Annotated in this window: 41 protein-coding genes, 3 rRNA genes and 2 pseudogenes (1 of these 46 cut by a window edge); 33 read left to right on the forward strand and 13 right to left on the reverse strand. The window is 64.4% G+C overall.

All coding sequences use genetic code 11. The features are described 5' to 3' along the window. Positions 1-20 precede the first annotated feature (20 nt). From tyrS to recN, 12 genes are all read left to right on the forward strand, one after another. Positions 21-1334: a tyrosine--tRNA ligase gene (gene tyrS, locus JOE69_RS15490; RefSeq protein WP_309800195.1), complete on the forward strand. Its 1314-nt coding sequence runs from the start codon at positions 21-23 to the stop codon at positions 1332-1334. Between the two features lie 615 nt (positions 1335-1949). Continuing rightward, positions 1950-3486, forward strand: a 16S ribosomal RNA gene (locus tag JOE69_RS15495). Between the two features lie 568 nt (positions 3487-4054). Further along, positions 4055-7175, forward strand: a 23S ribosomal RNA gene (locus tag JOE69_RS15500). 225 nt (positions 7176-7400) lie between these two features. Next, positions 7401-7517, forward strand: a 5S ribosomal RNA gene (gene rrf / locus JOE69_RS15505). Together the 16S, 23S and 5S rRNA genes form the textbook arrangement of a ribosomal RNA operon. A gap of 212 nt (positions 7518-7729) precedes the next feature. Continuing rightward, positions 7730-8689, forward strand: coding sequence for a serine hydrolase domain-containing protein (locus tag JOE69_RS15510; protein ID WP_309800198.1), 960 nt, complete (start codon positions 7730-7732; stop codon positions 8687-8689). A gap of 14 nt (positions 8690-8703) precedes the next feature. Continuing rightward, on the forward strand, positions 8704-9186 hold the full coding sequence (locus JOE69_RS15515) for an SRPBCC domain-containing protein (protein ID WP_309800200.1): 483 nt from the start codon (positions 8704-8706) through the stop codon (positions 9184-9186). A gap of 59 nt (positions 9187-9245) precedes the next feature. Next, the gene (locus tag JOE69_RS15520; protein ID WP_309800201.1) at positions 9246-10868 is read left to right on the forward strand and encodes a hypothetical protein; all 1623 of its coding nucleotides are present in this window, start codon (positions 9246-9248) and stop codon (positions 10866-10868) included. Positions 10869-10886: 18 nt separating this feature from the next. Beyond that, on the forward strand, positions 10887-11867 hold the full coding sequence (locus JOE69_RS15525) for an HAD-IIA family hydrolase (protein ID WP_309800203.1): 981 nt from the start codon (positions 10887-10889) through the stop codon (positions 11865-11867). A 116-nt stretch (positions 11868-11983) separates the two neighbouring features. Next, complete coding sequence (locus tag JOE69_RS15530; protein WP_309800206.1) at positions 11984-12226, forward strand: hypothetical protein; 243 nt, start codon at positions 11984-11986, stop codon at positions 12224-12226. 1 nt (position 12227) lies between these two features. Beyond that, on the forward strand, positions 12228-13061 hold the full coding sequence (locus JOE69_RS15535) for a TlyA family RNA methyltransferase (RefSeq protein ID WP_309800208.1): 834 nt from the start codon (positions 12228-12230) through the stop codon (positions 13059-13061). Positions 13062-13063: 2 nt separating this feature from the next. Then, positions 13064-14077, forward strand: coding sequence for an NAD kinase (locus JOE69_RS15540; RefSeq protein ID WP_309801340.1), 1014 nt, complete (start codon positions 13064-13066; stop codon positions 14075-14077). Positions 14078-14084: 7 nt separating this feature from the next. Beyond that, positions 14085-15797 carry a DNA repair protein RecN gene (gene recN / locus JOE69_RS15545; protein WP_309800212.1) on the forward strand — a complete coding sequence of 571 codons (1713 nt, stop codon included), beginning with the start codon at positions 14085-14087 and terminating at the stop codon, positions 15795-15797. A 55-nt stretch (positions 15798-15852) separates the two neighbouring features. On the opposite strand, the gene JOE69_RS15550 is transcribed toward recN, so the two are convergent. Then, positions 15853-16428 carry a lytic polysaccharide monooxygenase gene (locus JOE69_RS15550; protein WP_309801342.1) on the reverse strand — a complete coding sequence of 192 codons (576 nt, stop codon included), beginning with the start codon at positions 16426-16428 and terminating at the stop codon, positions 15853-15855. A gap of 260 nt (positions 16429-16688) precedes the next feature. On the opposite strand from JOE69_RS15550, the gene pyrG reads away from it, so the two are divergent. From pyrG to JOE69_RS15605, 11 genes and pseudogenes are all read left to right on the forward strand, one after another. Beyond that, positions 16689-18410 carry a CTP synthase gene (pyrG, locus tag JOE69_RS15555; RefSeq protein ID WP_296361173.1) on the forward strand — a complete coding sequence of 574 codons (1722 nt, stop codon included), beginning with the start codon at positions 16689-16691 and terminating at the stop codon, positions 18408-18410. A 1-nt stretch (position 18411) separates the two neighbouring features. Further along, on the forward strand, positions 18412-19131 hold the full coding sequence (locus tag JOE69_RS15560; RefSeq protein ID WP_309800214.1) for an NUDIX domain-containing protein: 720 nt from the start codon (positions 18412-18414) through the stop codon (positions 19129-19131). Continuing rightward, positions 19128-20099, forward strand: a complete 972-nt coding sequence (gene xerD / locus JOE69_RS15565; RefSeq protein ID WP_309800216.1) for a site-specific tyrosine recombinase XerD — start codon at positions 19128-19130, stop codon at positions 20097-20099. The genes JOE69_RS15560 and xerD overlap by 4 nt, the downstream gene beginning before the upstream one ends. Before the next feature lie 530 nt (positions 20100-20629). After that, positions 20630-21679, forward strand: coding sequence for a matrixin family metalloprotease (locus JOE69_RS15570; RefSeq protein WP_309800218.1), 1050 nt, complete (start codon positions 20630-20632; stop codon positions 21677-21679). Positions 21680-21945: 266 nt separating this feature from the next. Further along, positions 21946-22158 (forward strand): annotated as a pseudogene (locus JOE69_RS15575) (RNA polymerase sigma factor); the annotation flags it as partial. 15 nt (positions 22159-22173) lie between these two features. Then, positions 22174-22284: pseudogene (locus JOE69_RS15580) on the forward strand (site-specific tyrosine recombinase XerD); the annotation flags it as partial. A gap of 138 nt (positions 22285-22422) precedes the next feature. After that, positions 22423-22650: an RNA polymerase sigma factor gene (locus tag JOE69_RS15585; RefSeq protein ID WP_309800220.1), complete on the forward strand. Its 228-nt coding sequence runs from the start codon at positions 22423-22425 to the stop codon at positions 22648-22650. Between the two features lie 24 nt (positions 22651-22674). Then, a complete protein-coding gene (locus JOE69_RS15590; RefSeq protein WP_309800221.1) occupies positions 22675-22926 on the forward strand; it encodes an RNA polymerase sigma factor in 252 nt (83 codons plus the stop codon). Between the two features lie 31 nt (positions 22927-22957). Further along, positions 22958-23206, forward strand: a complete 249-nt coding sequence (locus tag JOE69_RS15595) for a hypothetical protein (RefSeq protein ID WP_309800223.1) — start codon at positions 22958-22960, stop codon at positions 23204-23206. A 94-nt stretch (positions 23207-23300) separates the two neighbouring features. Then, positions 23301-23648, forward strand: a complete 348-nt coding sequence (locus tag JOE69_RS15600; RefSeq protein WP_309800225.1) for a hypothetical protein — start codon at positions 23301-23303, stop codon at positions 23646-23648. Between the two features lie 89 nt (positions 23649-23737). Then, on the forward strand, positions 23738-24229 hold the full coding sequence (locus JOE69_RS15605) for an 8-oxo-dGTP diphosphatase (protein WP_309800227.1): 492 nt from the start codon (positions 23738-23740) through the stop codon (positions 24227-24229). On the opposite strand, the gene JOE69_RS15610 is transcribed toward JOE69_RS15605, so the two are convergent. From JOE69_RS15610 to JOE69_RS15635, 6 genes are all read right to left on the reverse strand, one after another. Then, complete coding sequence (locus JOE69_RS15610; RefSeq protein ID WP_309800229.1) at positions 24207-25238, reverse strand: zinc-binding dehydrogenase; 1032 nt, start codon at positions 25236-25238, stop codon at positions 24207-24209. The two genes, JOE69_RS15605 and JOE69_RS15610, sit on opposite strands and share 23 nt — an antisense overlap. A 178-nt stretch (positions 25239-25416) precedes the next feature. Beyond that, a complete protein-coding gene (locus tag JOE69_RS15615; RefSeq protein WP_309800232.1) occupies positions 25417-26535 on the reverse strand; it encodes a bifunctional 2-methylcitrate synthase/citrate synthase in 1119 nt (372 codons plus the stop codon). Further along, on the reverse strand, positions 26528-27454 hold the full coding sequence (prpB, locus tag JOE69_RS15620; RefSeq protein WP_309800234.1) for a methylisocitrate lyase: 927 nt from the start codon (positions 27452-27454) through the stop codon (positions 26528-26530). Before prpB ends, JOE69_RS15615 begins: the two co-directional genes overlap by 8 nt. A gap of 19 nt (positions 27455-27473) precedes the next feature. Continuing rightward, entirely contained in the window at positions 27474-28988 is a 1515-nt protein-coding gene (locus JOE69_RS15625) for an MmgE/PrpD family protein (protein WP_309800249.1), read from the reverse strand. Beyond that, entirely contained in the window at positions 28985-29641 is a 657-nt protein-coding gene (locus JOE69_RS15630; RefSeq protein WP_309800251.1) for a GntR family transcriptional regulator, read from the reverse strand. The genes JOE69_RS15625 and JOE69_RS15630 overlap by 4 nt, the downstream gene beginning before the upstream one ends. A 284-nt stretch (positions 29642-29925) precedes the next feature. After that, positions 29926-30756 carry an SDR family NAD(P)-dependent oxidoreductase gene (locus JOE69_RS15635; protein ID WP_309800253.1) on the reverse strand — a complete coding sequence of 277 codons (831 nt, stop codon included), beginning with the start codon at positions 30754-30756 and terminating at the stop codon, positions 29926-29928. A 55-nt stretch (positions 30757-30811) separates the two neighbouring features. On the opposite strand from JOE69_RS15635, the gene JOE69_RS15640 reads away from it, so the two are divergent. Then, complete coding sequence (locus tag JOE69_RS15640; protein WP_309800256.1) at positions 30812-31435, forward strand: TetR/AcrR family transcriptional regulator; 624 nt, start codon at positions 30812-30814, stop codon at positions 31433-31435. A 124-nt stretch (positions 31436-31559) separates the two neighbouring features. Here JOE69_RS15640 and ddaH read toward each other — a convergent pair whose 3' ends face one another. Beyond that, positions 31560-32432, reverse strand: a complete 873-nt coding sequence (gene ddaH / locus JOE69_RS15645; protein ID WP_309800258.1) for a dimethylargininase — start codon at positions 32430-32432, stop codon at positions 31560-31562. A gap of 170 nt (positions 32433-32602) precedes the next feature. On the opposite strand from ddaH, the gene JOE69_RS15650 reads away from it, so the two are divergent. The 5 genes from JOE69_RS15650 to JOE69_RS15670 all read left to right on the forward strand — a co-directional run bounded on the left by JOE69_RS15650 (position 32603) and on the right by JOE69_RS15670 (position 48609). Then, entirely contained in the window at positions 32603-33430 is an 828-nt protein-coding gene (locus tag JOE69_RS15650; RefSeq protein WP_296361193.1) for an ABC transporter ATP-binding protein, read from the forward strand. 77 nt (positions 33431-33507) lie between these two features. After that, positions 33508-34476 carry an ABC transporter substrate-binding protein gene (locus JOE69_RS15655; protein WP_309800261.1) on the forward strand — a complete coding sequence of 323 codons (969 nt, stop codon included), beginning with the start codon at positions 33508-33510 and terminating at the stop codon, positions 34474-34476. 20 nt (positions 34477-34496) lie between these two features. Beyond that, positions 34497-36575 (forward strand): iron ABC transporter permease, encoded by a 2079-nt coding sequence (locus tag JOE69_RS15660; protein ID WP_309800264.1) that lies wholly within the window; start codon positions 34497-34499, stop codon positions 36573-36575. A gap of 67 nt (positions 36576-36642) precedes the next feature. Further along, complete coding sequence (locus JOE69_RS15665; protein WP_296361198.1) at positions 36643-36843, forward strand: MbtH family protein; 201 nt, start codon at positions 36643-36645, stop codon at positions 36841-36843. A 102-nt stretch (positions 36844-36945) separates the two neighbouring features. Beyond that, a complete protein-coding gene (locus JOE69_RS15670) occupies positions 36946-48609 on the forward strand; it encodes a non-ribosomal peptide synthetase (protein ID WP_309800266.1) in 11664 nt (3887 codons plus the stop codon). A 77-nt stretch (positions 48610-48686) separates the two neighbouring features. On the opposite strand, the gene JOE69_RS15675 is transcribed toward JOE69_RS15670, so the two are convergent. Further along, the gene (locus tag JOE69_RS15675) at positions 48687-49835 is read right to left on the reverse strand and encodes an alpha/beta hydrolase-fold protein (RefSeq protein WP_309800268.1); all 1149 of its coding nucleotides are present in this window, start codon (positions 49833-49835) and stop codon (positions 48687-48689) included. Between the two features lie 168 nt (positions 49836-50003). On the opposite strand from JOE69_RS15675, the gene JOE69_RS15680 reads away from it, so the two are divergent. Both JOE69_RS15680 and JOE69_RS15685 read left to right on the forward strand, forming a co-directional pair. Continuing rightward, positions 50004-51302 carry a lysine N(6)-hydroxylase/L-ornithine N(5)-oxygenase family protein gene (locus tag JOE69_RS15680; protein ID WP_309800270.1) on the forward strand — a complete coding sequence of 433 codons (1299 nt, stop codon included), beginning with the start codon at positions 50004-50006 and terminating at the stop codon, positions 51300-51302. Beyond that, complete coding sequence (locus tag JOE69_RS15685) at positions 51302-52237, forward strand: methionyl-tRNA formyltransferase (protein WP_309800273.1); 936 nt, start codon at positions 51302-51304, stop codon at positions 52235-52237. The genes JOE69_RS15680 and JOE69_RS15685 overlap by 1 nt, the downstream gene beginning before the upstream one ends. Before the next feature lie 82 nt (positions 52238-52319). Here the strand turns inward: JOE69_RS15685 and JOE69_RS15690 are convergent, their stop codons facing one another. From JOE69_RS15690 to JOE69_RS15705, 4 genes are all read right to left on the reverse strand, one after another. Further along, positions 52320-52658 carry a YnfA family protein gene (locus tag JOE69_RS15690; RefSeq protein WP_309800275.1) on the reverse strand — a complete coding sequence of 113 codons (339 nt, stop codon included), beginning with the start codon at positions 52656-52658 and terminating at the stop codon, positions 52320-52322. 61 nt (positions 52659-52719) lie between these two features. Beyond that, on the reverse strand, positions 52720-53124 hold the full coding sequence (locus tag JOE69_RS15695) for a RidA family protein (protein ID WP_309800277.1): 405 nt from the start codon (positions 53122-53124) through the stop codon (positions 52720-52722). Next, entirely contained in the window at positions 53121-53879 is a 759-nt protein-coding gene (locus tag JOE69_RS15700; RefSeq protein WP_309800280.1) for an IclR family transcriptional regulator, read from the reverse strand. Before JOE69_RS15700 ends, JOE69_RS15695 begins: the two co-directional genes overlap by 4 nt. Continuing rightward, positions 53876-54940 carry a sugar kinase gene (locus JOE69_RS15705; RefSeq protein ID WP_309800282.1) on the reverse strand — a complete coding sequence of 355 codons (1065 nt, stop codon included), beginning with the start codon at positions 54938-54940 and terminating at the stop codon, positions 53876-53878. The genes JOE69_RS15700 and JOE69_RS15705 overlap by 4 nt, the downstream gene beginning before the upstream one ends. A gap of 156 nt (positions 54941-55096) precedes the next feature. Here JOE69_RS15705 and JOE69_RS15710 point away from each other — a divergent pair, with 156 nt between their 5' ends. Beyond that, positions 55097-56383: a type III PLP-dependent enzyme domain-containing protein gene (locus JOE69_RS15710; protein WP_309800284.1), complete on the forward strand. Its 1287-nt coding sequence runs from the start codon at positions 55097-55099 to the stop codon at positions 56381-56383. A 7-nt stretch (positions 56384-56390) separates the two neighbouring features. Then, positions 56391-57671: the 5' portion of an N-acyl-D-amino-acid deacylase family protein gene (locus JOE69_RS15715; RefSeq protein ID WP_309800286.1), read on the forward strand. 405 nt of this gene lie beyond the right edge of the window; the window shows 1281 of its 1686 coding nt (coding positions 1-1281); it begins with the start codon at positions 56391-56393; the stop codon falls past the right edge of the window.

Raw genomic sequence — 57671 nt, forward strand, 5'->3', positions numbered from 1 at the left:
AGCGCTGCTACGGTTGTCTTGTGTCACAAGCAACCGAATTCACTGCACAGCAGAACGATGCCAGTTTCGACAATATCTGGCAGGAACTCCTCTGGCGTGGCCTGATCCAGGTCTCCACCGATCAGGCCGAGCTGGAAAAGACTTTGAGCACCGAATCGGTGACCTACTATTGCGGTTTCGATCCGACTGCGGCGAGCCTGCACCTGGGGCATCTCGTCCAGTTGCTGCTGATGCGCCGGCTGCAGTTGGCCGGACACAAGCCGTTGGCCCTGGTCGGCGGCTCCACCGGGATGATCGGCGACCCCCGGCCCACTACGGAACGTTCCATGCAGACCAAGGAACAAGTCGCGGAATGGGTAGCCGACATCCAGGCCCAAGTGCAGCCTTTCCTCTCCTTCGAAGGGGACAACGCCGCCCGGATGGTCAACAACCTGGATTGGACCGCTCCGATGAGCGCGATCGACTTCCTGCGGGAAGTCGGCAAGCACTACCGGGTGGGCACCATGATCAAAAAAGACATCGTGGCCTCCCGGCTGAACTCGGACGAAGGCATTTCCTACGCCGAATTCAGCTACCAGATCCTGCAAGGCCTGGATTTCCTGGAACTGTTCCGGCAGTACGGATGCACCCTGCAGACCGGGGGATCGGACCAGTGGGGGAACCTGACCTCCGGAACCGAGCTGATCCGCAAGGCAGCGGGCGGATCCGTGCATGCCATCGGGACGCCGCTGATCACGAATTCCGACGGCACCAAATTCGGCAAGAGCGAAGGCAACGCGATCTGGCTCAATCCGAAAATGACCAGCCCGTACGAGTTCTACCAATTCTGGCTCAACACCGCCGACGCCGACGTCGCCGAGCGGCTGCGGATCTTCACCTTCCGTTCCCGGCAGGAGATCGAGGAGCTGGCCCGGGCCACCGAGGAGCGGCCGCATGAGCGCGCCGCGCAGAAAGCGTTGGCCTGGGATGTGAACAGCTTGGTGCACGGGGTCGAGGCGACGGAGAAGGTCATCGCTGCCTCGGCTGCGATCTTCGGCAACGGCGAGTTGTCCGACTTGGACGAGAGCACGCTCCGGGCCGCGACGGCGGAATTGCCGCACACCGAGGTAGCACAGTCCGGTTTGGGCATCGTGGAGCTATTGGTGGCTTCCGCTTTGGTGGACAGCAACTCGGCGGCCCGCCGGACGATTGCCGAGGGCGGAGCGTACGTGAACAACCGAAAAGTCACCGACGCCGACGCCGTGATCGACCCGACGGCCTTGCTGCACGGACGCTACCTGTTGGTGCGGCGCGGCAAGCGCACCATGGCGATCGTCGAAGTGCTTGGCGGCTGAACATCCGCACTCGAGAGCAGCAGCGTTTCAGATAGTGTCCCGCTCTTGCGATAGCGCGCTGGCTGACAGGCGGCTATCGCAAGAGCGAAACACTATCCAAAAGCCCGAGATTCCGCGGATTTTCGACGTGGCCGGAGCTCGATTTGCACGAGCGTCGGAGAGTGTGTAAAGTTTTCTGAGTCGCCCGCTGAGGGGCACGGATACGACGGTCTGGAACATGACCGGGTAACCTGCCGTAGCGGAGGCCAAACCCCTTCCAAATCTAGTTGCGATTCTGTGTGCGCCATTGCGGCCAAGAGCAGATGAGCTTCAATTTTTGGTGGGTTCATTTATGAATTTCTGGTAAATTCCGATGAAAATCGCGGATTTGACAAGAAAGAAATGAATGAAATAAGCTAGTAACAACGCAGCAAGGAAAACTGAAGAAAAGAAAGTTTAAATAACTTTCGAATTATTCAGAGAATTACTTGGATGTGCCTGTTGTTTGAGAACTCAATAGTGTGTTTTGTTTTTTGTTGATACCAATTGTTTTGTTTTTTGGTATTTGCTCATGGTTGTCACACCCCGTGTGGCAAGTTGTGGGTTGATGCTGGGAAAGAGTTTTTTGTAATGAATTTTACGGAGAGTTTGATTCTGGCTCAGGATGAACGCTGGCGGCGTGCTTAACACATGCAAGTCGAACGATGAACCTGTGCTTGCACGGGGGATTAGTGGCGAACGGGTGAGTAACACGTGAGTAACCTGCCCTTGACTTCGGGATAAGCCTGGGAAACTGGGTCTAATACTGGATACGACCTCTCATCGCATGGTGTGGGGGTGGAAAGTTTTTGCGGTTTTGGATGGACTCGCGGCCTATCAGCTTGTTGGTGAGGTAATGGCTCACCAAGGCGACGACGGGTAGCCGGCCTGAGAGGGTGACCGGCCACACTGGGACTGAGACACGGCCCAGACTCCTACGGGAGGCAGCAGTGGGGAATATTGCACAATGGGCGAAAGCCTGATGCAGCGACGCCGCGTGAGGGACGACGGCCTTCGGGTTGTAAACCTCTTTCAGTAGGGAACAAGGCATCATTTTTGTGGTGTTGAGGGTACTTGCAGAAGAAGCACCGGCTAACTACGTGCCAGCAGCCGCGGTAATACGTAGGGTGCAAGCGTTATCCGGAATTATTGGGCGTAAAGAGCTCGTAGGCGGTTTGTCGCGTCTGTCGTGAAAGTCCGGGGCTCAACTCCGGATCTGCGGTGGGTACGGGCAGACTAGAGTGATGTAGGGGAGACTGGAATTCCTGGTGTAGCGGTGGAATGCGCAGATATCAGGAGGAACACCGATGGCGAAGGCAGGTCTCTGGGCATTAACTGACGCTGAGGAGCGAAAGCATGGGGAGCGAACAGGATTAGATACCCTGGTAGTCCATGCCGTAAACGTTGGGCACTAGGTGTGGGGGACATTCCACGTTTTCCGCGCCGTAGCTAACGCATTAAGTGCCCCGCCTGGGGAGTACGGCCGCAAGGCTAAAACTCAAAGAAATTGACGGGGGCCCGCACAAGCGGCGGAGCATGCGGATTAATTCGATGCAACGCGAAGAACCTTACCAAGGCTTGACATGAACCGGAAAGGCGTAGAAATACGTCCCCCACTTGTGGTCGGTTTACAGGTGGTGCATGGTTGTCGTCAGCTCGTGTCGTGAGATGTTGGGTTAAGTCCCGCAACGAGCGCAACCCTCGTTCTATGTTGCCAGCACGTGATGGTGGGGACTCATAGGAGACTGCCGGGGTCAACTCGGAGGAAGGTGGGGATGACGTCAAATCATCATGCCCCTTATGTCTTGGGCTTCACGCATGCTACAATGGCCGGTACAAAGGGTTGCGATACTGTGAGGTGGAGCTAATCCCAAAAAGCCGGTCTCAGTTCGGATTGGGGTCTGCAACTCGACCCCATGAAGTCGGAGTCGCTAGTAATCGCAGATCAGCAACGCTGCGGTGAATACGTTCCCGGGCCTTGTACACACCGCCCGTCAAGTCACGAAAGTTGGTAACACCCGAAGCCGGTGGCCTAACCCCTTGTGGGAGGGAGCCGTCGAAGGTGGGACTGGCGATTGGGACTAAGTCGTAACAAGGTAGCCGTACCGGAAGGTGCGGCTGGATCACCTCCTTTCTAAGGAGCACCAAACATCTGGCTGGTTTCCGCATGGATTCTGGTGTGGGTGTGAGGAGTTAAAGCCCATTGCGAGGACGTATGTTTCTCGGTGGGTGCTCAAGGGTGGAATATCAACAAAATTTTACTGAAGCGCTGGTTTTGCTGGTGTGGAGGTTTTGCTTCTGGGATTGTTCTCGGGTTGGTCGCTTAGTACGCTTTTTCCTTCGGGGAGGGGTTGGAACGGTGGTTGGTTTGGGAGGTTCTAGGGGTTACAGAACACACTGTTGGGTCCTGAGGCAACAGGCGCCCTGCTGGTCTTTGCTGGTGTCGCCCTTTTTTGGGGTGGTGTTGGTGGGGGTTGTGCGGGGTTTGTTGTTTCGTTTTCCCTCTCTGCTGATCAATCTGTTGAAGCCTGTTTATTCGGGTGGGTTGTGTGTGGGGGTGGGGTTGTTGTTTGAGAACTGTATAGTGGACGCGAGCATCTTAAAGACAAAGCAATTTGTCATTTAGAGCAATTTTTGCATCATGGTCTGGCATCTTTCGGGGTGTCCGGGGTGTGGTGCGAGTTTTAGCTCTGGTTTTTGTGGTTCAAGTTTTTAAGAGCACACGGTGGATGCCTTGGCATTAGGAGCCGAAGAAGGACGTAGGAATCTGCGATAATCCTCGGGGAGTTGATAACCGAACTTTGATCCGAGGGTGTCCGAATGGGGAAACCCCGCTGCCTGTTATGGGTAGTGACCCACATCTGAACACATAGGGTGTGTGGAGGGAACGTGGGGAAGTGAAACATCTCAGTACCCACAGGAAGAGAAAACAATAGTGATTCCGTCAGTAGTGGCGAGCGAACGCGGATCAGGCTAAACCGTTCATGTGTGATACCCGGTAGGGGTTGCATGGTCGGGGTTGTGGGACATACCGTTCCAGTTCTACCGGACTGGTGAGGTGAGAGTGTAGGCATAGGTGAACGGTCTTGAAAGGCCGGCCAGAGAGGGTGTAAGCCCCGTAACCGAAATGTTTGTACACCGCCTGGAATGTATCCCAAGTAGCACGGGGCCCGAGAAATCCCGTGCGAATCTGTCAGGACCACCTGATAAGCCTAAATACTCCCTAATGACCGATAGCGGACAAGTACCGTGAGGGAAAGGTGAAAAGTACCCCGGGAGGGGAGTGAAATAGTACCTGAAACCGTGTGCTTACAATCCGTCGGAGCAACCTTGTAGTTGTGACGGCGTGCCTTTTGAAGAATGAGCCTGCGAGTTAGTGCTCAGTGGCGAGGTTAACCCGTGAGGGGCAGCCGTAGCGAAAGCGAGTCTGAATAGGGCGAATGAGTCGCTGGGTCTAGACCCGAAGCGGAGTGATCTACCCATGGCCAGGTTGAAGCGACGGTAAGACGTCGTGGAGGACCGAACCCACTTCAGTTGAAAATGGAGGGGATGAGCTGTGGGTAGGGGTGAAAGGCCAATCAAACTCCGTGATAGCTGGTTCTCCCCGAAATGCATTTAGGTGCAGCGTTGCGTGTTTCTTACTGGAGGTAGAGCTACTGGATGGCCGATGGGCCCTACAAGGTTACTGACGTCAGCCAAACTCCGAATGCCGGTAAGTGAGAGCGCAGCAGTGAGACTGTGGGGGATAAGCTTCATAGTCGAGAGGGAAACAGCCCAGACCACCAACTAAGGCCCCTAAGCGTGTGCTAAGTGGGAAAGGATGTGGGATTGCTCAGACAACCAGGAGGTTGGCTTAGAAGCAGCCACCCTTGAAAGAGTGCGTAATAGCTCACTGGTCAAGTGATTCCGCGCCGACAATGTAGCGGGGCTCAAGTACACCGCCGAAGTTGTGGATTTCATATATTGGTAAGCCTTCGTGGTTCAGCCGTATGGAGTGGTAGGGGAGCGTCGTGTGGGCAGTGAAGTCGCGGTGTAAACCAGCGGTGGAGCCTACACGAGTGAGAATGCAGGCATGAGTAGCGAAAGACGGGTGAGAAACCCGTCCGCCGAATGATCAAGGGTTCCAGGGTCAAGCTAATCTGCCCTGGGTAAGTCGGGACCTAAGGCGAGGCCGACAGGCGTAGTCGATGGACAACGGGTTGATATTCCCGTACCGGCGAAGAACCGCCCATACTGAGCAGGTGATACTAACCGCCAGAAGCATGACCGATCACCCTTGTGGTGTGAGGTTTTTTGTGGATCGCGGGACCTGAGCCTGGGAGGTAAGCGTATTAACAGGTGTGACGCAGGAAGGTAGCCGAGCCGGGCGATGGTTGTCCCGGTCTAAGCAGGTAGGCCGTTTCCTAGGCAAATCCGGGAAACATTAAGGCTGAGACGTGATGGGACCCCCTTACGGGGGAATTCGGTGATCCTATGCTGCCAAGAAAAGCATCGACGTGAGGTTCCAGCCGCCCGTACCCCAAACCGACACAGGTGATCAGGTAGAGAATACTAAGGCGATCGAGAGAATTATGGTTAAGGAACTCGGCAAAATGCCCCCGTAACTTCGGGAGAAGGGGGGCCCGGACCGTGACACACACTTGCTGTGTAGAGCGGGCAAGGGCCGCAGAGACCAGGGGGAAGCGACTGTTTACTAAAAACACAGGTCCGTGCGAAGTCGCAAGACGATGTATACGGACTGACTCCTGCCCGGTGCTGGAAGGTTAAGAGGACCGGTTAGCTCTTCGGAGCGAAGCTGAGAATTTAAGCCCCAGTAAACGGCGGTGGTAACTATAACCATCCTAAGGTAGCGAAATTCCTTGTCGGGTAAGTTCCGACCTGCACGAATGGAGTAACGACTTCCCCGCTGTCTCAACCATAAACTCGGCGAAATTGCACTACGAGTAAAGATGCTCGTTACGCGCAGCAGGACGGAAAGACCCCGAGACCTTTACTATAGTTTGGTATTGGTGTTCTAAGTGGTTTGTGTAGGATAGGTGGGAGACTTTGAAGCCGACACGCCAGTGTTGGTGGAGTCATCGTTGAAATACCACTCTGGCCACTTGGGACTCCTAACTTCGGCCCGTAATCCGGGTCAGGGACAGTGCCTGATGGGTAGTTTAACTGGGGCGGTTGCCTCCTAAAAAGTAACGGAGGCGCCCAAAGGTTCCCTCAGCCTGGTTGGCAATCAGGTGACGAGTGTAAGTGCACAAGGGAGCTTGACTGTGAGAGCGACAGCTCGAGCAGGGACGAAAGTCGGGACTAGTGATCCGGCGGCACATTGTGGAATGGCCGTCGCTCAACGGATAAAAGGTACCTCGGGGATAACAGGCTGATCTTGCCCAAGAGTCCATATCGACGGCATGGTTTGGCACCTCGATGTCGGCTCGTCGCATCCTGGGGCTGGAGTAGGTCCCAAGGGTTGGGCTGTTCGCCCATTAAAGCGGTACGCGAGCTGGGTTTAGAACGTCGTGAGACAGTTCGGTCCCTATCCGCTGCGCGCGCAGGAAATTTGAGAAGAGCTGTCCTTAGTACGAGAGGACCGGGACGGACGAACCTCTGGTGTGTCAGTTGTACTGCCAAGTGCATCGCTGATTAGCTACGTTCGGAAGGGATAACCGCTGAAAGCATCTAAGCGGGAAGCCCACTTCAAGATGAGATTTCCATACACTTTATGTGTGAGAGGCCCCCAGCCAGACCACTGGGTTGATAGGCCGGACGTGGAAGCAAGGACTAACGACTTGTGAAGCTGACCGGTACTAATAGGCCAACAACTTACAACCACACCTCACTGGTAAACCCATCCTTCAAAAGGGGTTCACCATCAACGGTGGGTAAAAAACCTGCATGCACGCGTCCACTCTACGGTTCCCAACCAACAAACCCACCACAAGGGTTTCAACCACCCAAGGGAAACACAAAAAAGCACGATACAATTACATACACGCAACACCAAAACACTTCACACCACCCACCCCACACACGGGAACCGGGCCGGTGAAAAAGAGTTACGGCGGCCATAGCGTGGGGGAAACGCCCGGACCCATCCCGAACCCGGAAGCTAAGACCCACAGCGCCCATGGTACTGCACTCGCGAGGGTGTGGGAGAGTAGGACACCGCCGGACAACACCACACGCGAAGACCTTCCAGCAAAGACGCCGGAAGGTCTTCGCCATTTAAACAACACCACCCACCACCCACCACCCACCACCCACCACCCACCACCCACCACCCACCACCCACCACCCACCACCCACCACCCACCACCCACCACCCACCACCCGGCCACGGCCGGGCGCAATTCGCGCAGTAACAACGACGGCCAGCCGCGAACTAAGTGGTCTCCAGCACGGCCGGCAACTCGGCGGAGTTCACCGTGGAAGCGGAGGCTGCTTTCGGATTCGCCCACCGGGGGTACCGGGTGCCGAATTCGCTGGACACCAGATTCGCGATCGCCAGCGGAACCAAGGGGCTAACCGCGTTGGCCGTGGCCGGGCTGATCCGACTGGGCATACTGGATTTCAACACTCCGGCCCGACAGCTGCTGGGCCGCGACCTGCCGTTGATCGACGACCAGGTGACGGTTGGCCAGGTCTTGGCGCACCGGTCCGGGACCGACGACTATTTCGATGAAGAAGCGGCCGGCTCGATTACCGACTATGTGCTCCCGGTGCCCGTGCACCAGCTGGTGGGAAGTGAGGACTACCTCCGGGTTTTGGATGGGTTCCCGCAGAAGTTCCGCCCGGATGAACGTTTTTCCTACTGCAACAGCGGCTATGCGGTCTTGGCCCTGCTGGCCGAGCGCGCGAGCCGGTTGCCCTTCGCCGAGCTGCTCGAGAGTTTGGTCTGCCGACCTGCCGGCATGCTGCGGACCGGGTTTGTGCGTTCCGACGAACTTCCTGCCGACGCGGCAATCGGGTATCTGCCGTTGCCCGACGTCGACCGCAGCAATGTTTTCCACCTGCCGGTGCTAGGCAGCGGGGACGGCGGGCTCTATTCGACGAGCGGAGATCTCCGCCGGTTCTGGTCCGCGCTGTACTCGGGTGCGATAGTGCCGGCAGAGCTGCTCGGCGAACTGTTTCAGCCGCAGAGCGAGATTCCGGACCGCGGACTGGCCTACGGACGGGGATTCTGGCTCCGTCCGGAGACCGGCACCGTGATCTTGGAAGGATACGACGCGGGGGTTTCGTTTCGGAGCTGGCGTGATCCGGTGGCCCAGCGCACGGTGATCGTGCTGGCGAACAGCTCCGATGGCGCCTGGCCGATGGCCGCCGCGATCGCGGACTTCTTCCGCTGACTTAAGCTGGATCCATGGATGGCTTGTTTTCCCATGCTGCGGCAGCCGATCAGCCGGTTCCGGAGCATCGCACCCGCACCGTCGCCGTTTCGGTGCCGGTGCCCCCTGCCGAAGCTTTTGCCGCGTTCACTGATCTGATCCATCTTTGGTGGCCGATGGAACTGCACAGCGCCTACGGCCCGGGCAGCCATCTGGGCTTCGAGGCGCAGGCTCTGGTCGAAGAGTCCGACGACGGACGGGAGCAGGTCTGGGGCGCCGTACGGAGCTGGGCACCGCCGTCGTCCTTGGTCCTGGACCTGGGGTTCGGCGTGGGGCCCGGCGAACCGAGCCGGGTGCGGGTCGACTTCGACGCCGAATCGGGCGGAACCGCGGTCGCGGTCGCGGTGGACGGCGGATCGCGTACTGCGGGCAGCGTGGACTGGGAACCGGTCTTGCGCCGGTTCGCCCGGTTCATGGGGGTGGCCGGGGCATCGCTTAGAATAGACCCGGAAGAGTGACGATAGATCAATAGGGGAGAACCAGTCGGCAGGCTGGATTCGCAGGACGAGGAGCAATCATGACTGAGCACAATGGCAACGACCGGGGGCAGGGCCCCCGGCGCGGCGGTGAGCGTTCTTCGTCCGACACACCCCGGGGCGGCCGCGAATTCTCCGGGAAAGCGCCGCGGCAAGGCGGTGGGCGGCCGGCGAAAACCGGCCGGGACAACGCCGGCCGAGATCAGCCGGGCCGCGGCCCCTGGAAGCCACGCACCGGGGACGCTCCGGGATTCCGCAAGACCGAGCAGGATCGTCGGGGCCGGACGGAAGGCGGGAGCGCATCTGGGCGCCCGAGCCGCGACGGCGAACGATTCGGCAAGCGCCCGGACCGTGAATTCCCGGCCCGCTCCGAGGGGCGCCGGCCCGAACGCAGAACCGACGAGCAGCCGGAACGGGCCGGTGGTTGGAAACCGCGCAGTTCCGAAGGTCCACGCGGCGGCGGTTCGGAACGCCGGAGCTTCACCCGCGATTCGAATGGCTACGGCCGGCCCGGGTCTGCCCGGGACCAGGCCGGTTCGGGTCGGCGCAGCCAGGCCGCGGACGGCCCGCGGCGCGAGGGCTTCAAGCGGGACACGCCGGATCGGGAAAATCGCAACCGGGACGGCCAGAGCCGCGACGGGCAGCGGAGCGCGCCATGGAAATCCCGCAGTGGCGACCCGTCGGCTGCGCCCGGGCGCGAACGGCCCTTCAAACGCGATGCCAATGGGTACCGCAGGCCCGACGGCGACGAACCGCGTGCCTCGGAGGCACGTGCCGAACGTGCTCCCCGCGATGACCGGCGTACCGATGACCGGCGTACCGATGACCGGCGTACCGATGACCGGCGTACCGATGACCGGCGTACCGATGGCCGGCGCACTGATCCGCCGGCCCGGGTGCACAACCCACGGGATCTGCGCAGTGCCAACCGTCCGGATCGCGAGCGGTCTCCGGAAATCGACGAGGGTGTCACCGGGGCAGAGCTGGACCGGGTGACCCGGGCCCAGCTGCGCACCCTGGAATCGAAAAACGGCGAATGGGTGGCCAAACACCTGGTCATGGCGGGCCGATTGATCGACGATGACCCGGAATTGTCCTTCCAGCATGCGCTGGCCGCCAGCCGCCGCGGCGGACGACTGGCCGCGGTGCGCGAAGCGGTGGGCCTGACCGCCTACGCGGCGGGGCACTATGCCGAGGCGTTGCGCGAGTTCCGCACCTACCGGAGGATCTCCGGATCGAATGTGCATTTGCCGTTGATGGCGGACAGCGAACGCGGTCTCGGCCGGCCGGACCGGGCCCTGGATGTGGCCCGTAGCGAGGAAGCCAACCAGTTGGACAGCGCGGGCCAGGTCGAACTGGCGATCGTGGTGTCCGGAGCCCGGGCCGACCTCGGACAGAAAGATGCCGCGCTGGCAGCACTGGAAATCAGCCAGCTCGACAAGAACCGGGCCTTTTCCTATTCGCCGAGGCTGTTCCGGGCCTATGCAGATGCCCTGGCCGCAGTCGGTCGGGACTCCGAAGCAGCGTCTTGGCGCAGCCAGGCAGCTTTGGCGGACCAGGCCCTCGGCGCAGATCTGGAACCGGAGATCATCGACCTGGACGAAGCGGCCGATGACGACTTGGACGCCGGATCGGATGCGGATCCGGCAGTTGCCGAACGCTGAGCGGAAGGCCGGCAACAGATGACCGAGGCATTGATCAGCAGGTTCGACGCGCTCTTGAGCGACCTCGACGGCGTGGTGTACGCCGGTCCGGAAGCCATCCCGGGCGCGATTGCCGCCTTGCGCGCGCTGGCCCCGGCCGGCGTCGGGCTCGGCTACATCACGAACAACGCCTCGCGCTCCCCGGAAGCCGTCGCCGCGCATCTGCGTGAGCTCGGCGCGCCGGCAACGGCCGGCCAGGTGACTGGATCCGCCCAGGCGGGCGCGGCGCTGCTGGCGGAGAATCTGCCGTTCGGCGCGAAGGTGCTGGTTGTCGGCGGCGGTGCCTTGCGCGACGAAGTGGCAGCCCGGGGGTTCCAGAGCGTCGCCGGAGCCGGTGATCTCCCGGACGCGGTCGTCCAGGGCTTCGATCCGGAGCTGGGCTGGCGGGATCTGGCGGAAGCCGCGTTCGCCATCCATGCCGGGGCGTTGTGGGTGGCCACCAATACGGATCTGACCATTCCGGTAGCACGCGGCATCGCTCCGGGAAACGGTTCGCTGGTCGCGGCGGTGCGTAATGCCACCGGGATCGAGCCGTTGGTGGCGGGCAAGCCCCAGCCGGCGATGTTCGAGTTGGCTGCCGCGTCCTTGGGCGCACAGCGGCCGTTGGTGGTCGGGGACCGCCTGGACACCGATATCCTGGGCGGCAACCGGGCCGGGATGGCTACTGCCGCGGTGCTGACCGGAATCGACAACGTGCGGACGATTCTGGCGGCGCGTACCGCGGAACGGCCGGAATACCTGATCGAAGATCTGAGCGGGCTGCACACGCCCTATCCGGACGTGCTCAACGATGCCGCCGGAGCCCGGTGCGGAGCCGCAACCGCAGTGCTGCGCGGCGGCCGGATCGAACTCAGCGGGCATCCGGACGATCTGGACTCCTGGCGCGCGGCCTGCGCCCTTTGGTGGGCGGCGAACCCGATGCTGGAAACCGCCGTGCTGCCGGAGATCGACTGGCGCTGAGCTGCTGCTCCCAGGACGCCGCTCCCAGGACCCCGCTGAACGCGGCGATTGGACGGGCGTGGCTTGGTATGGCGCGCATTCCGCAGCGTTGCCGAGCTCGAAGCTAGACTGGAGGCATGTCGGAGAACCCCGGATCGCAGCTGCCCGCCGAGCAACGTTCGTTGCTGGATCAGGGGCCGGCGCATTGGCCCGAGGGGCTGACCGCGACCGGTGATTTGGGCGTGGACCGAGCCTTGGGCGTTTTGGACGCGTTGCCGGAAACTGCGACCGCCGCGCACCAAGGCATCTATGAAGAGGTGTACGAGAGTTTGTTGGCCGAGTTGGAAGCGGGTCCGGAAGAAACCGGGCCAACGCACTGAAATGCCGCGTCTCGACCGAGAACTGACGATTCGGGGTCTGGCCCGCTCCCGGACCCAAGCAGCGCAATTCATTTCCGAAGGCGCCGTGTCCGTGGCCGGGGAGCCGGCCCGCAAAGCTTCCCAAGAAGTCGCTGCGGACCAGGAAATAACGGTACGGCTGAGCCGCTCGGACGCTTATGTCTCGCGGGCCGCGCACAAATTGCTCGGTGCCCTGGCCGAGTTCCCGGAGATCGCCCCGGCGGGCAAGCGGTGCCTCGATGCCGGCGCATCGACCGGCGGATTCAGCCAAGTGCTCCTGGAAGCCGGTGCCCGGGAGGTGTTGGCCGTGGACGTCGGGCACGGCCAACTGGTGCCGGAACTCCGGGCTGATCCCAGAGTGCAGGTGCACGAAGGGCTCAACGTCCGGGATCTGGTTCCGGAGCTGATCGGCGGGCCGGCCCAGCTCACCGTGGCGGACTTGTCCTTCATTTCGCTCCGCCTGGTGCTGGCTGCTCTGGCCGGTGCCACGGCGGCCCCGGGAGATCTGCTGGTCATGGTGAAACCGCAATTCGAGGTGGGCCGGGATCGGCTGGCCAAAACCGGTGTGGTCGGATCGGACCAGGAACGGCGGCGCGCGGTTTCCGGGGTCGCCGCGGCTGCGCTCGAAGCTGATTTGGCGCTGTGCGGCTTGGCTCGGAGCCCGTTGCCGGGACAAGATGGCAATATCGAATATTTCCTCTGGCTGCGCAAACCGGGGGCGGGCGGGCAGTCTAAGCTCGGAGTGCAGGCACCTGGAGCGGACGGTGCCGAAGGATTCTTGCGACATTGGTGGCCGGGCGAACGGAAGAGCGGGTGAACATGCAGCGGTACGTCTTGATCCTGGCCCATACCGGTCGGGAAGATTCGATGGTTGCCGCCTTGCAGGTCTGTGAGCAGTTGCGGGCGGCCGGCGTCCGGGCGGTGATGACCGCTGAAGACCTCGCGGACATGACCACGCACTTCGGCCCGTTGAACGTGCCGGCGCAGGAGCTGGACGACGGCGTGACACTGGCCGAGTTGGAGCTGGTGATGGTGCTCGGCGGTGACGGGACGATCCTGCGTGCCGCCGAACTGGTCCGCGGCCTGGAAGTTCCGTTGCTGGGCGTGAATCTTGGCCACGTAGGATTCCTGGCCGAAAGCGAACGTGCGGACTTGGCGCAGAGCGTCGAATGGGTCGTGCGCCGTGAGTACACGGTCGAAGAACGGATGACCATCGATGTCACGCTCTGGGTCGCCGGTGCCAAAGCCGCGCATACCTGGGCGCTGAACGAAGTATCGGTGGAGAAGAGCGACCGGGAGCGGATGCTCGAGGTGGTCACCGAAGTCGATGGCCGCCCACTGAGTGCGTTCGGCTGCGACGGCGTCGTGATGGCCACGCCCACCGGATCGACGGCGTATGCTTTTTCCGCGGGCGGGCCGATCGTCTGGCCCGAAGTCGATGCCATGCTGATGGTCCCGATCAGCGCCCATGCGCTGTTCGCGCGACCGCTCGTGGTATCGCCGCAGTCCACCTTGGCCGTCGAAGTCCTGGACCGCACCGGGGCGCACGGCGTGATGTGGTGCGACGGCCGACGTTCTTGGCCGCTGCCGCCGGGCTCCCGGATCGAGGTGACCCGCTCGGCGACTCCGGTCCGGCTGGCCCGGACCCGCCAGGTGCCCTTCTCCGCGCGGTTGGTGCGCAAGTTCGAGTTGCCGGTGCAGGGTTGGCGTGGCCCGGTACCGGACGCGGCGTCCGCCGGCACCGAACCGATCCCAGTGGTCCAGGCGAAACGCCGGATCGCGCCCGGCGGGCTTCCGCTCAAACAACCGAAGAACATCGGAAGGCAGGACTGACTCAGCCGTGATCGAAGAAATCCGGATCCGAGACATGGGCGTGATCGCCGAAGCCACCCTGCCCCTGGGGCCCGGGTTCACCGTGGTGACCGGCGAAACCGGCGCGGGCAAGACCATGGTGGTGACCGCCGTCGGGCTTTTGCTGGGCGCCCGTTCCGACGCCGGCGCGGTCCGTCTGGGCGCGAAGTCGGCTGCCGCTGAAGCGACGGTGCAGCTGCCCACCGGGCATGCTGCCCTGACCCGGGCCGCGGAAGCGGGCGCGGAGGTGGAACTGTTCGACGGCCGGGCGGAGCTCCTGCTGGCCCGCAGCGTGGCCGCGGACGGCCGGAGCAAAGCCTTCGTCGGCGGCCGCAGCGCTCCGGTGGGCGTCTTGGCGGAAATCGGCGCTGAGCTGGTCGTGGTGCACGGCCAATCGGATCAGATCCGGCTCAAGAGCGCCGCCGCGCAGCGCGAGGCCCTTGACTCTTTTGCCGGCGCCGATTTCTTGGCGCGATTGGTGCAGTACCGGGCTCGGTTCGAAGCCTGGAAAGCGGCGCAAGCCGAGCTGAGCCAGATCCTCGAGCATGGCCGGGAACGGGCGCGGGAAGCCGAGGAGTTGGCGGCTGCACTGGCGGAAATCGATGCGCTCGACCCGCAGCCCGGTGAAGACGATGCGCTCAAGGCCGAGTCGATCAAGCTCGCGAATATCGAATCGCTGCGGCAAGCCGCGGCGCAGGCCCACGAGGCATTGATTTCGGAAGAGTACAGCGCCGCCAACCCGGCAGACGCGACCACCTTGGTGGACGGTGCCCGGCGCGCGCTCGAACAGGTGGCCGAGCACGACGAGGTCTTGGCCGGGTTGGCCGGGCGGTTGGCCGAGGCCGGGTATCTGCTCGCCGACGCGGCCGGCGAGCTGGCCAGTTACGCGTCCACGCTCGACGCCGAGGGTCCGGGCAGGCTGGCCGCGCTCGAGGACCGCCGCGGCCAATTGGCGGGGCTGACCCGCAAATACGCGCCGACCATCGACGAGGTGTTGGCCTGGGCGGAATCGTCCCGGCTGCGGTTGGACGAGTTGCAGGACGATTCGGCGAGGGTGGGCGCATTGCAAGCCGAAGTCGATGCCGCCGATGCCGAGCTGACCGCGTTGGCTGCGGAATTGAGCAGTCTCCGGCAGGCAGCCGCAGTCGAACTTTCCGACCGGGTGACTGCTGAGCTCAAGGCGCTGGCCATGGCCGATGCGCGGTTGCAGATCGAGATTTCCGCGGCGCAGCGAGGACCGCACGGCGCCGATGAGATCGCCTTTTTGCTGCAACCGCATTCCGGAGCACCTGCCCGACCGGTCGGCAAAGGCGCCTCCGGCGGCGAATTGTCCCGGGTGATGCTGGCGCTCGAAGTGGTGCTGGCCGCCGTCGACCCGGTTCCCACTTTCGTCTTCGACGAGGTCGATGCCGGAGTCGGCGGCAAAGCGGCGGTCGAAATCGGGCGTCGGCTGGCTGCTTTGGCCCGGCACGTCCAAGTTCTGGTGGTGACCCACCTGCCTCAAGTGGCCGCGTATGCGGACAACCACGTCCGGGTGCTCAAATCGGCGGACGGCGGTTTCACCGAATCGGACGTCCGGGCCTTGGACTCGGCGGAACGGGTCCGCGAGTTGGCCCGGATGCTCGCGGGGCAGGAAGATTCAGCCAGCGCGCAAGCCCACGCCCAGGAATTGCTCGAGGAAGCCGGGCAGCCTGGCAGCTGAGCCTGCCGCTCGGTGCTGCGGACCGGCGGAACCGGTCCGCAGCACCGAGACCGGTTCAGCCGATGTTGACGTCGACCGCCTGATAGAAGGCATTCTCGGTGTCCGCGACATCCCAGACCGCGTAGACGACGTGGTATCCGGAACGGTTCGACGGGATGTTCACGGTGTGCGTGAGGTTGTTCGAGGCCGGGCTGCCGTTGTGCGGCACCGTAGTGATCAGCTCGAGTTCGGCCCTGGTCAAGGGCGCGTTCTGGTTCCACCCCTGCTTCGTGATGTAGTAGCGCCACTGGCTCGTCGCATGCGGCGCGGTGTAGGTCCAGGTGAATTTCTGGGCGCCGGTTTTGATGTCGTTCTTGTACCAGCGGGTCGAGGTCTGCTGGTCCAGGATTCCGCCGAACTGGCCGCCGGCCGAGGCGAGTTTGCCGTCCGCCGGGCCTTTGGCCGGGAACCCTTTGGGTGCTTCCAGGCTCTGCGGCTCGTATTGGATTGCGCCGCAGTTCTGGTTCAAGCCCAGCTTGCAGGCTTCGGAACGGCTGTGCGGGCCGGAAATGTAACCGTGCGCATTCGCTGCGGCCATGCCGCCGAACATCAAGGCCAGCGCGACGACCGCGCCGGCAAACACTTTGACCATGTTTTTCACTGTTTTTCTCCTCGGTGAGACTCGTGATGTCTTGGCTGTCGGAAGGTTCTCCGGTTGCCCCCAAAGGCGTGCCCAATGCGCGTCGCCGCCTGTTCCGCGACCGATGCGCCCCCTGGACCCCGAGCGTTGCGCTTGAAGTCTATGAGCCAGCTGAGCGGCTGAACAGGCGGGGAATCACGTACGTGATTCCCCGCCCCAGCGCAGTTCCGGCCACCGTGTCGCGACGCAACGGCGCGTTCGGAGGCAGTTGCATGCTATTCTTGAATTCCGTGGTGCAGCGATCATTTTCCCGGTTATCAGGTCCCTCCAACGGCTCTTCGGCGGCTTCTTCCCGCCATATTTTCGTCACAGGCGGTGTCGCCTCCTCTTTGGGCAAAGGCCTGACCGCCTCAAGTTTGGGACATCTCCTCCGAGCCCGTGGTCTTTCCGTGACCATGCAGAAGCTCGACCCCTACCTCAATGTCGATCCCGGCACGATGAACCCCTTCCAGCACGGCGAGGTCTTCGTGACCGAAGACGGCGCGGAGACGGATCTGGACATCGGCCACTACGAGCGCTTCCTCGACGAGAGCCTGGAAGGCTCCGCCAATGTGACCACCGGCCAGGTGTATTCGACGGTGATCGCGAAAGAGCGTCGCGGTGAGTACCTCGGCGACACGGTCCAGGTCATCCCGCACATCACCGACGAGATCAAACGCCGGATGCGGCTGCCCGCGGAGGGCGCGAAAGCCCCCGATGTGATCATCACCGAAATCGGCGGCACCGTCGGCGACATCGAATCCCAGCCGTTCCTGGAAGCGGCCCGTCAAGTCCGGCAGGACATCGGCCGTTCGAACGTCTTCTTCCTGCACGTTTCCCTGGTGCCGTACATCGGTCCGTCCCAAGAACTCAAAACCAAGCCGACGCAGCACTCGGTGGCCGCGCTGCGCTCGATCGGCATCCAGCCGGACGCCATCGTGGTCCGCTCGGACCGCCAGGTTCCGGACGCGATGCGGGCCAAGATCGGCCGGATGTGCGATGTGGATACGGATGCCGTGGTGAATGCCGCGGACGCGCCGAGTATCTACGACATTCCGAAGACCCTGCACAGCCAAGGCCTGGACGCCTACATCGTGCGTGCTCTGGACCTGCCGTTCACCGACGTGGACTGGACCACCTGGGACAAACTGCTGGTCGCCGTGCACAACCCGGCGCACGAAGTCGAAGTGGCCTTGGTCGGCAAATACATCGACCTGCCGGATGCCTACCTCTCGGTCACCGAAGCCTTGCGCGCCGGGGGCTTCGCGAACAGTGCCAAGGTCAACATCCGTTGGGTGCCCTCGGACTTGTGTTCGACTCCGGAGGGCGCGGCCAAAGCGCTCGACGGCGTCGATGCGATCTGCGTCCCCGGCGGCTTCGGCATCCGCGGCCTGGAGGGCAAACTGGGCGCGCTCAAGTTCGCCCGGGAAAACCAGATCCCGACGCTGGGCCTGTGCTTGGGCCTGCAGTGCATGGTGATCGAATACTCGCGCAACGTGGTCGGACTGGCCGGCGCCTCGTCCTCCGAGTTCGAACCGGATGCGCCGCACCACGTGATCGCCACGATGGAAGAACAGCTGGACATCGTCGACGGCAAGGGCGATCTGGGCGGAACCATGCGTCTGGGCCTCTACGAAGCGAAGCTGCTCGAAGGCTCCGTGATCGCGGAGACCTACGGCGCGCTGACCGCGAGTGAGCGGCACCGGCACCGTTACGAGGTGAACAACAAATACCGCGAGCAGATCGCCGCCGCCGGTCTGGTGTTCTCCGGAACCTCTCCGGACGGCAAGCTCGTGGAGTACGTGGAGCTGCCGCGCGAGGTGCATCCGTACTACGTGGCGACCCAGGCGCACCCGGAACTGGCCTCCCGGCCCACCCGCCCCAACGCCATGTTCACCGGCCTGGTCAAGGCCGCACTGGCCCGGCAGAGCGAGTCCCGGCTGCTGGAGGTCTGAGATGTCCCCGGTGCCGGCTGAATCGACGCATCAGGCTGAACCGACAGAGCCGGCCGGGCTTGCGGACAGTCCGGATTTCCGCCGGGTCCTGGAACGGCAGACCAAGTTCCACGGCATGGTCTGGGACGTGGTCGGCGAACGCTTCGAGCTTTCGCCCGGCGAACCGCCGATCACCCGCGAATACCTCGACCATCCCGGCGCGGTAGCCGTCGTGGTACTGGACGAGGCCGGCCGGGTCCTGCTGATCAAACAGTACCGGCACCCGGTCCGGGCCTCGCTGTGGGAGATCCCGGCCGGCTTGCTGGATATCGCCGGCGAAGACTTCCAAGCCGCGGCCGCGCGGGAACTCGTGGAGGAAGCCGATGTGCGCGCCGCCGATTGGCGGGTGCTGCTGGACGTCTACAATTCTGCCGGTTCCTCGTCCGAGGCGGTGCGGATTTATCTGGCGCGCGGAATCTCCGAGGTGCCGCCCGCCGAACGGCACGTCCGGACCGAGGAGGAATCCGAGATCCAATTCCGCTGGGTGCCGCTGGCCGAGGCGGTGCGGGCTGCGCTTTCCGGCGGTCTGCACAGCTTCAGCGCGGTGAGCGGGATCCTCGCGCTCGCCGCAGCGCAAGGCGAGGGTCTGGACCGCTTGCGGCCGGCGGCTGCGCCGTGGCCGGAACACCCTTCGCAGCACCCCATCCAGCCGGAACCGCGCGCGCAGCAGCCGGGCGAATGACTCCGGGGCCGGAAGCGGAAGCCGTGCTGCCGCCGGCTCTGCTGCGGGCCCAGCGCGAATACCTGCAACACCTCGCCGTCGAACGCGGTCTGGCCGCGAACACGATGGCGGCATACCGGCGCGACATCGGCAGATATCTGGCTTTCCTGGCTGCAGCCGGAGTCAAGGCACCGGCAGAGATCGGCCGGAAGCAGGTGACCGACTTCGCCCAGGTGATTTCCACCGGTTCGGACGGCGGCAGTCCGCTCAGCGTGCGCTCCGCAGCCAGATGCATCGTCGCGGTGCGCGGCATGCACAAGTTCTGGGCGCTGGAAGGAATCGCAGCAGCCGATCCAGCGAGCGAAGTTCATCCGCCGATGCCCGGACGCCGGCTGCCGAAAGCGATCAGTGTGCCCGAAGTGATCCGCATCCTGGAGGCGAGCGGGAGCGACTCGCCGACCGGCTTGCGCGACCGGGCCCTGCTGGAGTTCCTGTACTCGACCGGGGCCCGGATTTCCGAGGCGATCGGCCTGGACGTGGACGATGTGCTCGGCAGTTCCGCCACCGAAACCGGACCCGCCGTCGTGCGGCTCTTCGGCAAAGGTTCCAAGGAGCGGGTGGTCCCGCTCGGCTCCTACGGGGCCCGCGCCGTCGAGGCCTATCTGGTACGCGGACGGCCGCTGCTGTCCGGGAAGGGCAAACCGACGCCGGCGCTGTTCCTCAATGCCCGCGGCGGAAGGCTGAGCCGGCAGAGCGCTTGGACGATCCTGAAAGCCGCGGCGGAGAAAGCCCAGATCGGCAAAGCGGTTTCCCCGCATACCCTGCGGCATTCCTTCGCCACGCATCTCTTGGAAGGCGGGGCGGACGTCCGGGTGGTGCAGGAGCTGCTGGGCCACGCTTCGGTGACCACCACCCAGGTCTACACCCTGGTCACCGCTGATACCTTGCGCGAGGTCTATGCCGCGGCGCATCCGCGGGCGCTGGGCTAAGGTAGCCTTTTCGGGCTGGGTCGGCAACGATTACTTGCTCAAGATGGGGCGGCGGATTGGGCTGCTGACAGCAGGACCGTCATGAGCGCGGAATTCACCGGGCTCAGTTCCAACCGGTGCGTGACGCTCCTATGGCCGTCAAGCCCGTTACGCGAAGCCAGTACGGCGATTCGGCCTGTTAGTTAAGCCAGCGAAGTCTTCGGAGCCAAAATAATATTTACAACTGCACTCTTGTTTCTTCCTTGGATTAATGGACTAATTTAACCTATGGGGGAGTTCGCCCGGCTGTCCGTCTGGTATCGACGACGATCAACGAGGATCGTGGTCGTAGTTTCTGCGGCGACTTTGGCAATTATCGGTCTCATGGTGATCGCGCTCTTCTATCCTCTGTCCTACGACATCAGTTCGTCGAGTTCGTCGGCATGTGACGGGACCATAACGACCTCGGAAAAATCTTGCAATGATGGCGGAGGCGTACCGATCCGGCTGATTGATGTCATCATCGGCAATCTGAACGGAAAGTAGATTCAATGCAACGTCGCATTTTTTCGGTCGTTTTGGCTACCGGTGTCCTCTTCTCTTTCAGCGTTCCATCGGCAACGGCTGAAACTTCGGCCAGAATGCTTCCATGTAATACAAGTCAAACTGTCCAGCTAGGACAACTGTCTTTGCTCGAAGATCCAGCCTGCGATTACAAGAACGCCAACATTGATATCGATGGATCGGGCCGTTCTTTCGCGGTCCCGCCAGCGGGACTGAGTGTCGCTATGAACGAACTTCGTGTGGACGGAACTGGAAGCTCTGGTGATGTCGTGGTCTTCAGATCCGAAGCGGGCGAAATGGCGGTGAAGACCTCCATCGGGCTTTATGGAAGTGAAAAATCGAGAGCATCCTTCAAAGCTGCTGAAATCTCTATACAAAAAACCTTGGCCGAAAAATCAAGCCCGGCTGGGCCAACCTCCAACAAGGCCACGACCCCAGCGCCGATTCTTTATGCCGGTAGTAACGGCTGCAACAACTCTGCGTACCAGTATGCCGGCTGGAAATGGGTGACCCCTTTTGACTGGCAATACAACGCTGCCGGCCAGCCAAGCGCCGATGCTTTGGGAATCATGCAGAATGCTGGTAAGCGATGGACGGGGTCGATTTCGGCGTGTAACCAGAACTCTTCAAGCTCTGCTTCACAGCGTTTTCAATATGGAACATCAACCCGCCCGCAGGTTCGTGAAGATGGAACGTGCGGCAGTTACGACACAGAGAACATCATTGGTTGGGGCGTCTTTAATGATTCGAGGACGCTAGCTCTTACTTGTACTTGGTACAGGACAAGCGACGGTAGGGCCTTCGCCTCCGATCAAAACTACAACGTTAACAAGCCTTGGTTCACCAGTGGGACCTGCAACGCGCGATTCGATCTAGAATCAGTTGCGGTTCACGAATGGGGACACACCTACGGATTGACCCACGTTGACCAAAACACCGGACAAGTGATGGTTCCGGAGTTCAACTATTGCCAACCGGAATACAGGTCGCTTGGCCGAGGAGACGCACTGGGGATCACCGGCCTGTACCCAAATTAGTTAGACAGAGAAGCTTCTGTGGGACTCACGAGCAGTCGTAGGAGCTAGGCTCGGTTTTCTGGGCACTGTGCCTGAGACGATGATCTCGGGATGTGGCTTGTGGTGCCTGCTGCGAAGTTCTGGGGTTGATTGTTGGATTTGTGGACGGCTGACGTTCACCGAAAAAAATCCGAAAAATCTTTGACAGCAGTGTAATAAGGTTGCCACTTGGCGAAACTCATCAGTTGACGAACGAAGGCGTTGACTGAGAGGGGGTCCGAGTGTTGATGGAACACGAAAGTACGTTCGTGGCATTGCACAAGCAGTTCCGTGGGCGGGTGCTGAACTATATCCGCCGGCGGATCTCTTCCGAGGAGACGGCCGAGGAACTTGCCGCCGACGTTTTCCGGATCGCCTGGGAAAAATCCGAATCCGTGCCCGAGCCCACCCTGGCTTGGCTGCTCACCGTAGCCCGCAACCTCATCGGCAATGAATACCACGGCCGGCAGTGGGCTCAGGAGCTGCTGGGCCACGCCTCGGTGACCACCACCCAGGTCTACACCTTGGTGACCGCCGATACGCTGCGCGAAGTCTATGCCGCGGCGCATCCACGGGCGTTGGGTTAGCACTGGGCGAGTTCCACGGCGGCCGAGGATCTGGCCAGTTCCAGAAGGCCGAACTTTCTTTTCGTAAAGTGTAAAGAAATATAGTCCTCGCGAAACTCTACAGGTATTGGACAACGATCCACCTGAGAGGAGCCCCTGGTGACGACGGAACGTGAGCGCGGCTTTCTGGTGTTGCACGGCCAGTACCAAATTCGAGTGCTCAATTACATCCGACGCAGGATTTCTTCTGAAGAAGTCGCCGAGGAACTCGCGGCGGATGTCTTCCGGATCGCTTGGCAAAAATACGACGGCGTGAAGGACTTTTCGATTGGCTGGTTTTTGACCGTGGCCCGGAACCTGATCGGCAACGAATACCAGGGGCGCTGACGGGCTCAGCAACTGCAAGAGCGCTTGGCCGAGGCCGAACGACTCAAGTACCAAGCCGGCCAGGCGCCAGAGCCGGCAGGACGCGCCGAAGCACTGGATTACCTGCGGGAAAAAGATCGCGAAATTCTGCTTCTGGCCTACTGGGACGATTTGAGCCTGGCGGATATCGCTGAGGTGCTTGGCTGCTCGGAGTCCGCAGCCGGCGTCAGGTTGTTCCGAGCCCGAAAAGCCTTCGCAAGAACCCTTTCGCAATTTTCAAGCATTGAGGTGGGTTGACATGGACCGAATTGAACGTATCCTCCGAGACATGAATCCGGTATCCGGTTCGGCTGCCGACAGCCAGTCGGCAGAATATCTTCCGGACATCTTCAAGAATGGATCTGGCCACCCCGAAGACATCAATCCAGTGGCCTCGCTGGCGGAACGCCGCAAGCGGCGTGGCCGGCTGCAGGTGGTGATCGGTACGGCCTCCGTTGCGGTACTCGGCCTGGTGGTCGCGGGTCTGTTCTTTTCCGCAGGCCAACAATTCGCTAGTCCCAGCCGGGCCGAGCGATAGCGGATCAAACAGCAGTTCGATGACTAGCACGACTAACCGGCCAACGCAGTCATCGCCGTCGCCTACGGAAACTCCTCAAGGGCTGTCCTGCAGTATGGGCAGCGTAACAGCGGTCCTGCCAGATCCTGCTGGCAATCCGTTACCGAACTATGTCGCCAGCAATCCGGAATTCTTCACTCCGTTGGGCTGCGCCGAAGGCTGGATGGCTTTTGAGCTCAATGATCGCGGGAGCGCCGCACTGGGCGTATCTCCCGGGCAGAACAGCTACAATTACTTTGCCCGGAAGAAGGGCGAGAAGTATGAATTCGCGATGCTCAGCTTGCAGAAGTACAACCGGAATACCCCGTCGGATCTGCAGATTCAGTTGATGGAGGAGCAATTTACCCGGATCGGTATTCCCGCCCAGCTGCGAGAGGCCTTGATCGGTAACCCACCAGTTTGAGCAGATGCGGCTCACCATGCTGCTCATCAGCGCGCGGGATCAAGAGCCCGGCTGCCGTCTTGGCCTCCGCTCCCAGCTAAGCTCATTCCATGGTTCCTGCCGCGGTGACTCTGGTGTTCTTGTTCCGGCCGCTTCCCTCGGGAGCTCCGGAAGTCCTGCTGGGCCTGAAGAAGACCGGCTTCGGCACCGGGAAAGTGGTGGGCATCGGCGGACACCTGGAAGCCGGGGAAACCGCAGCTGCTGCAGCGGTCCGCGAATTGTTCGAAGAAACCTCGGTCCGGCTCACCGAAAACCAGTTGGCCTACCGCGGTTCCGTGGCTTTCCGGTTCCCGGAACGGCCGGAATGGGATATGGACACCGACGTCTTCAGCGCCTCCGACTGGCAGGGCGAACCACGGGAAACCAGCGAGATCAATCCTGAGTGGCATGCCCTGGACCGGTTGCCGCTGCACCGGATGTGGCAAGATGCCGGGTATTGGCTGCCGGTGCTGCTCAACGGGCCGGAACAGCACTTCACGGTCCGAATGGCTGCGGACAATGAGGCAGTAGCCGAAGTGCTTACGGCACCAGCACGACCCTGAGCGCTTGACCGTCCCGCGCGGCGTCGAAGGCGGCCGCAATATCGGCCAGCGGCCGGGACTCGCTCAATAGTTCGGCGAACGGTTTGTCCGAGGCGGCCAAGAAGTCGATGGTCTGCTGAAGATGTTCCGGGCGGTAGTTGTGCACGCCCTGCATCGTGGACAACCCGCGAACCATCGCTTCGGGATCGACGGGGACGGCAGGCCCGGGGGAGACCGTTCCGGCCAGCAACAAGATGCCGCCGATCTCCAAGGCGGCCAGCGCCTCGGGGATGATCGGGCGGTAACCGGAGAGTTCGACGGCGATGTCGAAGCGCCGGTCTGCTTCCGGTCCGTCTGCCGTGTACGTGGCACCGAACCGCAAAGCCCGCCGGCGGCGCTCGGCCTGCGGCTCCCAGACGGTGACTTCGAAACCCTGCTCGGCGAGCACCGCGCAGGCGTAGAGCCCGAGCATTCCGGCGCCGATGACGAGCGCGGATTCACCGGTGGCGCCTTCCACGGCAGCCATGATGGTGGCTCCGGCGCAGGTGGCGGTTGCGGCTACCGCGCTCGGCAGCGAATCGGGGACCAGAGCAATCGGGGTTCCGGCTCGCAGCTGCACGTGGCTGGCAAAGCCGCCGGAAAGCGGCCAGCTCTCCCAGGCAGTGTGGCCGTATTTGGCCACATGGCGGCACTTCTGCGGCAGCCCCCGTGCGCAGCGGGTGCATTCGCCGCAGGAATCGGTGATTGACCAGACTACGCGGTCGCCAACCTGTACCGCCTCGTCCAGCGTGGTCCGGGGCGTAGGCCCCGGGCCCAGGGCTTCGACGACACCGCAGTATTCGTGCCCTAGCACGCTCGGCGCCGGGCTTTCCCGGCGGCCTTCCACGGTGTGCAAATCGGAGCCGCAGATGCAGGCGGATTCGATCCGGACCAGGGTCTGGCCGGGGCCGAGTTCTGGAGCGGAAAGCGTTCGGATTTCAAAGCCCAGGGCAGGGCCAAGCCAAACCGCAGCACGGATTCTGTCTACCATGCAGTGCAGGCTAAACCAGCGAGATGAACACCAAGCGAACCATCGCGTTCACCTCAGCGGCCGGACCGGAGTGGCTCGGCCGCTGCTAAACCACGAAAGCCGCCGATCTTGGTTGAGCTCGCGGAATATCCCCGGCGTCAACCAAGATCGACAGCGTTCTGGATTCCGACTAGGCCGTCTAGAGGTGCCGTTCGTCGACGCCGTTGTAGGCGCTCAACGGCCGGATCAACGAGTTCGCCGCCGCCTGCTCCATGATGTGCGCGGTCCAACCGGTGATCCGGCTGGCCACGAACAGCGGAGTGAAGGTCGGGGTGTCGAAGCCCATCAAGTGGTACGTCGGACCGGCGGGGTAGTCCAGGTTCGGTTTGATGTTCTTCGCCTCGCCCATCGCCGATTCCAGCGCGGAATACAGTTCCAACATGTCTTCGCGCTGATAGTGCGCCGACATTTTCTCCAGGGCGGCCTTCATGGTCGGCACCCGGGAGTCGCCGTTCTTGTAGACCCGGTGGCCGAAGCCCATGATCTTCTTCTTCTGCGCCAATGCATCATCCAACCAAGTCTTCGCGTCCACTCCGGTGGACTGGATTTCCTCGAAGGTGTGCATCACGGCTTCATTGGCGCCGCCGTGCAGCGGGCCTTTGAGCGCGCCGATCGCGCCGGTCACTGCGGAGTGCAGATCAGCCAGCGTCGAGGTGATCACCCGGGCGGTGAAGGTCGAGGCGTTGAAGGAGTGCTCCGCATACAGGATCATCGAGACGTTGAAGGCTTCGACCACCTCGGGCGCAGCTTCTTCGCCGAAAGTCATCCAGAGGAAGTTCGCCGAGTAACCCAGATCTTCGCGGGGCTCCACCGGGGCCAAGCCGTGCCGCCGTCGTTGGTCATAGGCGACGACAGCGGGCATTGCAGCGAAAAGCTCTTTGGCCTTTTGCAGATTGGCCGCCGGGGAAGAATCTTCCGCCAACGCATGGTTTGCGCCGATCACCGAGGTTGCGGTGCGGCAGACGTCCATCGGATGGCAGCTCGTCGGCAGCAAATCGATGGCCGCCTGGACGTTGCGGTCCAAGGCCCGGTTGGCCCGTTCCAAAGTTTCGAACTCGGCCAGCTCGGCTTCGGAGGGCAATTCGCCGTTCCAGAGCAGCAAAGCGACTTCTTCGAAGCTCTTGTCCGCGGCGAGTTCTTGCACCGGGTAGCCGCGGTAGAGCAGCGAGTTGCTCTCCGGGTTGACCTTCGAGACCGCCGTGAAGTCCACGACGACCCCGGCCAGGCCTTTCTTGATCTCCTGAGTCTGCTCAGCCATTGCTCTCCTTCGAGTTGAACTGCTGCGGCACTGAGAAGTTGAAGACCGCAGAGTCGAAATGGTTATATCCCTCGTAGTCTACGAGTTCGTACAAGCGGGCGCGGGTCTGCATCCGTTCCACCGCCGGCTGCTGGGTGCCGGCAGAACGAATCACGTCCAGGGTGCGCTCCGCTTCGCCCATGGCGCTGCGCAACAGGGTCACCGGGTAAATCACCATGTTGATGCCCGCCCCGGCCAGCTGCTCGGCAGAGAAGAGCTCGCTTTTGCCGAATTCGGTCATATTGGCCAGAATCGGCACGTCCACCGCTGTGCGGATCGCTTCGAAATCGGCGAGCGTGTGCATAGCCTCCGGGAAGATGGCATCCGCACCGGCGTCGACCAATGCTTTGGCCCGGTTCACGGCGGCCGGAGTTCCTTCGACGGCCGCGACGTCGGTGCGTGCCATGATCAGGAAATTCTCGTCGCGTCGCGCATCAGCGGCCGCCCGGATCCGCTTGAGCGCGGTCTCCAGATCCACCACCGCCTTGCCATCCAAATGTCCGCAGCGTTTCGGATTGATCTGGTCTTCGATGTGCAATCCGGCCAGCCCGGCGTCTTCGAACTCCTGCACACTGCGGGCCACGTTCATCGGCTCGCCGAAACCGGTGTCGGCGTCCACAATGGCGGGCAGATCGGTCATCCGGGCGATCTGCTTGGCGCGCGTCGCCACCTCGGTCAGCGTGGTGAGGCCGATGTCCGGCAAGCCCAAATCCGCGGACAGCACCGCGCCGGAGATGTACACGCCGTCGAAGCCCTTGTCTTGGATGAGTTTGGCGGAGAGCGGGTTGAAAGCTCCGGGGAACTGCTGGAGTTTTCCGGAATTCAGTTTCGCGCGCAGATCAATTCGCTTCTGCGCCGCGGTGGTCTTGGCGTACAGCATCTAGACCAGATCCTTTCGGTTAGAAGAGGCCGTCAGTGGCGTTCGTGACGACGAAGCCGTCCTTGGCCCGCACGTTCAGTTGGTCCAATTCGCCCGCAGCCAGCTCGGGCAGGCGCTCGACGGCGGCCAGGAAGCGGTCCAGCTCGGCCGGCTCGATGGCTTCGGCGGCCAAGGTGCGCAGCTTGTTCACGTAGTTTTCCCGGGCGAACGGCCGGGCGCCGAGCGGGTGCGCATCCGCGACGGCAATCTCGTCCACGATCTTGGTGCCGTCGGCGAGCTCGATTTCGACGCGGCCGCCGAAAGCCTTCTCCGCCGGGTCCAGCGAATGGTAACGCCGGGTCCACTCGGCGTCTTCGGCGGTGGTGATCTTGTTCCACAGGTCAACAGTGTCCGTGCGCTGGGCGCGTTCCGGCGTGTACGAATCAACGTGGTGCCAGGTGCCATCCTGGAGCGCAACCGCAAAGATGTACGGGATCGAGTGGTCCAGGGTCTCCCGGGAAGCGGTGGGATCGTATTTCTGCGGGTCGTTCGCGCCGGAGCCGATCACGTAGTGCGTGTGGTGGCTGGTGTGCAGCACCGCAGACTTCACGTTTGCCGGGTCGGTGAGCTGCGGGTATTCGTGGTGCAGCTTGCGGGCCAGGTCGATCCAAGCCTGCGCCTGGTACTCGGCCGAGTGTTCCTTGGTGTAACTGTCCAGAATTGCCCGCTTGGCCTCGCCAACTTCCGGCAACGGAACGTCGTACGAAGCGCTCGGTCCGTCGAGCAGCCAGGCGATCACGCCGTCTTCGCCTTCATAGATCGGCTCGGGCGAGGTCTGGCCACGCATCGTGCGGTCCACGGCTTCGATCGCCATCTTGCCAGCGAACGCGGGAGCGTAGGCCTTCCAAGTGGAAATCTGGCCTTTGCGCGACTGCCGGGTCGCCGTGGTGGTGTGCAGTGCCTGGCCGACGGCCTGGAAGATGGTCTCCGCGTCGAGGCCCAGCAAGGTGCCGATGCCGGCCACAGCCGAGGGGCCCAGGTGCGCCACATGGTCGATCTTGTGCTTGTGCAGGCTGATCGCTTTGACCAAGTCGATCTGGATTTCGTAGCCGGTGGCCAAGCCGCGGATCAAGTCCTGGCCGCTCTTGCCGGCGTGCTGCGCGACGGCCAGGATCGGCGGGATGTTGTCGCCCGGGTGTGAGTACTCGGCGGAGAGGAAGGTGTCGTGGTAATCCAGTTCGCGGACCGCGACGCCGTTGGCGAAGGCAGCCCATTCCGGGCTGGACGTCTCGGTGATGCCGAACAGGCCGGCGCCGTTGCCGTTCTTGGACGGTTCATGGGCCAGCGCCTGATCCCGAGCCGCGACGATCGGTGCCCGGTTGAGCGAAGCGATCGCCACCGAGGCATTGTCGATGATCCGGTTGATGATCATCTCGGTCACCTCGTCGGTCACTTCGACCGGGTCGACGGCGACCTGGGCGATTTTGTAGGCGAGTTGGTCCTCGCGGGCCAGATTCTCTTCGCTCTTGTAAACGCGGACGTGCTGGTTTTTCACTGTCCCGGGCCTTTCTGGTTGTTTGGCTTGCTGTCGAGGATGTGTTGCAGGGAGTTGTTGAGGTGGATCGTGGTGGCCGCTGCGGCCACCTGCGGTTTTCCAGCGGCGATCGCGGCGCAGATCGCCGAATGTTCCGCCGCAGTCGCCTGCAGGCGTTCCGGGTGTTCCTGGGCCATCCGACGGGCGCGGGCCAGCAACGGGCGGATGTTTTTCAGCGAGTTGACCAAAAAGGGGTTGCCGCAGGACTTGTCGAGTGCGGCATCGAGATTGCCGGAGAGCCGGTAGTACTCCTCGGTGGAACTGCCTGCGGCCAGACTGAGCCCGGCGGCGGCGAAATCGCGCTGCAGTTGCGCGAAGCTGCCGGAGTCGCCGCGCTCGGCGGCCAATGCGGCGGCTTTGGCCTCCAAGGTCTCCCGCAATTCGTAGAGTTCCCGCACGGTCTCCAAGGAGACATCGGTGACCACGACGCCGCGGCCGCCCTTGGCCGTGGTCAATCCTTCGGCGGTGAGCCGGGAGAGCGCTTCACGGACCGGGGTGCGGCTCACGCCGAGCCGTTCGGAAAGTTCTACTTCGCCCAAGACCGTGCCGGGGGACAGGCGCCATTGCACGATGTCCTGATGCAGGGCCTGGTAGGCCTTCTCGCTGGCGCGCATAACACCATTGTATACACAAAGGCGGAATATTTCCCTCGACGGGTTTTAATTGCTGATTTTTGTATACATCAAGTGATCAGTTTCAGCAATGCTGGATCAGGGGCCACGGCCACTGCGTGGCTCCACCGCCTAGCGAACCGTGTTGCATCGGCAGATCGCAAGACCATTGGTTGGCGCTCGGTTGGTCGACGCCCAGTCCCGTGGTTCGCTATCGGTCGGACTCCGGGTCCCCGGGTGCGTAAAAAAATGTCATCGTGGCTGCTCGGGGCATTGAGTATTCCAGGTTAATAATGGGTTCCACCATCGATGCGGATCTCGGTTCCGGTAATGAATTTTCCATCCGCGGAAGCCAGCATCGCCACGACGCCGGCGACCGCGTCGGGCTCCGCGAACCCCGGCCCTAGGGCGGGCGCGAGTTTGCCGAATAGCTCCATATTGGCGTCCTCGGGTAAAGCAGGTCCTTGGTTTTCGCGACTTTCGCCGGATCCATCGGTCATTCCGGAAGAAATGGACCCGGGTTGGACGGAGTTGAAGCGAATGCCGTCCTGCGAGTACTCGGCTGCCAGTGCGTGGGTCATCGACTGCACTCCGCCCTTGCTCGCTGCATATGCGGCCATGTAGGGGTGGGCGAAGGCAGCTGAGGTGGAGGAGAAATTCACCACTGCAGGCGCGTTGCCCGCACGGAGATGGGGAAGGGCTTCCCTGATGACGAGGAACGTTCCGAGGAGATTGACCCGGATGATCTGTTCGAACAGATCGAGCGACGTGTTCTCGGTGTGCGAGGATCGCAAGATGCCAGCTGCGTTGACCAGGGCGTCCAGTCCGCCGAGCGCCTCAATTGTCCGGGTTACGCCGGCCTTCACGGACTCTTCGTTGGCGATGTCCATGGTCAGTACGGTCAGCCGATCGGCCGAGCGACCCGCCGCTTCGCGGGTGGATTCCAGCCCATTTTCGGAGATGTCTGCCGCAGCTACGTTTCCGCCCTCTGCGAGGAGGCGTAGCGCGGTCGCTTGTCCGATGCCCGATCCTGCGCCGGTGATGAGAACCCGCCGTCGTTCGTACCGATTCATGGTGCCTCTCCCGATAATGCTGCCAATGCCGTGTGAATATGGCACGTTGTGCCATATTCACATCTTATGCCAGAATTTATTGGTGGTCTAGTCTCGGAGGATGAGCACTTTGAGGGGGCGGCGAACGGCTGCAACGAAGCTCGATATCGCCAAGACCGCGGTTGTCTTGTTTGCCGAGCATGGCACGTACAGTGTGACTGCCCGGGAAATCGCGGTTGCTTCCGGGGTGTCGCTGCGGACTTTTTATCGGTACTTCCCGACAAAAGAGGATGCAGTCGGGCCAGTGCTTTTTGCGGGAGCTGCCCAGTGGCAATCCGAGCTCGCCTCGCTGGACAAAATCTCGGCAGTCCATATGACGGGAGTGATTCGACAGATTTTGACGCCGGCCGATGCGGCGGAGGCAGATCAGTTGCGCATCATGGCCCGCCTGCTTCGGGTAGCACAAGAGGACCAACTGCTGCGGGACGTTTGGTCAAGGGTGAATCAACAATCCGAACGTGCCCTCGTGGACCTCCTCGAGGGCACGTTCGGTGCTGAGGTGATGAGTCGACGGATTGTGGCCGCCGCGGCAACGAGCGCGATAAGAATCGCTTTGGAAATGTGGGCTTTATCCGAGTTCACCGACGATACGAACGTCCCGGCGGCCTGGGCATGCGATGCCTTTGCGCGCCTGAGCCGGGGCGCGTGGCCAGAGCCTGCCGACGGGGCCGAAGCCAACTTGTAGCAGGCGTGGCCGGCGGCCCGGGCGCCGGTCCCGACGGAGAGCGTGCCGAGAAATTGCCCGCCACCCGGAATCGCGTCGCCAGCCGCGTGATATCGCGGGCCTGGCAGTGTTCAGCGGTCCCGGATCAGCGATCCAGGATCAATGTGCAGCATTTCGCGCCGCCGCCGGATTTGAGGAATTCGGAAACGTCGACCGGCACCGGAGTGAAGCCGTGCTCGGCCAGTTGCGCTTGGAAGTTCACCGCCTGCTCGGCGACTACCACGTTTTTGCCGTCGCTCACCGCGTTGAGGGCGAACCATTCGGCGTCCTCGACGCAGACTCGGATCTGGTCCAGGCCCAATCCGGCCAGGATTTCGAGCGAACGCGGGGAAAAGGCCTCGGGCACGAAGGCGATGGTGCGCTCATCCAGGATCGCGAGCGCGGTGTCGATGTGGTACCAGCGGGAGTCGACGAGTTCCAAGGTCTCGGTGGGCAATCCGAGCAGTTCAGTGACTTCCGGTCCGGCGCCGAGCTCGCTCCGGAAGCCACTGCCGCCCAGCATTACGCTTCCGGTCCAGAGGAAGTCGCCTTCGCCTTCGTTGACCAGCTCCGGCCGCACCACGTCGAAGCCCTGCGCCTGGAACCACTGGGCGAAGTACTCTTCTTCCGGCTGCCGGTATTCGGACCGGAATTTGCTGACCAAGGCCTTGCCGCCCTTGATGATCCCGGCATTGGCCGTGAAGACCATGTCCGGCAGGCCCGGCACGTCGTCCATCACCTCGACGGAGTGGCCCAGCCGGAGGTAGGTCTTGCGCAGGTTCTCCCATTGCGCCATGGCCAGGGCGGCGTCGACTTGGACCGTGACGTCCATCCAGCGGTTGATCGAGTAGTAGACCTCGAAGTTCCCGGGGCGGCACATCAGGAACCGCTGGGGCTTGGCTTCGCGCAGGCTGGGGTTCGCCGCGGAATCGGCGACGAGGGGTTCGAAATCGGAGGTTTCACTCAGTGTCTGGGTCATGGCAGGACGTCTTTCTCTTAGTTGCTTCTGGGCATGCAAATTACTGGGCATGGGTCTTGCGCCGGATCGCGACTCGGCCGGGCGGATTTTGACGCTGCCGCCGGCCGGCAGGTTCGCCCTGAATATGACGGCGAGTTTTAGGTTAGCTTATCCTAAGTTACTATGACAGCATGGTTGATGTGACTTCCCTCGCTGCGCTTTCCGGGCACGATCTGCACTTGTCCTACGGCACTCGACGAGTCGTGGATTCGGCGTCGCTGAGTTTGGCGGCCGCCAAGGTCACCTCGCTCGTGGGGCCGAACGGCAGCGGGAAATCGACCTTGTTGCGCTCCTTGGCCCGGCTGCACCGGGTGGATTCCGGAACAGTTGCGCTCGACGGGCATCCGGATGCGATGTTGTTGAGCCGGCGGGAATTCGCCCAACGGGTGACCTTGCTCGCGCAGCACCGGCCGAACCCTTCGGGAATCACGGTGCGCGATCTGGTCGGGTACGGACGTCAGCCTTATTTGCGCCGGTGGGGGCGCAGCAGTGCAGAAGATCTGCAGGCCATCGAGGAGGCCATGGCGAAAACCCGGGTCAGCGCGATGGCCGACCGTCCGGTCGACGAACTGTCCGGGGGAGAGTTGCAACGGGTTTGGCTGGCCTCCTGCTTGGCGCAGGATGCCAGTGTGCTGCTGCTCGACGAGCCCACGACCTTCCTGGACTTGCGGCACCAAGTCGAGTTCTTGGACTTGATCTGCGAATTGGCCGAACTGCACAATGTCGCAGTCGGCGTGGTCTTGCACGACCTCAATCACGCGGCAGAGGTGTCCGACACCATCGCGGTGATGCACCAGGGCACGGTTCGGATCGCAGGCAGACCCGAAGAGGTGCTGACTGCCGAGCTGTTGTCCGAGGTCTACGGAATCCAGATCCAAGTGAGCTTGGACGACGAGACCGGTGTGGTGCACACCCGCCCGATGGCCCGCCGGATGCGGTCTGCGCTCTCCTTGGCCTGACCGCCGCCATACATCACCGCTTTCGGTCCGGAGGTCCCGGGCCGAGCCTTTATAGAGACAAGAACGGAAACATCACAGTGAACAAATTTCGGCTTACCGGCGCGCTGCTCATCGGCGCGCTCGCACTTTCGGCGTGCGGCACCACGCAGCCTGCGGCCACCGCATCCGGTTCCGGCAGCGGAGCTGCGATCACGGTCAAGGACGATCTGGACCGTACGGTCTCGCTGGCCAAACCGGCTGAGCGCGTGGTGACCACCGAATGGCAGCAGGCCGAAGACGTGCTCACCCTCGGGGTGACTCCGGTGGGGGTATCCGACATCGCCGGATACAAGGTCTGGGACACCGCGGAGGCGATGCCGGATTCGGTCAAGGACGTCGGAACCCGTCAGGAGCCGAACCTCGATGCGATTTTCTCGCTCAACCCGGACCTGGTGATCATCGAGGCCAATAATGAGACCCCGCTGGTCAAGCAGCTCTCCGACCGCGGCATCGCGGTGATGGTGTCTAAGGGCGCCGACGGCAAAGACTCGGTGGGCAAGATGAAGCAGACCTTCCAGATGATCGCCAGTGCGCTGGGCAAAGATGCGCAGGCGAAGCAGACCCTGGAGGCTTTCGATGCCAAACTGGCGCAGGCCAAGCAGAAGATCCAAGACGCCAATCTGGCGGACAAGGGCTTCCTCTACCTGGATGCCTACCTCGAAGGATCCAATATCTCGATCCGGATCTTCGGCAAAGGCTCGTTGATCGGCGATTTGGGCACCCAGTTGGGCCTGCAGAACCTCTGGACCGGAGAGGCCGATCCGGTCTACGGCTTCGCCGCCACCGATGTCGAGGGCCTTTCCGCGCTGAACCCGAACCGGATCTTCTACACCGCCGCCGAATCGAAGGACTGGTTGACCCCGCTGGAAGGAAACCAGCTGTGGCAGAACCTCGCCGCGGTCAAGAGCGGTTCGGTCAAGGCCTTCCCGGCCGGAATCTGGACCTTCGGCGGACCCAAGAGCAGCGAACAGGTCATCGATGCCTTCGTTGCCGCAGTAACCTCCTAATTCATGTCACTGGTTGAACTGTGAATCTGGCCACTGCGCCGGAACGGGCGGGGTGGAAATCCAGCTTGACCGGGCGGATTTCCGCCCCGATCGTTCTGCTTGGCGTGTTACTGCTGACGCTGCTGATCTCCGCGGTGCATTTGAGCCAGGGCAGCTCCAGCGTCGGAGCCGGGGACTTATTCCGTTTGCTGACCGGAAACGGCGATGAGCTGACCAGCAACGCCTTCATCGCGAGTCGGTTGCCCCGGCTGCTCGCCGGACTGATCGCGGGCCTTGCGCTCGGCGCCGCCGGCGCACTGCTGCAATCGATCTCGCGCAATGCCCTGGCCTCGCCGGACACCCTCGGCGTCACCGCCGGTGCTGCCTTCACGGTGACCCTGGTCGCCGCGTTCGGCATCGTCCTGCCGGTCTGGCTCGGCGGTCTAGTCGGCTTCTTCGGCGGCTTGGCCGCGGCCGCCGTGGTGTTTTTGCTGATCGCCGGGCGGAACACTTCGGTGACCAGGCTGGTTCTGGGCGGCTCGGCCGTGGCGATGGCCCTGCAGGCGGCGACCGCGTTGCTGCTGTTGCTCTTCGCGCAACGCACCATCGGCCTGTTCGCCTGGGGCAACGGGAGCCTGACCCAGATCGACTTGCGTGGGGTCTGGCAAGTGGGTCCGATCGTGCTGCTCGCATTGGCCGCCGCGGTGCTCTACGCGCACAAGTTCGATTTGCTGGCCCTGGGCGATGACGCGGTCACCGTGCTGGGCGTCCGGCCGGGCCGGATCCGCTTGCTCGGGATCCTACTCGCGGTGCTGCTCACCGGAGCCTCCGTCGCCTTGTGCGGACCCTTGGGCTTTGTCGGTTTGAGCGCACCTGCGATCGCCAAACTGCTTGCTGCGAAATTGCCCGGATTGGCAAAACACCGCTTCCTGATCCCGCTTTCGGCGCTGCTCGGCGCCGTCGTCGTGCTCGGCTCCGATGTCTTGATCCGCTGGATCGGCGGGGTCAGCTCAGGCATCGAGATCCCCACTGGTGTGAGCACCACGCTTTTGGGTGCAGTGTTCTTGATCTTCCTGGCCCGCCGGGTCAAGGACGCCGGCGCGGCGGGGCGTCCGGCCGCCGCTTCGGTGGGCCGCCCGGCTTCCCGGCGCAGGTTCCTGGTGATCTTCAGTTCGGCGAGCCTGCTGTTGACCGGGTCGGTCATCATCGGGATGCTCAGCGGCTTCACCTGGCTGCTCGGCGGCGACGTGCTCAATTGGCTGACCGGCCAGGCTCCGCCCGGGGTCTCATTCGCACTGGACGAACGGTTCCCCCGGGTTCTGGCCGCGGTCCTGGCCGGAGCCGCGCTCGCGGCAGCCGGTTCGGTGATCCAGAGCGTCAGCCGGAATCCGCTGGCCGAGCCGTATACCACCGGCATCACCGCCGGTGCCGGGGTCGGCGTGATCGGACTGTTGATTGCGGTGCCCACGGCGGCGGCCTGGCAGGTTTCGCTGGTCGCCCTGCTCGGCGCGGTGTTGGCCTTCGCGCTGGTCTACGGACTGTCCTGGAAAGGCGGCATCGATTCCGCCCGGATCATGTTGATCGGCGTCGGCGCCAGCGCCGGAGGCGGTGCGATCACCACGTTCTTGCTGGTCAAAGCGGATCCCTGGAACACGCCTCTGGCTTTGACTTGGCTCTCCGGGACGACCTATGGCCGGAGCCTGGACCAGCTGATTCCGGTGGGCATCGCCTTGTTGTTGCTGCTTCCGCTGCTGTTCCTGTTCCGTCGCGACATCGACGTTCTGGCCTTGGACGAAAACACGCCGCGGATCGTCGGGATCCGGCTGGAACCGGTCCGGCTGCTCACCCTCGGCGTCTCCGTGCTGCTCGCTGCGACGGCGGTGTCCGCAGTCGGCGTGGTGGGCTTCGTGGGTTTGGTGGCGCCGCATATCGCGCGTTCCCTGGTCGGCGCGCATTCGGCCAAGGTGCTGCCGCTCTCCGCAGTGATCGGCGCCGTGCTGGTCAGCGTCGCGGACACCCTCGGGCGCACCGTGATCGCACCGGCGCAAGTCCCGGCGGGGCTGATCGTGGCGCTCATCGGCACGCCGTATTTCGTCTACTTGCTGTACCGCACACGCTGAACCGGAAAGGTTTCGGGAGAAGGCTCCAGGTTAGGTTAGCCTTTACTTAGTTGGTATGCTGATGAGCATGACCCAAAACCCTTTCGATGATGATTCCGGCCGCTTTTTCGTCCTGCTGAACGCGGAGCGGCAATACTCGCTGTGGCCGGTTTTCGCTGCCGTCCCGGCCGGTTGGGAAATCGTCTTCGGCGAAGCCTCGCGCCAGGAATGCCTCGACTTCACCGAGCGGACCTGGACCGATATGCGTCCTGCCGTCCTGCAGGACTGAACCCCGCCGCCGGTCGTTTCGGCCATCGACCCCATCCACCCCCACAGCACTAAGCAACGGATGAACCGCTCATCCGTTGCTGAATGGAGCCCTGAACGTTCGATGGAGACTACGAGCTCAGCCCTGCAAGGCGCCCCGGCCATCTCGGCACCACAGATCTCGGAGATGGCCGCGGGACTCGGCGACCATGCCGATCCGGTGCTGGCTGCGACGGTGACCGTGGCCGCCGCCTATTGGGCGTCCGCGCAATCGGCCGCTGCGGCCGCGCCCGAGTTCTCCGCCGTGGTGGAAGCCGCCGACGGCGAAATCCTGCAGCTCCGGCTGGCCCCGCACACCGAACTGGCCGAACTCGCCGGGCAGCTCGCCGAGCATTTCGCGGTGGACGCCGGCTCCGGAGCGGTCAGCATCGGCGGGCAGCGCTGGACTCTGCAGCTCGAGGCGGCCGGGCAGGCGGACGGTGCCCGGTGGCGGTTGGGCACCCCGGACGGACTGGCCGTGCCGGAAACCCTGATCCAGAGCATCACCGACTTCCCCGACCGCCGACTGGGCACCCTGGACGTCGCCGATGACCTGGACCGGCTGGCCGCACTGGCCGCTTGGAATGACACCGCGCGGCCGCGGGAGCGGCCCACCCTGGTGCAGTTGGTGCAGGAACAAGCGCAGCTTCGGCCGGACGCCGTCGCGGTGCTGGACGGGGAGCGGAGCCTGAGCTACCGCGAATTGTCCGAACGTTCGAACCAGCTTGCGCACTTCCTGCTGGGCCGCGGCATCGAAGCGGAAAATGTGGTTGCGGTGTCCCTGCCGCGCAGCGCGGAAATGGTGGTGGCGCTGCTCGGGATCCTGAAGTCCGGTGCCGCCTTCGTCCCGCTCGACCCGGAATGGCCTGCGGAACGCCGGGCCCTGGTGACCGCGGATGCCGGGGCCGTGCTGCAACTGAGCGCACCTGGCGCGCGCCGGCCCGCCGAGCCTGCGCTGGTCGGACCCGACGTCGTCGAACCCGAAGCTGTGGACCTGGCGCTGGACGACTGGAAGTTCGGCGACCAGTCGACGGAACTTCCCGAGCTGAGCATCCCCGGCCCGGCCCTGGCCTACGTCATCTTCACCTCCGGATCCACCGGCCGCCCCAAGGGCGCGATGATCCGGCATGAGGCGATTTCCGAACGGATGCTGTGGCAATCAGCCGAAATCCTGCACTTCGGCAGCGATGATGCGGCGCTGTTCAAAGCGCCTCTGGCCTTCGACATTTCGATCAACGAAGTCTTCCTGCCGTTGGTCACCGGCGGCCGGCTGGTGATCGCCAAACCGGGCGGGGAACGCGATCCCGGCTATCTGCTCGGGCTGATCCACCGGCACGGAGTCACCTTCGCCTACCTGGTGTCCTCGATGCTCGATGTGCTGCTGGAAATGGCGCAGGACGGCGACGAACTGCGCAGCCTCCGCCATGTCTGGTGCGGTGGGGAGTTGCTCACCCGGGACCTGTACGACCGGTTCCGGAACCAGCTCGACATTCCGATGTACCACGGCTACGGACCGGCCGAGGCGACAATCGGCGTCTCGCATGTGATTTACCGGGGCGCAGCGGAACGGTTGTCGACCTCGATCGGCAAGGCGAATCCGAACACCGAGCTTTATGTCCTGGACCGCAAATTGCGACCGGTCCCGGTCGGCGTGGGCGGCGAGCTCTATGCCGGAGGTTTCCTGCTGGGCCGCGGATACGTCAATGCGCCGGCCCTGACCGCGGGCCGCTTCGTGGCCAATCCCTTCGGCGCACCGGGATCCCGGCTCTACCGCACCGGAGACTTGGCCCGATTCGCCCCGGACGGTTCGCTGGAATTCCTGGGCCGTGCGGACAACCAGGTGAAAATCCGCGGCATGCGCTTGGAACTGGAGGAGGTCGAGTCCAATCTCGCACTGCATCCGGGAATCCGGCAGAGCTGCGTGGTGGCCAAACAGAACAGCCGCGGTGGCAGCTACCTGGTCGGGTACCTGCTGCCGGCGACCGGCAGCGGTCTGGATCCGGCCGAAGTCAAGGCCTGGTGCCGCAACCAAATGCCGGAATACATGATTCCGACCCACCTCGTGGTGCTCGAGGAGTTCCCGTTGACCGCGAACGGCAAACTCGACCGGCGGGCGTTGCCGGAACCGGCTGCGGAAGCCCCAGCGGATCTGGAACAGACCACCGACCGGGCCGAGCAGCTGGTCCGCGAGCAGGTCGCCGAGGTGCTGCAGTTGCCCGCAGTCGGCCTGGAGCAGGATTTCTTCGACCTCGGCGGCGACAGCATTCTGGCGATCTCGCTGCTCAGCGCCCTGCGCCGCGGCGGTCTGCAGATCACGGTGACCGACATCTTCGCCCGGCGGACGGTCCGCGGCATCGCCGCTGCGGCGACACTGCCCACGGATTCCGGGGAAGGGCCCGACGCCGGCACCGGGCAGGTCGGCGGCCTGCCTATCGTGCGCTGGCTCGGCGAGCGGTCCGGCCGGGTGGACGGGTTCGTGCAGTCGGTGCTCTTTGATGCCCCGGCGGAACTCAGTGCCGCAGGCCTGGATGCGATCCTCGGCGCGATCATCGAACGGCACCCGATGCTCCGGGCGAAATTGCTCCGCAAGCGGCCCTGGGGCTTCGAGATTCCGCAACCCGCGGCAGAGCCGCGGAAGGGCTGGTGGCAGAGTGCCGGCCGGCGCGCCGGAGCCGAGGGCGCCGAATCGGCGGCGGAGCTGGAAGACAGCGCATTGCGCGCCGAGACCGAGGCGGCCATCGCCCGGCTCGACCCGGATGCCGGGACGATGCTGCAAGCGGTCTGGTTCCCGGAACAGCACCGGCTGCTGGTGGTCGTGCACCACCTCGTGGTCGACGGTGTTTCCTGGCGGATCCTGCTGGACGACCTGGAACAGGCTTGGCAGCAGTTCGCGGCGGGCGAGCCGATCCGGCTCCCGGAAACCGGGATGTCCATGAAGACCTGGACCGAGACGCTCGAAGCCGCTGCGACCGAGGCCTTCGGGGCGGATGACGGCTACTGGAACGCGCCGCTCCCGGGCGAAGACCAACTGATCGCCCGGGCGGCTTTGTCCGGGCAGACCGTGGCCGAAGAAAAGCAGCACACCGTGACCGTGGATCCGGCTACCACGGCGGCCTTGCTGGGCGAGGTGCCTTCGGCCTTCCACACCTCGGTCAACGAGGTGCTGCTGACCGCGCTGTCCCTGGCCCTGGCACGATGGCGCAAGCACCTGGGCCAAGGGCAGACTTTCGCACACATCGAGCTGGAAGGCCATGGTCGGGAAAACCGCGCCCTGGTGCCCTTCCTGGGCCGGGAAGCGGACCTGTCCCGGACCATCGGCTGGTTCACCACGCTGTTCCCGGTCGTCGTCGATCCCGGAAGCCACGACGCGGAACCCGGAACCGAGGCGCTGGTCGCCGCGCTGAAACGGGTCAAAGACCAGCTGGCTGCGGTGCCGAACCAGGGCTTGTCCTGGGGCGTCGGCCGCTATTTGGCGGAGCAGGGGAATCGTCTCGAGTCCCGCCCCGACTGCCAGGTGCTGTTCAATTACCTCGGCCGGTTCGGCAGCTCGACGCATGCCGGTGGACCCGACGGCGCAGCCAAGAACGCCGCGAAGGGCTGGCGGCTGCGCAGCAACTCCGGTCAATTGGGCGAACGGCGGGATCCTTCGATGGAGCTGCCCCGGGCGCTGGAATTCAATGCGATCGCGGAACCCGGCAGTACCGGGGAACACGAGTTGAGCACCGTGATCTCCTGGCCGGACGGGTTGTTCAGCCACACGGACATCGAAACCATCGCCGGCTATTGGCAGAGCGCGTTGCGGCAATTGGCCGGTCTGGCCGAGGCGGCTGAGGCCGGCGGGCACTCCAGCAGCGACTTCCCGTTGATCGGGCTGAGCCAAGACCAGGTGGACCAGTTCGACGGCCCCCGGTTGCTGGACCTGCTCCCGCTTTCCCCGCTGCAGCAGGGGCTGTATTTCCACTCCGTGTTCGATGCGGATTCCGCCGGACAGTATGTGGAGCAGCAGATCATCACCCTGCAGGGTCCGTGCGATCCGCAGCGGATCTCCGCAGCGGCCGGCCGGCTCTACGAGATCTTCCCGAACCTCGCCGCGCGGTTCGCCAGCCTGGCCGACGGCCGGCTGCTTTCGGTGCTGGAACGCGGGGTGGACCCGCAGTTGCAGAGCCTGGACTTCAGCGCCGAGCCGGATCCCGCCGCGGCGGTCGCGGCCTTCGCGGCGCAGGACCGACTGACCGGATTCGACCTGGCCGTCGCCCCGCTGATCCGCTACACCCTGATCCGGACCGCCGCGGAGGAGCACGTCCTGGTGCAGACCGTGCATCACATCATCGCGGACGGCTGGTCGGTGCCGACGATGCTCGATGCCCTGTTGGCGGAATACCACCGGCCGGGCAGCGTGCTCCGTCCGGTGGCCGGCTATGCGGCGTACCTGGCGTGGTTGCAGGAGCAAGACGGCGAACGGTCTGCTTCGGTGTGGCGTGAGCAATTGGCCGGCTTGCGGCAACCGAGCCTGGTCCGCCCGGGGCACGTGCCTTCCGAATCGTTCGCCGAAATGGGCCTCGACTTCGGCGATGCCGCTGCGCTGGAGGCTGTGCTGCGGGAATCCGGCAGCACGCTCAGCGTTGCCGTGCACACTGCCTGGGGGCTGGCGATGGCCAAACTCCTGCAGCGGCCGGATGTGGTCTTCGGCTCCACGGTCTCCGGCCGGGAGGCGGATGTCACCGGCATTGCGGAGATGGTCGGATTGTTCATCAACACTGTTCCGGTGCGCAGCTCCTTCGTTCCGGAACCGGAATCCGGCGGTGCCGGGATCAGCTTGGGCGAAGCGCTGGCCCGGATGCGCCGCCAGCACGACGCGGTCCGGCCGCACCAGCACGAGTCGCTGGGCACGATCCAGCGCGATGCCGGGTTGGGAACCCTGTTCGACACCTTGGTGGTGTTCGACCTGTCCGCGGACCCCGCCGGATTGGGCCGGCCCGGCGACCCGCTGCGGATCACTGCGATCGATGGCGAGGGTGCCCCGCATTACCCGATGACGCTCGCCGTGATGCCGCGGCAGAAGCCTTCCGGCGCGGGCCTGGAACTCGCCGTGAAGCTGATCTACGACGCCGCAGCGGTCAGCGGAGCCGAAGCTGCCGAGGCCTTGGCGGACTTTGCTGATGTGCTGCACCGGATCGGCCGGAATGAACTGGCGGCCGAGCTCGCTGCTGAGGAATTCAGCAGCTCGGAATCCAGGCCCGCGGGTTCCGGCAGCGCTGCTGCGCAGCTCGGATCCGCGATGGATTTGAACGCCCGGATCGCACCGTTGGCGGCACCGGAACCGGCGACCTTGGCGGATCTCTTCGATCGAGCAGCCGCCCAGTATCCGGGCAAAACCGCGTTGCGGATGTGCCGTTTCGGCCAGCACTCCGCGGCCGAGCGGTCTGCGGAAACGCTGAGCTATGCCGAGTTGGCGGAGCAGAAGCGGCGGATCGCAACCGCACTTCGCAGGGCCGGACTGCGTCCCGGCGAGTTCGCCGCAGTGGCCGCAGAACGGTCGTTGGAACAGATCGCGGCGCTTATCGGGGTGGTCAGCGCCGAGGCTGCATCGGTCCCCTTGGACCTGGCCCATCCGGACGAACGGCTCGCATTCATCCTCGGTGACGCCAAACCGCGCGTGGTTTTGACCACCGCCGGGCAGCAGGCGCGGATCCGGCGGTTGCTGGACCTCGCGGTGGCGTCCGGCTCCGATCCGGCGGAGCAAGCGGCCTTGGCGGCCACCGAGGTTCTGCTGATCGAAAACATCGTCCGGGAAACCGATCCCGATGCGGGGGCACCGGAAGCCGGCACGGAACCGAAGCCGGTGCAATGGCGCAAACCCGCGTACTTGATCTACACCTCCGGCTCCACCGGTCGGCCCAAGGGGGTATTGGTGGAGCACCGTTCGGTGGTCACCATGCTCGCCAGCGCCGGGGAGCTCTTCGACTATGGCGCCGATGATGTCTGGACCTTGTTCCATTCCTTCGGCTTCGATGTCTCGGTGTGGGAAATGTGGGGCGCATTGGCCCGCGGCGCCGAGCTCCTGATCCCGGATTACGCGCTGACCCGGTCCCCGGTGGACTTCCGCCGTCTGGTTCTGGAAGAGCGGGTGACCGTATTGGTGCAGAGTCCCTCGGCGCTCTACCGTTTCATCGAAGCCGACCAGCAGGAGCCGCTGCCGGGCGACTTCGCGCTGAAGTACATCTTCTTCGGCGGCGAAGCCGTGGCCAGCGAGCGGTTGCGGCCCTGGGCCGAACGCTACGGCACGGGCGGCCGGGGCAGCGGGCAGCCGAGCCTGGTGAACATGTACGGGTTGACCGAGAACGCTGTGAACATCAGCTACCGGATCCTGGATGCCGGGCAGCTGCTCGACGGTGCGCCGGTGACGCTCGGCGGCGGAATCCCGGGCACCGAGCTCTACCTTTTGGACGAAAAGCTGCAGCCGGTGGCGCCGGGAGCCGCCGGGGTGCTCTACCTCGGCAGTGTCCAAGTGGCCCGCGGCTACTGGCGGCGTCCATCGTTGACTGCGACCCGATTCGTGCCCAATCCGTTCGCCGCGGACGGATCACGGCTGTACAACACCGGCGATCTGGTCCGGTTGACCGAATCCGGAGAGCTCCAGTTCCTGGGCCGGGTGGACGATCAAATCCAGTTGCACGGATTCCGGGTGGAGCTGGGCGAGATCGAGGCCGCGGCCCGGGATGCCGCCGAGGTGCTCGACTGCGTCTTGGTGGTGTCCGCCGGGCAGGAGCAGCTGGCCGCCTGCGTGCTCTTTGACCCCGACGTCGTCGGAATCGCCGAGCGCGGGCCCCGGCTCGAGGCGTTGCGTGCCCGGATGGCCGGACGACTGCCGGCACACATGGTGCCGCAGCGTTTCGAAGCCTTCGACGCACTCCCGCTCACGGTCAACAACAAACGTGACCGGAAACGTCTGGCGGAAAGCATCTTCAGTACCGGCCAACAGCCTGTGGCCCCGGCCGGGCCGAGCGAACCGGTGGGGGCCGGCGCGCCGTTGGCCGTCCTGATCGGAATTTTCCGCAAGGCACTCGGAACCGAGGACGTCGAGGCGGATACCGACTTCTTCGCCCGCGGCGGCGACAGCATCGTGGCGATATCCGTGGTCAACCAGGCCCGGGCCGCCGGCATCGCCTTGACTCCGAGCGAAGTCTTCCTGCTCAAGACGCCGGCCCGGATCGCGGCGAAGCTGCCGGTCGGAACTGCGGATCCGGCTGCTGCTGGATTCGCCGCCGGAAGCGGGAATCCGGGTCCGGCGGATTGGGGTTCCGTGCCGCTGACCCCGATCATGCACCGCTGGCGCGAGCTGGAACCGGTTGCCGCGCCGGGCGGCTCGGCGTTGGCCAACTTCGTGCTGGCCCGGGCGGTGGAACTGCCTGGGAACACCAGCGAGCCGCAATTGCGCGGCGCGCTGCGCAGCCTGCTGCACAGCCACCCGGTGTTGCGCACCCGGCTGAGCACCGAACCCGCCGATCTCTGGTCTTTGGAGATCAGCGAGCAAGCGGCCGAACCGCGGCTGCAGGTCAGCCCGGCCTGGGAAGCCGGCGAGCTGCAGCGGGTGGCCGAGGCCGCAGCCCGGAGAATGCGTCCGGAGCACGGCGAGATGACCCAATTCGTCTGGATCGACCGGGGCGCTGCGCCGGGGACCTTGGTCGTCGTGGTGCATCATCTGGTCATGGACGCGGTGTCCTGGATCATCTTGCTGGAGGATCTGCACCGGCTGCTCGACGGCGGGACCGTCGCCGCGCCTCCGGTGTCCTACCGCGGTTATGCGGAGCGCCTCAATCAAGCGGCGCAGCGGCGCGAGTTCTTGGCCGATCTGCCGCATTGGCTCGACATGCTCGACGCGCCGGCCCTGCTGCCGGAGTTCCAAGCGCCGGCGGCCGGCACCTGGAATCTCGACGTCGACCTGCCGGAGGAAGCCAGCGCCGCGTTGCTCGTCCGACTGCCGCAGCGTACCGGTCTGGGCCTCACCGAACTGCTTTGCGGAGCTTTGCGCGCGGCGCTCACCGCGGTGCAGGCAGAGCCCACCGAGCTGAGCATCGAGCTGGAGCGGCACGGCCGCACCGCGATCGACGACGGGACTGATTTTTCGCACTTGGTCGGCTGGTTCACCGCGATCGCGCCGCTGAAATTGGCGCCGGCCGGCGATCCGTTGGCGGCGGCCCGGGAAGCGGCCGGCTTGCAGCTTTCGGATCGGCGGAGTCTGGGCTTCGGCATGCTGCGCTATCTGAATCCGCAGACCGCGCCCCGGCTGGCGGCCAAAGCCGCACCGCAGATCCTGTTGAACTACCTGGGCCGCGGCACCGAGTCCGGGGTGATCCAGCTGCCTGCCGACCCGACCGCGAAAACCGGCTATGCGGTGGAAGTCAACACCTGGGCCGAAGCCGGGGGACGGGGCGAGATCCTGCGTACCGGCTTCACCTTCGCCGGGGCCGTGTCCTTGGACTTGGGACTGCGGATCAGCGAAGCCTGGCTGGCGGCCTTGGCCCAGTTGGCCGAGGCGGCTTCGACTCCCGCCGGTGAACAGCAACTGCCGCTCGCGCCGTTGCAGCGCGGGCTGTACTTCCAGGCGCAAATGGCCACCGAACCTGGGCAGTACCTGGCGCAGAACTACTTCGCCTTCGACCGGGAACTCGACATCGCGGCACTGGCCCGGGCCGGAGCCGCCCTGCTCGGCCAACACCCGCTGCTGGCGGCCGGGTTCCGCACTGCGGAATCCGGGGAGCCTGAAACGGTCGGGCGAATCGTGCAGTTCTTCGGTTCCGCGGACGGTTCCCCGGCCGCGGTGCCGATCGAGGTGCTGGATCTGCGCAACGAGTCCGAGGCGGTCGCCGCGGAACGGGTGGCGGAGTACCGGGCCGACGACCGGGCGCGCGGTTTCGACCTGCTGCAGCCGCCGTTGATCCGGTTGGCCGTGTTCCGGATGCCTTCCGGAGCGGATGGGCTGCTGCTGAGCAACCATCTGCTGCTCTGGGACGGCTGGTCGCACCAGCTGGTGCTCCGCGATCTGTTCGCGGCGTATCAGAGCGCGTTGACCGGAACCGAAGCCGGGGCATCCGAGCCTGGCCCGGGTTTCGCCGAATACATCCAAGCCATCGAGGCGAAGGACGCTTCAGCCGCAGAAGAGTTCTGGTCCGACCGTCTGGCGGATCTGCCAGCGCCGACGCTGCTCGCCGGAGAACGCGTGCCGGCGTCGGCCAGCCGGGCCCCGGAGAAAGTGGTCCGGACGATCGGTGCGGAGCAGAGCGAGCAGCTCAAGCAACTGGCCCGGAAGCACGGGGTCACGCTCAACTCGGTGCTCAGTGGCGGCTTCGCGTTGTTGCTCGGCGAGTACAGCGGCAGCCAGGACGTGGCGTTCGGCCTCACCGTTGCCGGACGCACCGATCCGGCAGAGGCCGGCGCGGACTATTCCGGCGCCGTCGGAGTCCTGCTCAACACGATTCCGCAACGGGTCCGAGCCGAAGCGGCAATGAGCCTGGACGAGTACTTGACCGCAGTGCAAGCAGAACGGATCGAGGCGATGCCCTACGAGTACCTCGAACTCGGCGAGATCCAGCGGCTCAGCGGACACGAGCAACTGTTCGACAATCTGTTCGTGCTGCAGAACTTCTTGGACGGCGAAGCTTCGGCGGAACTCTTCGCGCAGCACGGCATCGTCGACTCGGAGTCCGAGGACGCCACGCACTTCCCGTTCACCTGGGTGGTGCTGCCCGGGACCGAACTGCGGATCACCTTGGAGTACCGCCCGGAGCTCACCGGAGCCGGCCGGGCCGAGGAACTCGTCGACCGGTTCGTGGAGATCCTGCAGCAGTTTTGCGCTGCGGGTCCCGGGGCGCGGATCGGCGCGATCGGACGGACTGGACGTCCGCCGGCGCAGCAAGCCCGGGAGTTCCCGGCGCTGAGCATCCCGGAGCTCTTCGATCGGGCGGTGGCGGTCCGCCGGGACGAACGGGCTCTGGTCTGCGGCGACGCGGCGATGAGTTTCGGCGAGCTGCAGGCCCGCAGCGTGCAGTTGGCGCGGCGGCTGGCGGAACACGGCGTCGGCCCGGAGACCTCGGTGGCGATCGCGGTTCCGCGTTCGCTGGATTCGATCGTGGCGTTGTTCGCGGTACTGCGCTGCGGAGCCGGTTACGTACCGCTGGAATTGGACCACCCCGATGAACGCCTGGCCGCGATCCTGCAGGATGCCCGGCCGACGGCGGTGCTCACTGTGCCGGCCGTGGCGCCCCGGGTTCCCGGGTTCCCGCAGCTCCTGGTCGGCGGGTCGGAAGCCGCCGATGCCGGGTTCGGCACCGAGGCGGACCTGGCCGGCTTCGAACCCGGCAACGTCCACCGGCTGCGGCACAGCGCCTACACGATCTACACCTCCGGTTCCACCGGGAAGCCCAAGGGCGTGGTGGTCGAGTATGCCGGATTGACCAATATGCTGCTGAACCATCAGCGCCGGATCTTCGAACCGGTGCTGGCCGCGGCCGGCCACCGGAGGTTCCGGATCGCGCACACCGTGTCCTTCGCTTTCGACATGTCCTGGGAGGAGCTGCTGTGGCTCGCCGACGGACATGAAGTGCACATCTGTGACGAAAATCTGCGTCGCGATCCGGCGGCCCTGGCCGACTACCTGCAGCGCGAGCAGATCGACGTCATCAATGTCACGCCGACCTTCGCGCAGCAGCTGGTTTCCGAGGGCTTGCTGGAGGAGCACGATGCTGCCGGGGCGAAACACCAGCCTGCACTGGTGCTGCTCGGGGGCGAAGCGGTCTCCGCGCAGCTGTGGACGCAGCTGGCCGAACATCCGAAGGTGGTCGGCTACAACCTGTACGGTCCCACGGAGTACACCATCAACACGCTGGGCGTCGGAACCTTTGATTGCGCCGATCCGGTGGTCGGCACGCCGATCGACAACACCGACGTCTACGTGCTCGACGAATGGCTCCGCCCGGTGCCGGATTCGGTGCCCGGGGAATTGTACGTCTCCGGCGTCGGTTTGGCCCGGGGCTACCTGGGCCTGCCGGGCATGACCGCGTCCCGGTTCGTGGCCTGCCCGTTCCGGCCGGGGGAGCGGATGTACCGCACCGGGGACCTGGTCCGGCGCCGGCCGGACGGCAATATCGATTACTTGGGCCGGACCGACGACCAGGTGAAGATCCGCGGCTACCGGGTGGAACCGGGCGAAATCGAGGCCGTGATCGCCGGTTACCCGGCGGTGGCCTTTGCCGCGGTTACCGTGGAAACCGACCCGGCGACGCAGCAGAAGCGGCTGCATGCCTTCGTCGGGCTGCGCCAAGCCACGGCGGAGGATCCGGGCCAGGAGTTGGCCGGCTTGGTGGCACATCTTTCCGCGGCCTTGCCGGACTACATGCTGCCGAGCCATTACGCGGTGCTGGACAGTTTGCCGCTGACCGTCAACGGAAAGCTGGACGTCCGGGCGTTGCCTGCGGCGCAACCGATCGGCACGCTGCTCGGCTTGCAACGGACCGTTCCGGGCACGGAGACCGAGCAGATCGTCTGCGAAGCGTTCGCCGAGGTGCTCGGCCTCGATGACGACGAGGTCCGGCTGGAGGACGATTTCTTCGGCCTGGGCGGCTACTCGATGATCGCGATCCGGCTGATCGGACTGCTGCGTGCGGAATTCGGCGAGGTGGTGAGCATCAAGGATCTGTTCGGCTTGCGGACCCCGGCTGCGCTCGCCGCGCAGATCGACGCCGCCAACTAATGTCGAGCGGCCAGATCTGCAGGTTATGCCAGGGATTTAGGATGCGGATCTGGCCACTCGATGGGAACGCCGGGGGGTTAGTCGGCGCGATTCAGCAACCAGGCGACGTCGCGGAGCAGGGCGGACCGCCAGCTCGACCGGTCGTGCCCGGCCGCGGAAAGCTCGGACCGCACCGTGGCGCCGCGCGCCTGGAGCAGACGGCGCACTTCGGCCTGGTGTTCCAGCATCCGGCCTTCATGCTGCCCGACGTCGAACGCCAGCGTGACTCCGGAGAGGTCGGGGATCGCCGATGGGTCGTCTGCCTGGGCCTTGATCAGCTCACCCAGTGCACCGCCGGCCGGGCCGGCCAGGGGATCGCCGTCGGCCGGTGCCGGGTACCAGAAGGAACCGGACTGGCAGGCCGCGAAGCGGAAGACCTCCGGCATGGTCACGGCGGCGAAGAGCGCGGCGAGCCCGCCATAGCTCTGCCCGGCCAGTACCGTCGAGGCCGGATCGACCGGGCGGCCGAGCTGTTCCGCCACGAGTGGGAGCAGCTCGTCCCGCACGGCTTGCCAGAACAACGGGTTCAGCGCGAGTTCTTCGCGGCGGCGGTCCCCGGCGGGCGAAGGCAGGAAAACCAGGGTGCAGGGAGGCAGCTCACCGGCCCGGTGTGCTGCTTCGAAAGCCATTCCGGCCGGATGCAGGTAGATCCAATCGTCGCCGTCGAGCAGGAACACCACTGCTCCGGAGGCTGCAGCCTCCGGGCCGATGGATTGCATCCGGACGGTACGCCGGGCGCCCAGCAGTCCGCTGTTCCAGCGCAGCCGGATCGGCGGCAGCGGCAGCAGCGCATCGGCGGCATGCTGCGGCCAGAACGGTTGCCCGGCAGCATCCGGGGTTGCTGCGATGGAACGCATCGGGCCGGCGCCGTCCGGATTGAGCGGATCCGCGATGCCGCCCGGGGCGTCCGCGGACTCGAAACCGTAACTCACCCGGAACGGCGCCGGGAATCCGATCACCGCGAATCGGAATCCGCCCAGGCCCTGGCCGGGATGCAGCTGCATCGGCACCGGCTCGGCCCGGTCGTCGAAGCGGAGCAATACTTCGTCTTCTCCAGGCTGCAGGAACAATGCCTGCCAGCCGTCGTCGGTCCGGGCGAAGAACGGGGCGCGGGCCCGCGCCTGCTGCCAGAACGAGGCTGTTCCGGCCGGTTCTGAAAGGCCGAATTCGATGAAATCGCCGTGCATGTAGATTCAGTGCTCCTGCTCTGCCGGGACCAGACCGATCCCCAAGGCAATCAACATAGGATAGCATTACCTTACTTAGATAAGGCTTGCCAAAAAACAGTCGGTTGACAGCCGCTTGATGTAGCGCGTCGTCTGGCGGCAAGCACCATTTCGAAAAGAGGATCTCTTTTGCCGCACGAGGTTTTTGATGTCGTAGGGGTCGGTATGGGCCCGTCCAATTTGGCGTTCGCGACCGCGGTCGACGAACACAACGAGAGTCTAGCGGCAGGGGACCGGATCTCCGCGGTTTTCCTGGAGCAGAAGCCGGCGTTCGCCTGGCACCCGGGCATGTTGCTGAGTGGTTCCACGATGCAGATTTCCTATCTCAAGGATCTTGCCACCCTGCGCAATCCCCGGAGCCGGTTCACCTTCGTGAACTATCTGCAACAAGCCGGGCGCTTGATCGATTTCATCAACCACCAGACCTTCTTCCCATCCCGGATCGAGTTCTCCGACTACCTCAATTGGGTGGCTGCGTCGATTGAATCCGCAGTCCAGTACCAGCGCACGGTGACCGAAATCGAACCGTTGGGTGAGTCCTCGGCCGGCGGAGCCCGCTACCGGGTGACCGCCACCGGGCCGGACGGCGCCGAAGAATACTTCGCCCGTACCGTCATCGCTGCCACCGGTCTGACCGAAAAGCTGCCGAGCTGGGCCACCGCCGGGCGCCGGCTGTTCCACAACCACCGTCTGCTCGAACACCTCGAAGGGATCGGCAAAGTCTCCGAGAACCGCTTCCTGGTGCTCGGCAGCGGGCAGAGTGCGGCCGAAGTGGTGCAGCACCTGCACCGGAGCTATCCGCAGGCCGTGGTCGAATCCGCGTTCAACAGCTTCGGCTTCAGCCCGGCAGACGACAGCCCCTTCGCCAACCGGGTCTTCGATCCTTCCGCAGTGGACGACTTCTACTTCGCCCCGGACGGCGTCCGCTCCGAACTGATTGCCCGGCACCGCAGCACCAACTACTCCTGCGTCGACCTGGAATTGATCAACGAGCTGTACGCGATCGAATACCAGGAAAAGGTGCAGGGCCCGCGCCGGCTGGTCTTCCGGCCGGGGACCGAAGTCCTCGAAGCGGTGGAAAGCGACGCCGCGGTCTCCGTGACTTTGCACGACCGGATCAAAGGCCAAGCCGAAAACCTGCGCTACGACGCCGTGGTCTGCGCCACCGGCTTCACCTCGGACGGGGTCAGCGGCCTGCTGCGCGGCGTCGGCATCCCGGCCGCCGGGGCCCCGGGGTTCGCCAGGGATTACCAATTGCTCCTGGACGGCGAGCCGATGACCGGGCTCTTCGTACAGGGTCCGACCGAAGCCACACACGGCCTGACCTCGACGTTGCTCTCGAACGTCGCAGTGCGCGGCGGCGAGTTGCTCAACTCGGTGCTGGCCCTGCGTGAGCGCCGCGGCGCCCTCGTCGATCAGGGAGCATGATGCGGGTCATCACCTTCGGTTACCAGACCTGGGGGCACCGGACGCTTTCCGCGGTGCTCGAATCGCGGCACGAAGTGGTTTTGGCGGTCACCCATCCGCCCAGCGACAACCCCTACGAGCAAATGTGGTCCGACTCGGTGGAAGAGCTGGCCCGGCAGCACGACGTGCCGGTGCACATCGCCAAGCGACCGGACGCCGCTTTGCTCGATGCCGTGCGCGCGGCGAATGCGGACATCATCGTGGCGAACAACTGGCGCACCTGGCTGCCGGCCGAAATCTACAACGCGCCGCGCTTGGGCACCCTGAACATCCATGATTCGCTGCTGCCCAAATATGCCGGTTTTTCGCCGTTGATCTGGGCCTTGATCAATGGCGACTCGCACGTCGGAGTAACCGCGCACTTGATGGACGAGGGATTGGACACCGGCCCGGTGATCGGGCAGCAATCCGTTCCGGTGGGGCCGAAAGACCGCACGGTCGACCTTTTCCACCGCACCATCGACGTGATCGCGCCACTGGTGCTCAATGCCCTGGACAGTCTGGAAGACGGCACTGCGCAGACCATCGAGCAGGACTTGTCCCAGGCGAGCTACTTCCACAAACGCGCTGAGCAGGACAGCCACATCGATTGGACCTGGCCCGCGGACGCCATCGAGCGTCTGGTCCGGGCGCAATCCGATCCCTACCCGAACGCTTTCGCGTTCCACGGAGGCAAGCGGTTGCGGATCCTCGAAGCCGACGTTTCCCGGGGCCGTTTCGGCGGCACCCCGGGGCGGTTCAGCATCGAGGCGGAGGGCGGCGTCGTGGTGGTGGCCGGTCCGGATGCTTGGCGCGGGCGGAATCCCGCCGTGATCCTCAAACGGCTCCGGCTCGACGACGGCACCGAAGTCCCGGCCGCTGAATACTTCGCCGGCCGCGGCGGTTACCTCAGCTAGCCCGCACCGCAACGGCCCGGCAGTCTCGGCTGGCCCGGGCCGTTGCGGTCAACTGCCGGATTCGGTCAGCCGGCAGATCTGGTCAGCCGGCCGATCTGGGCGCGAACATGATCACCGCGACGCCGAGCAGGCAGATGGTGGCGCCGATCAGGTCCCAACGGTCGGGTTTGAATTTGTCGAAGACCATGCCCCAGGCCAGCGACCCGGCCACGAACACCCCGCCGTAGGCCGCCAGGATCCGGCCGAAAGAGGCGTCCGGTTGCAGCGTCGCGATGAAGCCGTAGGCACCGAGCGCGATCACCCCGAGCCCGGCCCACCACCAGGCTTTGCCTTCGCGGACGGCTTGCCAGACGAGCCAGGCGCCACCGATTTCGGCGAGCGCGGCAAGGGCGAACAAGAGCACGGACCGGGCGATTGTCATGCTTCCATTCTCGCAGTGCGGCCAGAACCTCGGCCGCGGCCATTCGGCTGGCTCCGAAAGGTCAGGAAAGCACCGCGAGCGCGTCGATCTCCACCAGCATGACCTCGTGCGGCAAGTCCACGAAGACCGTGGTCCGGCTGGGCAGCGCGCCGGAGGGCACGTTCGTCTGGATGAATTCGGCGTAGACCTCGTTCATCGCGGCGAAATCATCCCGGGTGGTCAGATACACCCGGAACATCAGCACGTCCTCCACCGAGGAACCGCCGGCTTCCAGGATCGCCTTGACGTTTTCCAGAGTCCGCCGGGTTTGTTCCCGGACGTCTCCGGCGCCGATGTACTGGTTGCTCGCCGGGTCCATCGGGCCCTGACCGGAAACCTGGAGCAGGCCTCCTTTGCTGACGCCTTGCGAGAAAACGTGGGCCGGGGCCGGGGCATCCGGGGTCAGGACGACGGTCTTTTTGCTCATCGGGTGGTTCCTTTCGGTAAATGGCCGAGTTCGCGGGAAACCGCGTCGGCGGAGCTTTTCAAACCGGGCAGCAGGCCGAGCAGGCCTTCCCGGTCCAACAACACGGTGGGCACCGAGGTCGAAACGGCGGCGACTACGGTTCCGCTGGCATCCCGGACCGGTGCGGCGATGCAGTGCACCAACGGCTCGTGTTCGCAATCGTCGTGGGCCCAGCCCTGCTGCCGGACCAGTTCGAGCTCGGCCAGTAGGGCGGGCGGTGTCAGAATGGTGTTCTCGGTGGCTTTGACATAGTCGATCTGCCCGGCGATCGCGGCGCGCCGTTCGGCCGGCAGGTCGGCGAGCAGCACTTTGGCGACCGCGGCCGAATGCAGCGCCGCAGTCAATCCGATCCGGGAATACATCCGGACCGGGTGCCGGGACTCGAACTTGTCGATGTACACCACCTCCCGTCCTTCGAAAGCCGCCAGGTGCACGGTGTGCCCGGTCGCCTCGTTGAGTGCGGCCAGATGTGGCCGGGCCACCGCGCGGATGTCGCGTTGTTCCAGCGCCCGGGCGGAAAGTTCGAAGATCTTCGCGCCGAGCCGGTACCGCTGCTGCCCGTCCCGGAACACGAAGCGTTGTGCCTCCAGGTCGTGCAGCAAGCGCATCACCGTGGTTTTGTGCACCGCGGCTCGTGCCGCGAGTTCATCCAAGGTCGCAGGCTGGCCGGCCAGCTGGCTGAGCAGTTCGAGGCCGCGGATCAGGCTCTGGCTCATCGGAGCACACTGCTTCCGGCCGGGATCGGCCGTCCCGGTAGAACCGCAGGTGCCGGCAGGGCCGGCGATTCGATCCGCCCCGGAGCCACCGAGGTGGCACGCCACTGCGCCTCGCTGGACCCCAGCAGCGCCTCGATCACCGCTTCTTCCGGCAGCGCCCCCCGGTCTCCGGCGACCGTGAGCGTGCAGGCGGCGGCCAGGTGGCCCCGGCGGAGTCTGGAAGTTTCGTCCAGGCCGGCGAGCAGCCCGCTGAGATAACCGGCGGCGAAGGAATCGCCGGCGCCGACCGGTTCCAGCAATGCCACCGACAAAGCCGGGACTTCGGTACGCGACTCGCGGCCGGTCGCCGGATCCCGGTGCAGCGAAACCGCGGAATCCGCGGCCTTTTTGAGCACCAAGGTCTCGGGGCCGGGGAGCAGGGTGCGCAGTTCGGCTTCACTGCCGGTGCCGAAAGCCTGCTCAGCTTCGTCCGCACCGAGGAGCAGCACGTCGGCCGAGTCGGCAAGCCCGCGCAAAAGCGAGGCGTCTTGCCCGTGCCACAGCCCCGGGCGCCAATTGAGGTCGAAACTGAACACCCGGCCGTCGCGCGGCAGCCGCAACAGCTGTTCGCAGAGCGCCCGGCAACTCGGCGAAAGCGCCGGAGTGATGCCGCTCAGATGCACCAGTCCGGCACCGGCCAGCAAGGCGGCGACTGCCGGGTCGGCCAGCAGATCGGGTGCCATCGCAGCGGCCGCCGAGCCCTGCCGGTAGTAGCGCACGCTGTGCTCCGGCTCGGCCGCGGGGTCTTTGAAGTACAGTCCGGTGGGCCGTTCCCGGTCGATCTGCACCTGGGCCACATCGACGCCGTGTTGGGCCAGGGCGGCCAAGATCTTGCGGCCGAATCCGTCCTCGCCCAGCCGGCTGATCCAGGACACCGGCACCCCGAAGGCGGCCAAGCCCATGGCCACATTCGATTCCGCACCGCCGATGCCGCAGCTGAACCGGTCCGCGGCGGCCAAACCGACGGGCGGATCCGGGCTCAGCACCGCCATGGTTTCTCCGAGGCACAGGGCCGAACGCACGATGGTTCCCCTTCCGGCCCGGCGTCCGGGCCTTCCTCGAATCAATGCTGGACCGCAGTGCGGTGGGACCTTGACGGTCGAATCTGAGTCATGTTAGACATGGCTCACAATTTTTTGCAACATGCGTTGCAGATTACGCAACATCGAAGGAATCATATGAGTTTCCCTGCCCCCGACCCCATCGGACGACTGTCGGAACAACCGTTGGATTGGCGGTTCAAGGCGGCGCCGGTGGCTGCCCAGGGGTTGACCGTCCGGGAGTTCCTGGCAACCGGGCCGCGGCTGGCCGATCTGCAAACCCCCTTGCTGAGTTTGGACGGGCAGGCGCTCACGGCGAATCTGGAACGGATGGCGCAGTGGTGCCAGAGCCAGGGGGTAAGCCTCGCGCCGCACGGCAAAACCACGATGGCCCCGCAACTGTGGCAGCGTCAGCTGGAGCGCGGTGCCTGGGGGATCACGCTGGCGAACCTGGCCCAAATGCGGGTGGCTTCGGAATTCGGCATGCCCACGATCATGCTGGCGAACGCGCTGGTCGATCGGGAAGCCATCCGTTGGACTGCGGCGGCGGTGGCGGCCGGCACCCGGATCGTGTCCTGGGTGGATGATCTGCAGACCGTGCAACGGATCGATGCGGTGCTGGCCGAGTTGCCGGTGGAAATGGTCCCGAGCGAACTGGAAGTGCTGGTCGAACTCGGCGGGGCCGGCGGCCGGACCGGTGCCCGGGGAATCCAGGCCGCGCTCGAGGTGGCTGCGGCGGTCGCCGATTCGCCGCGACTGCGGCTGGCCGGCGTCGCCGGCTACGAGGGATCACTCGCGCACGATGCCTCGGCCGCCGGTCTGGCTGCGGTGCGCGACTATCTCAGCGAATTCGCCGGGCTGCACGAGGCCCTGCTGGCGCAAGGCTGCTATGCCCCGGGCCGTCGGGTGATCCTCAGCGCCGGCGGCAGCGCCTACTTCGACCTGGTCCTGGAAGCCTGGGGCCAGTACCGTGCCGAAGGCGTCGAAATCCTGCTCCGCAGCGGTGCCTACCTGGTCCACGACGACGGCTTCTACCGAGGTGTTTCGCCGTTCTCCCGGGCCGATCAGGGGCAGCCGTTCGCGGCCGGAATGCACGCCTGGGCCAGGGTGGTTTCGCAACCGGAGCCGGGGTTGGCAATCCTCGACGCCGGAAAACGGGACCTGCCGTTCGATGAAGGGCTGCCCGAACCGCAGGGGATCGCGGTGGAGCTCGGCGCCGGGCTGGCGCCGCTGCCCGGTGCCACGATCACCGCGGTCAACGACCAGCATTGTTATCTCGCCTTCGATCCGGCGTCGACCGAAGTCCGGATCGGCCAGGTGGTCCGGTTGGGCCTTTCGCATCCCTGCACGGCCTTCGACAAGTGGACCCTGATCCCGGTGCTCGACGGCGACCGGGTGGTCGACCTCGTGCGCACGTTCTTCTAGGCCTCCGGTGACTGTCCACGCCGGGCCGCCGGCCGGCCGGGTACTGTTCCGCCGGGCCACCGTGATCGACGGGACCGGTGCGCCGCGCCGGCTCGCCGACGTGCTGGTGTCGGGCGGAGTCATCCGGAGCATCGAACAGCCCGGTTCGCTGCGCGCCGCGCAGACCATCGAGGCCGACGGCCTGGTGCTCGCCCCGGGTTTCATCGACATGCATGCGCATTCGGATCTGCATCTGCTGACCGAACCCGGGCACCTCGCCAAGCTGAGCCAGGGCGTCACCACCGAGCTGCTCGGCCAGGACGGCTTGTCCTACGCACCGGTGGACGACGCCACGCTGGCCGGCATCCGGCAGAAGATCGCCGGATGGAACGGGGATCCGGAAGGGTTCGATTTCAATTGGCGCAGCGTGGCCGGATACCTGGACCGGTTGGATGGTTCCGGAATCGCCGGCAATGCCGCCTACTTGGTGCCGCAGGGCAGCGTACGGGCGCTGGTGATGGGTTTCACGGAAGGCCGGCCCAGCGGTGGCCAGCTGGTACAGATGTGCCGCCTGGTCCGGGAAGCGATGCAACAGGGCGCACTCGGCATGTCGTCCGGGCTGACCTATCCGCCGGGCATGTACGCGGACCAGGCGGAACTCATTGCGCTCTGCCGGGTGGTCGCGGAGCTGGGCGGTTTCTATGCGCCGCACCACCGTTCGTACGGGAAGGGTGCGCTGGCCGCTTATGCGGAGATGATCGGGCTCAGCCAACAAACCGGATGCGCCTTACATTTGGCGCACGCCACGATGAACTTCCCGGAGAACCGGGGCCGCGCCGGCGAGCTCCTGGCACTCATCGACGCGGCGCTCAACGAAGGCGTCGACATCAGCTTGGACAGCTACCCGTACTTGCCGGGGGCGACCACGCTGTCGGCAATCCTGCCCAGCTGGGCGACGGCCGGCGGGGTGCCGGAGATCCTGGCCAGATTGGCGGATCCGGAATCCCGCGCGCGGATCCGCGAGGCGGTTGAAATCCACGGCTCGGACGGTTGCCACGGAGTCGTCGCGGATTGGCACAGCATCGAGATCAGCGGGGTGCAGAATCCGGAACTGGACCCGATGGTCGGCAAAACCATCGCCGAACTGGCCGAACGCACCGGCGCCGAGCCCTTCGACGTGTTCGTCGGAATCCTGCAACAGGACCGGCTGGGCACCGGCATCCTGCAGCACGTCGGCGACGAAGCGAATGTGCGGCTGATCATGCAGCACCGGGCGCATACCGGTGGCAGCGACGGGATCCTGACCGGG

It is taken from the genome of Arthrobacter russicus (genome assembly GCF_031454135.1).
GTDB lineage: Bacteria > Actinomycetota > Actinomycetes > Actinomycetales > Micrococcaceae > Renibacterium > Renibacterium russicum.

Coding starts and splice junctions, on each gene's coding strand:
- JOE69_RS15550 (WP_309801342.1), bottom strand. CDS start 16,428: ATGGTCAAAGTGTTTGCCGGCGCGGTCGTCGCGCTGGCCTTGATGTTC.
- JOE69_RS15690 (WP_309800275.1), bottom strand. CDS start 52,658: ATGACAATCGCCCGGTCCGTGCTCTTGTTCGCCCTTGCCGCGCTCGCC.
- JOE69_RS15525 (WP_309800203.1), top strand. CDS start 10,887: ATGACCGAGGCATTGATCAGCAGGTTCGACGCGCTCTTGAGCGACCTC.
- JOE69_RS15560 (WP_309800214.1), top strand. CDS start 18,412: ATGTCCCCGGTGCCGGCTGAATCGACGCATCAGGCTGAACCGACAGAG.
- JOE69_RS15630 (WP_309800251.1), bottom strand. CDS start 29,641: ATGCGCGCCAGCGAGAAGGCCTACCAGGCCCTGCATCAGGACATCGTG.
- JOE69_RS15700 (WP_309800280.1), bottom strand. CDS start 53,879: ATGAGCCAGAGCCTGATCCGCGGCCTCGAACTGCTCAGCCAGCTGGCC.
- JOE69_RS15640 (WP_309800256.1), top strand. CDS start 30,812: ATGAGCACTTTGAGGGGGCGGCGAACGGCTGCAACGAAGCTCGATATC.
- JOE69_RS15685 (WP_309800273.1), top strand. CDS start 51,302: ATGCGGGTCATCACCTTCGGTTACCAGACCTGGGGGCACCGGACGCTT.
- JOE69_RS15650 (WP_296361193.1), top strand. CDS start 32,603: ATGGTTGATGTGACTTCCCTCGCTGCGCTTTCCGGGCACGATCTGCAC.
- JOE69_RS15595 (WP_309800223.1), top strand. CDS start 22,958: ATGAATCCGGTATCCGGTTCGGCTGCCGACAGCCAGTCGGCAGAATAT.
- JOE69_RS15530 (WP_309800206.1), top strand. CDS start 11,984: ATGTCGGAGAACCCCGGATCGCAGCTGCCCGCCGAGCAACGTTCGTTG.
- prpB (WP_309800234.1), bottom strand. CDS start 27,454: ATGCTGTACGCCAAGACCACCGCGGCGCAGAAGCGAATTGATCTGCGC.
- JOE69_RS15665 (WP_296361198.1), top strand. CDS start 36,643: ATGACCCAAAACCCTTTCGATGATGATTCCGGCCGCTTTTTCGTCCTG.
- pyrG (WP_296361173.1), top strand. CDS start 16,689: ATGCTATTCTTGAATTCCGTGGTGCAGCGATCATTTTCCCGGTTATCA.
- JOE69_RS15520 (WP_309800201.1), top strand. CDS start 9,246: ATGACTGAGCACAATGGCAACGACCGGGGGCAGGGCCCCCGGCGCGGC.
- JOE69_RS15540 (WP_309801340.1), top strand. CDS start 13,064: ATGCAGCGGTACGTCTTGATCCTGGCCCATACCGGTCGGGAAGATTCG.
- xerD (WP_309800216.1), top strand. CDS start 19,128: ATGACTCCGGGGCCGGAAGCGGAAGCCGTGCTGCCGCCGGCTCTGCTG.
- ddaH (WP_309800258.1), bottom strand. CDS start 32,432: ATGACCCAGACACTGAGTGAAACCTCCGATTTCGAACCCCTCGTCGCC.
- JOE69_RS15670 (WP_309800266.1), top strand. CDS start 36,946: ATGGAGACTACGAGCTCAGCCCTGCAAGGCGCCCCGGCCATCTCGGCA.
- JOE69_RS15600 (WP_309800225.1), top strand. CDS start 23,301: ATGGGCAGCGTAACAGCGGTCCTGCCAGATCCTGCTGGCAATCCGTTA.
- JOE69_RS15605 (WP_309800227.1), top strand. CDS start 23,738: ATGGTTCCTGCCGCGGTGACTCTGGTGTTCTTGTTCCGGCCGCTTCCC.
- JOE69_RS15610 (WP_309800229.1), bottom strand. CDS start 25,238: ATGGTAGACAGAATCCGTGCTGCGGTTTGGCTTGGCCCTGCCCTGGGC.
- JOE69_RS15535 (WP_309800208.1), top strand. CDS start 12,228: ATGCCGCGTCTCGACCGAGAACTGACGATTCGGGGTCTGGCCCGCTCC.
- JOE69_RS15695 (WP_309800277.1), bottom strand. CDS start 53,124: ATGAGCAAAAAGACCGTCGTCCTGACCCCGGATGCCCCGGCCCCGGCC.
- JOE69_RS15570 (WP_309800218.1), top strand. CDS start 20,630: ATGCAACGTCGCATTTTTTCGGTCGTTTTGGCTACCGGTGTCCTCTTC.
- JOE69_RS15515 (WP_309800200.1), top strand. CDS start 8,704: ATGGATGGCTTGTTTTCCCATGCTGCGGCAGCCGATCAGCCGGTTCCG.
- JOE69_RS15710 (WP_309800284.1), top strand. CDS start 55,097: ATGAGTTTCCCTGCCCCCGACCCCATCGGACGACTGTCGGAACAACCG.
- JOE69_RS15615 (WP_309800232.1), bottom strand. CDS start 26,535: ATGGCTGAGCAGACTCAGGAGATCAAGAAAGGCCTGGCCGGGGTCGTC.
- JOE69_RS15675 (WP_309800268.1), bottom strand. CDS start 49,835: ATGCACGGCGATTTCATCGAATTCGGCCTTTCAGAACCGGCCGGAACA.